This is a genomic window from Caulobacter sp. GW821-FHT09H08 (assembly GCF_059415885.1).
Genome location: NZ_JBWKOC010000004.1, coordinates 660,833 through 716,531 on the forward strand (window position 1 = coordinate 660,833; position 55,699 = coordinate 716,531).

Sequence of the window (55,699 nt, forward strand, 5' to 3'; positions counted from 1 at the left end):
TAGGCCAGCGCCCAGGCGGTGCCAGAAAGCCGTCCCAGCTGCCCCGGCTTGGCGACCACCGGCAGCAGGGCGTTCATGACCGTGACGCCCAGCTCGGCCGAGACCCCGGCGACGACCAGGCAGCCCAGGATCAGCGGGATGCGTGACAGCTCGCCTGGAACGGCCCACCACAGGGCCGCGCTGGCGATGACGAACGGAAAGGCCAGGCCGATCAGCCAGGCGCGCGGATTGCGCCGCGCATCGACATTGGCCCCGACCATGGGACTGAGGACGGCGATGGCCAGGCCCGAGACCGCCCCGGCATAGCCGAGCAGGCTCTGGCCCCTGGCCGCGTCGCCGACGAAGCCGGCCGCGAAATAGGGGGTGAAGATGAAGGTCGCGATCAGCGCCCAGTACGGCTGCTGCGCCCACTCGTAGAGGGCCCAGGCCACTCGACGGCGATCACCCTGGTCCATCTCTACGCTCCCCGAAACTGCCTCCCCTGCGTAAGGCAGAGGAGGCGTCGGGGCTAGGGGGCTAAGCGGCCGTCGAAAGCTCGCGCAGCGCCGCGTTGGCGATGGTCAGCTTGGCGAAGGTCCAGCCGCCGCCAGCCTGTTCGATATCCTCGATCGTCCGCTTGACCGTCCGGGGACGATCGCCGCGCAGGGCTGCCCAGGACGAGATGGCGGACTTGGCCGCGCCCTCGTCCTCGCCGGCCTGGGCGTTGGCGGCGAACTTCAGGACCTGCTGGGTGATCGAGGTCTGCTCGGTCAACATGTCCTCGATCAGGCGACGCACCGCCAGGCGCTCGAAGGCGTCGCCGCCCACGAACGAGCCGGCCGCGCCGCGCAGACGGTCGAAGCCGAAGGCCGCGCCGACCTGATGATACAGGCGGGCGACGTTCTCGACGCTCCAGCTGGAGGCGTTGCCGAGATCAACGAGATCGGCCGCCGTGGTCAGCGGCTGCAGGGCGGCCACGGCCTGGGCCAGGGCTTCCGGCGCGCCATCCGCGACATAGGCCTTCACCCGCTTGGCGACGGCCTTCTGCTCGAACGGCGACAGGATGCCCGGGGTCAGGGCCTTCAGGGCCTGGACCGACGGACCATAGGCCTCGACCAGAGCCTGGACGCTTGACTTGTCGCGCTGGGCGCGGCGGGCCAGCCAGAAGGCGAGGCTGCGCAGGGCGTAGGCCAGGGCCTTGTAGAGCGCCGTCTGCCCTTCGGCCGAAGCCTTGTTGTCAAGACCGTTGACCTGGTCCCACAGCCCGTCGATGCCGAGGATCTCGCGGGCGGCGGTGAAGCCGGTCACCACCGCATTGACGTCGGCGCCGGCGGCGGCCTTCAGGCGGCTGACGAAGGTCGGGCCGCACATGTTGACCATCTGGTTGCCGACCACCGTGGCGATGATCTCGCGCTTCAGGCGGTGCTTCTGCATGGCGTCGGCGTACTTGCCGAGCGCCTTGGGGAAGTAGCCGCGCAGGGTGGTCTCGAACCACGGATCGTCCGGCGCCTGGCTGGCGACGATCTCGTCGAACAGATCCAGCTTGCCATAGGCCAGCAGCACGGCCAGTTCCGGCCGGGTCAGGCCCTTGCTGGCGGCCTTGCGCTCCAGCAGCGTCGTATTGGTCGGCAGACCCTCGACGCGACGGTCCAGGCGGCCGCGTTGCTCCAGGTCGACCATGTAGCGGATCTGGGCGTCGACCTCCGAGACCGCGTCGCTCTCCAGGAGCGTCAGGGCCAGGGTCTGGTCGTAGTTGTGCTCGAGGACGTGGTGGCCGACGTCCTCGGTCATCGAGGCCAGCAGCGTGTTGCGACTGGGTCGATCCAGCTCGCCGCCGCGCTCCAGGATCCCGGTCAGGATCTTGATATTGACCTCGTGGTCGGAGCTGTCGACGCCGGCCGAGTTGTCGATGGCGTCGGTGTTGATGTGGCCGCCGCTTTGGGCGAACTCGATCCGGCCGGCTTGCGTCAGGCCCAGGTTGGCCCCCTCGCCCACGACCTTGACCCGCAGGTCCGAGCCGTTGATGCGGATCGCGTCATTGGCCTTGTCGCCGGCGTCGGCGTTGCTCTCGCCCTTGGCCTTCACATAGGTGCCGATGCCGCCGAGATAGAGCAGCTCGGCCTTGGACTTCAGGATCGCGGTCATCAGCTCGGCCGGCGAGACGGCCTCGGCCTTGATCTCGAACAGGGCGCGGACTTCCGCCGACAGCGGGATGCTCTTCAGGCTGCGGGCGAAGACGCCGCCGCCGGCCGAGATCTTCGACTTGTCATAGTCTTCCCACGACGAGCGCGGCAGCTTGAACATCCGATCGCGCTCTTCCCACGACACGGCCACATCCGGGTTCGGGTCGAGGAAGATGTGGCGGTGATCGAAGGCGGCCAGCAGCTTGGCCTGCTTGGACAGCAGCATGCCATTACCGAACACGTCGCCGGACATGTCACCCACGCCGACGGCCGTGAAGGTCTCGGTCTGGATGTCCTTGCCCAGCTCGCGGAAGTGGCGCTTGACCGCTTCCCAGGCCCCGCGCGCGGTGATGCCCATGACCTTGTGGTCGTAGCCGACGCTGCCACCCGAGGCGAAGGCGTCGCCCAGCCAGAAGCCGTAGCTTTCGGCCACGCCGTTGGCGATGTCGGAGAAGGTCGCCGTGCCCTTGTCGGCGGCGACGACCAGATACGGATCCTGGGCGTCATGCGCCACGACCGACGGCGGCGGCACGACCTGGTTGTCCGCGTCGATGTTGTCGGTCAAGTCCAGCAGGCCCGACAGGAAGGTCTTGTACGCGCGGATCGCCTCGGCCTGGATCACGTCGCGATCACCGCCGCGCGGCAGTTGCTTGGGATAGAAGCCGCCCTTCGAGCCGACGGGCACGATCACCGCGTTCTTGACCTGCTGGGCCTTCACCAGGCCGAGCACTTCGGTGCGGAAGTCGTCGCGGCGGTCAGACCAGCGCAGGCCGCCCCGGGCGACCGGGCCGAAGCGCAGGTGCACGCCCTCGACGTGCGGGGCCGAGACGTAGATCTCGCGATAGGGCTTGGGCGCCGGCAGGTCTTCCAGTTCGCGCGAGGCGATCTTGAAGCTGATGTACGGCTTGGGGCCACCATCGGCCGCCGGCTGGTAGAAGTTGGTGCGCTGGATCGCCCCGACCAGGGCGGCCAGGCGGCGCAGGACGCGGTCGGCGTCCAGGCTTTCCACGGCCTGCAGGGCCTCGACGATGCTGGCCTGAACGGCCTTGGCCTGCTCCTGCCGGATCTTGATGTCCGCCTGGATGGCCGGATCGAACTTGGTCTGGAAGAGATCCAGGATCAGGCGCGCGACGCCGGGGTGATCCGACAGCGCCTGCTCCTGCACGCCCTGGCTGGGGTCGAGACCCGACTGCTGGCGATAGCGGGCGAGGGCCCGGATCAGGGCGGCCTCGCGCCAGCCGATGCCCAGCTCCAGAACCAGACGGTTGAAGCCGTCGCTCTCGGCGCGGCCCGTCCAGATGGCGACGAAGGCGGCCTCGAAGGCCTGCTTCACGTCGGCGAAGACCAGGTGCTCGCCGGCCTCGTCGCGGAGCACGAATTCGTGCACCCAGACCGGCTTGCCGCCGGGCGCGACCTTGAAGCCGTCCTCGATCAGGGCCTTCAGGCCCATGTGTTCCAGGATCGGCAGCACATCGGCCAGCGGCGCGGCGGCGCCGGGACGATAGAGCTTGAAGCGCAGCGTCACCGCATCGTCGCCCGAACGACGGAAGGCGCGGACGCGGACAGCCTCGCCCTCGGCCAGGTCGTCGATGACCTTAATGTCGGCCAGGGCCTCGGCGGCGTCGTACTGGTCGCGATAGCCGGGCGGGAAGGCGCCAGCGTAGCGGCCCAGCAGGTGGGCGACGCGGCCGGTGGAGCCCTCGCGGACCACCGCCTCGAAGCGGTCGTCCCAGGTGCGGGCGGTCTCGGCGATGGCGGCCTCGACGGCGGCCATGTCCGGCTCGGCGTGATCGCCGGGCGTGACGCCCAGGATGTAGTGCACCCGGGCCAGCGGCGCGTCGGAGAAGCTGGGATAGTAGGCCGACACCCGGCCCCGGAACGCCTCGGCCAGGATCTGGCCGGCGCGGGCGCGAACGCCCGAGTCATAGCGGTCACGCGGCACGAACATCAGCACCGAGATGAAGCGGTCGAACGGGTCGCGGCGGGCGAACAGCTTCACGCGCGGCCGGTCATAGAGGTGCAGCACGCCCATGGCCGTGGCCAGCAGCTGGGCCTCGTCGGTCTGGAACAGCTCGTCGCGCGGCCAGGTCTCGAGGATGTTGCGCAGGCGCTTGCCGTTGTGGCTGTCCGGATCCTTGCCGGCGCGCTCGATGACGTGCGCGACCTTGCTGCGGATCAGCGGCACTTCGTGCGCGGGGGTCTCATAAGCCTCGGCGGTGAACAGGCCCACGAAGCGGACCTCGCCCGAAGCCTTGCCGTCGGCGCCGTAGCGGCGAACGCCGATGTAATCCATGTAACCCCGGCGATGGACGCGCGAGCGCAGGTTCGACTTGGCCACCACGATCGGATCGCCGATGTCGATATGGCTGCGGACCTGGGCCGACAGGATGGCCGGCTCGCTGCCGCGACGCAGGACCGTGCGGGCCTGGTCGCGCAGGACGCCCAGGCTGCCTTCGGGCTGGTACAGCGGCTCCTCGGCCGCGTAGCCGCCCTCGGCCGTGCGAGGATATTCGTAGACGCGGGCGCCCAGGAACACGAAGTGGTCGCCTTCCAGCCAGTCGAGGAAGTCGAGGTCCTCGTTCTTCTCGGCGGCGGAAACGGGCGTGGTCGCGCCCTGCAGTTCGGCGATCGTGCGGCGCATCAGGGCGCGCATCGCCTCGAAATCCTGCACGGCCAGTTGCACGTCAGAGAGCGCTTCGCGGACGCCCTGGGTGAGGGCGGCTTCACGGTCCTCGCCGACCGGGGCCAGCCAGATCTGGATCATCGAGCGACGGACGCCGCCACAGTCGGACACGGGGTGGAACATGGCCCTGACCGAGAAGCCGGCCTCGGTCACTTCGCCCATGATGCTGTCGACCAGGAAGGGACGGTCGGGCTGGACGATCTCGAGCAGGTCGGACGGCGTCTCGCCGCCCTCGGCGCGGCGCAGGCGGATGGCCGGCTCGGTCAGGTCCTTGTTGCTCTCGCCGAAGCGCCAGAAATCGGCCAGGGCGCGGGCCACGTCGGCGATGTCCAGGCCGGGCAGTTCCTCGGCCGACCAGTCGTCCTGCGCCTGGGCGGCGAAGCCGCGCGCGGCGGGCGTCAGGGCCTCGACCGAAACGCCCAGGGCCTGGGCGAAGGCGCTTACCAGCGGGCCGATCGGAGCCTCAGCGGACTTGAGGTCATTTTTTTCACCGATCATAGGATTTCCTCGCGAATTTTTGGTCGGAACCTAGCCCTTTTGGGCGATACTTCAACCGCTACATGGGAAATCTGAAAGAATTCGTGCCGTTCGCGGCCAAATTCCGGCCCGGAAACGGAAGCGCCGCCGGCGGGGGGGAAAGCCGGCGGCGCGGGCCCGCGGGGGGTGTGCGGGCGTTTTCCGCTTCGATGGCGGCGGCCTTGCCGGCCGCGATCGGCGGGGTGTCCGGGTGGGGGGAGCCGGACCAGACATAGATAGGGGTCAAGGTTGGCAGTTGAAGGGGCGCCGTCATTTCTTTCGCGCCTCCGTTCCCTTACGTACCGGCGACGCGTCCGGCGCGGGGCCGTGACCGCCGCCGGAAAGCGCGCGCGCGCCCTGGGGGTCGCCGTCCTCGGACAGCAGGATGGCGATCCAGCGCGAGCCATCGAACTGGGCCAGGATCAGCATGACGGCCACCGTCAGCGGCGTGGACAGGAACATGCCCGGCACGCCCCACAGCGCACCCCAGACCGCCAGCGACAACAGCACCACCGTCGGGTCCATGTTCAGGCTGTCGCCCTGCATGCGCGGCAGGATCACGTTGCCGACCACGAAGAAGATCCCCTGCAGGGCCGCGAACAGGATGATCGCCGGCCAGAATGTGTCGGGGAACTGCACCAGGGCGAACAGCGGCGGCAGGAAGCAGCCGATGGCTCCCCCCAGAATGGGGATGTAGGCGGCCAGGAAGATCAGGAAGGCCCAGAAGAAGGCGTTGTCCAGCCGCACCAGCATCATCACCACCCAGGCGGCGATGGCGATCATCAGGCCGGTGACCGTCTGGATCCACAGGTACTGCTCCACCCCGTCACGGATGCGCTGGAACAGGTCCATGTTCCGCTCGCGCTCGGGATGATGCGGGAACAGCGAGACGATCTTGCGCGCGAAGCCCTTCCGCGAGGCGATGATGAAGCCGAAATAGATCAGCACCAGCACGGCGCTGGAGGCGAAGTTGCCGAACGACTGCGCGGCCTGCCCGATGAAGGCCTGCGGATTGAGCTGGCGGACCAGGCCGTCGATCGTCGGGGCGATCTGGATGCCGACCGCGTGGGCGATCTTGGCGATGATGTCGTTCAGGCGTGGCGCGTAGTCCTTCAACTGGTCGAAGAACCCCCGGCCGTTGTCGATCACCACCCAGAACGACATCCCGAACAGCAGGATCGAGATCAGCACCGCGGCCGGTACGGCCATCGCCTTGGGAAAGCCCGGCACCCGCTGGAGCAGGACCCGCGCGAAACTGTCGACCATCACCGCCAGAAAGACCGCCAGGGCCAGCGGCGTCAGGATGTCCTGCATCCAGTACAGCGCCGCTCCGCCCGCGATGACGGCCAGGAACACCACGGCGTTGCGCGTCGTGACGGGAGGCGGAGCAGGGGCCGGCATTTGTAAAACTTCTCCAGAAACACCACCGACTTTGAGCGCCCCGATTGGCGCGGCGCAAGGCCCCGGTTAGGGTCAACGCCTATCCAAGGAGTATTGCCCCCATGTCGCTGTCGATTGGCGAGAACGAGATCCTGGTCGGACTCGGCGAAGGTCCCGTGACACAGAGGCTCGACCGCTCCAACCGCCACGGCGTGGTGGCCGGCGCGACTGGCACCGGCAAGACGGTGACCCTGCAGGTGATGGCCCAGGCGTTCTCGGACGCGGGCGTGCCGGTCTTCGCCGCCGACGTGAAGGGCGACCTCTCGGGCGTCGCCATGCCCGGGACGCCGAACGAGAAGATGCTGACCCGCGCCGCGTCAATGGAGCTGGCCCTGTCGCCGGCCGCCCCGCCGGTGATGTTCTGGGACCTGTTCGGCCAGAAGGGTCACCCGATCCGCACCACCATCTCCGAGATGGGCCCGCTGCTGCTGTCGCGCCTGCTGGAGCTGAACGACGTGCAGGAGGGCGTGCTGACCATCGCCTTCCACGTCGCCGACAAGGACGGCCTGCTGCTGCTGGATCTGAAGGACCTGCAGGCGGCGCTGAAATACGTGGCCGACCACGCCGACGACATCGGCACCCAGTACGGCAATGTCGCGCCCGCCACGGTCGGCGCCATCCAGCGCAAGCTGCTGACCCTGCAGACCCAAGGCGCTGAGAACTTCTTCGGCGAGCCGGCGCTGGACCTCTCGGACCTGATGCGCACCGACGCGGCGGGGCGCGGCTACGTCAACCTGCTGGCCGCCGACCGCCTGATCCAGTCGCCCAAGCTCTATTCGACCTTCCTGCTGTGGCTGCTCTCGGAGCTGTTCGAGGTGCTGCCGGAAGTGGGCGATCCGGAAAAGCCGAAGCTGGTGTTCTTCTTCGACGAGGCCCACCTCCTCTTCAACGACGCGCCCAAGCCGCTGCTGGAGAAGATCGAGCAGGTCGTGCGCCTGATCCGCTCCAAGGGCGTGGGCATCTATTTCGTCACCCAGAACCCGGCCGATATCCCCGACGCGGTGCTGGGCCAGCTTGGCGCCCGCGTGCAGCACGCCTTGCGCGCCTACACCCCGGCCGACCAGAAGGGCCTGAAGGCCGCCGCCCAGTCGTTCCGGGTCAATCCCAGCTTCGACACCGCCGAGACCATCCAGGCCCTGGGCGTCGGCGAGGCCCTGGTCTCGACCCTCGACGAGAAGGGCGCGCCGCGTGTGGTTCAGAAGACCTTGATCCGACCGCCCGCCTCGCGCCTGGGCCCCTGCACGCCCGAGGAGCGCACGGCCATCCAGGGCAAGAGCCCAGTGAAGGGCCAGTACGACACCGCCGTCGACCGCGACTCCGCCTACGAGATCCTGCAAGGTCGCGCCCAGAAAGCCCAGCATGAGGCCGAGGAGGCGCGCGAGCAGGCCGAGGAAGACAAGCGCGAGGCCGCCGAGGCCAAGGTTCGCGAACGCGAGGAAGCCGCGGCCGCCCGCGCCAGCCGGCCCCGCGCCTCGGGCCGCCAGACCATGACCGAGGCCTTCGCCACCACCCTGGTCCGCACCGTCGCCTCGACGGCCGGGCGCGAGCTGATGCGCGGCTTGCTGGGCGGCCTGCTCGGCGGGTCTACGGGCCGGCGGCGGCGCTGACGCCGCGCCTGGGCGCTCGCTTCCGTTTCGGGGCGGGCGGCTCACGCGCGGCCAGCAGGGCCGAGGCGATGTCGGCCAGCTGATCCACCTGGAACGGCTTGCGCAGCACCGGCCAGGGCAAGTCGGCCGGCGCGACGTCCATGCGGTCGCCGGCATAGCCGGTGGTCAGCAGCACGGCCATGTCCGGACGATTGGCCGAGACCGACCGCGCCAGGTCCACGCCGCTGATGCCGCCGGGCATGACCACGTCGGACATCAGGAGGTCGAAGGCCACGCCTTCCTCCAGCGCCTCCAGGGCCGAGGCCCCGTTCTCGGCGGTGGTTACCTCGCAGCCCAGGTCGCGCAGCAGGCCGTCAGCGATCTCGCGCACGGCCGCGTCGTCCTCGACCAGCAGAACCCGCACGCCCTTCAGCCGATTTCGCGACGAGGTGCCGACCCCTTTCACCGCTGGGGTGGCGGGCTCGTCGGTGGCCGGCAGGTAGAGGGCGACCGTCGTGCCTCGGTCCTCGACGCTGTCGATGCTGACCCCGCCGCCGCACTGGCGCAGGAAACCATAGACCTGGGCCAGACCCAGGCCTGTCCCCTTGCCCACTTCCTTGGTCGTGAAGAACGGCTCGAACACGCGGGCCAGCACCTCGGGCGGCATGCCCGTGCCGGTGTCGCTGACCGCGACGCGGACATAGTCGCCGGCGACGGTGTCGGTCACCTCGCCCTCGGCCAGGACCACGGGCTGGACCGCGATGGCGATCTCGCCGCCGGTCGAGGTGGCGTCGGCGGCGTTGACGACCAGATTCAGCAGGGCCGCTTCCAGCTGGGCCGCATCGACCCGTGAGCGCCCGCCGTCTCCGTCGCGCCGGACCGTCAGGACCATGGCCTCGCCGACCGCGCGCCGCAGCAGCGGCTCGGCCTGGTCCAGCAGGGCCGCCACGTCGACCACCTCCAGCTTCAGTTCCTGGTTCCGCGAGAAGGCCAGCAACTGCCGGGTCAGGCGCTCGCCGCGCTGGCCGGCGGCCAGGGCCGCCTCCGCCAGGCGCTTGACCCGAGGCCCGTCCTCCGGTCGGCGCAGGATCATGTCCAGGCCGCCGACGATCACGGTCAGCAGGTTGTTGAAATCATGCGCCACCCCGCCGGTCAGCCGGCCGACGGTCTCCAGCCGCTGGGCCTGGGCCAGGGCGGCCTGGGCGATGGCCGTCTCGGCCATGCTGGTCTCGAGGGCGGCGGTGCGCTCGGCGACCCGGGCTTCCAGATCCTTGCGGGCCTCGACCGTCTCGGTGAAATCGAAGCAGCTGCCGATATAGCCGCGATACTCGCCGGACTCGTCGAAGCGCGGCGCGCCGACGCTGTTGATCCAGCGCCAGGCGCCGTCGGCCCGCTGCATCCGGAACGCGACATTGAAGGGCTCGCGCTTGACCGAGGCCTTGTCGGCCGCCTCCAGGCCCGCCTGGCGGTCATGCGGATGCACGCCGCTGATCCAGCCCGCCCCCAGTTCCTCCTCCAGGGTCTTGCCCCGGAAGTTCAGCCAGGCCTGGTTGAACCAGTCGGCCTGGCCCCGCGCCGAGGTCGCCCAGATCAGCACCGGCGCCGAATTGGCCATGCTGCGGAACAGCTCCTCGCTGCTGCGCAAGGCGGCGGCCGCGCGGCGCTCCTGGGTCACGTCCCGGAAGGTCAGGGCCAGGTCGCCGCCCAGCCGCACGCCGCTGGAGCGGATCATCCGCTCCTCGCCATGGATCGTCCTCGGCACGTCGATGTCATCAGGGCCGCCGGTCTGGAGCAGGCGCAGCAGACGATCGACCATCGAACGACCCATCGCGTCGGGATAGACGTCCAGGATTCTTCGCCCGACCATGGTGGACACTCCAGCCGGTCGCATCGAGTCGGCCTGGGGGTTCACGTAGGTCCAGCGGAAGTCGACGATCTTCCCGCCCTCACGGACGGGCTCCATGATCACGAAGGCGTCTAGGGACACCTCCTGGGCGGACCGGAACCGCTCCTCGGCGGAAAGGCCACGGCGAACCGCCGTGCGCATCGCCTCGACCAGCACGACGATCAGGCCGCCACACAGCAGGAACATGGTCAGCTGCACGCTCTCGCGCGCCGGCAAGGTCCAATTCCCGTCGACCGACATCCAGAATCGCCAAGCGATCCCGCCGCTTAGCGCCACGGCCAACAGGCCCGGCCCCAGGCCGCCGACCATGGCCGCGACCAGCACGGCCACGAAGAAGGTGGGGAAGTTCAGCGGGACATCGGTCAGGAGAAAGGCCGCCATGCGGGCGGCCAGCGCCAGCAGCACGACGAGGACCGCGAAGCCGTAGCGCAGTTCGCGCCGGTCGGCCGCCGTCACGAACTTGATCGCGGTCCGTCCCAGCACGCTCTGCCTGTTCCCGCCCTGCTGACGCCCGGCGGAGCCCATAGCTCCGCTCGGTTACCGCCTAACGCCCCATGGAATACGCAGTTCCGGGCGGTGCGCAACCAGCGGCTGAACGGATCAGGCCGAGCGTTTGGCCTTGGTCGACGACCCGACGATCGCCTCGACGGCGCCCGCGCTGGCCATGGTCCAGGCGTCGAGGGAGTCCACCGGCGTCGGACGGCCGATGGCGTAGCCCTGCAGCTCCGCGCAGTCCTCGCCGCGCAGGAACACGATCTGCTCCTGCGTCTCCACGCCCTCGGCCACGACCGGAATCTCCAGGCTGCGGCCCAGGCCCAGGACGGCGCGCACGATGACGGTGGCGCGGTCGTGGCGATGGATGTTCTCGACGAAGCTCTTGTCGATCTTGATCTTGTCGAACGGGAACGACTGCAGGGTCGACAGCGACGAGAAGCCGGTGCCGAAGTCGTCCATGGCGATCCGCACGCCCAGGGCCTTCAGGCGGCGCAGGTTGTCCAGCGCGCGCTGATAGTCCTTGAACAGGGCGCTCTCGGTGATCTCCAGCTCCAGGCGCGAGGGCGACAGGCCGGTGGTGATCAGCACCTCGTGCACCAGGCTCGGCAGGGCCGGGTTGTGCAGCTGGATCGGCGAGAGGTTCACCGCGATGCGCAGCGGCTTCTCCCACGAGGCGGCGTCCGCGCAGGCGCGGCGCAGGACCCAGTCGCCCAGGGCGCCGATCAGGCCGTTCTCTTCGGCGACGGGAATGAATTCCAGCGGCGGGATCATGCCGCGCGTCGGGTGTTTCCAGCGGACCAGGGCCTCGAAGCCGCAGACCTCGCCGTCGGCCGCGCGGGCCAGCGGCTGGTAGTGGACCACCAGCTCTTCGTCGGTAATGCCCTGGCGCAGATCGCGGGCTAGGTTGCGGCGCTCGCGGATGCTGTCATCCATCTCGCGCTTGAAGAAGCGATAGACGCCGCGACCGCTTTCCTTGGCGCGGTACAGCGCCATGTCGGCATTGGCCATCAGGGCCTCGGCCGTGCGGCCGTCGTCCGGATAGAGGCTAACGCCGAGGCTGGAGCCCAGGGCCAGTTCCTGGCCGTCGAACGGCACCGGCACCGACAGCATCTCGATCAGCCGGCCCGACAGCTCGGCGGCCGCGGTGGGCTGATCGCCGCCGGCCACCTGGACCACGATGAACTCGTCGCCGCCCAGACGCGCGGCGAAGGACGGGGCCTGGACCACCGACTGCAGGCGGCGGGCGGTCTCGACCAAGATCGAGTCGCCGGCGTGGTGGCCGTGCTGGTCGTTGGCTTCCTTGAAGTGGTCGAGGTCGATGCAGATGACCGACAGGCTCTCGCCCGAGGCCTCGACGCGCTCGAGGGCGGCGGCCAAGCGGGCTTGCAGCGAGTTGCGGTTCGGCAGGCCGGTCAGGCCGTCGTGTTCGGCGAGGTAGCGGATCTTCTCCTCGGCGGCGCGACGCTCGCGCAGGTCGCGAACGGCCAGGACGGTCAGGCCCGAGGTCTCGATGCGCGCGCCGTCGTCCATCAGGCGCGAGAACACCTCGACCGGGATTTCGCGACCGCCGGCGACCGGCTGCACCTTGCCTTCGCGGCGGACGCCCTCGCGGGTGGGGCCGGCTTCGTCGAAGGTCAGGATCGAGCCGACCAGGGGACGGCCGACCAGTTCCGACAGCTCCGCGCCGACCAACTCGCAGAAGGCGGCGTTGGCGTCGTTGATCTTGCCCGACTGGACCACGACCAGACCTTCGTAGGCGGCGTTGGCCAGGCGGCGGATACGTTCGAGCGCCGAGCGCGAGGTTTGGGATTCGATAGCGACGGCGCCGAGGCCGCCCAGGATGATCATGCCGGTGATCGACACCACCGCCAGGGTCAGCATGGCGCCCGACAGCAGCTGCTCCGGCACGGCGATGCCGGCGTCGGGAACAATGGTGATCGCCGACATGCCGGTGAAGTGCAGGGCGACGATGCCCAGGCACAGCAGGCCGCCGCCGATCGCCTGGCGCTTCATGGTGCGGGCCGTGCCCGCGCTCACCAGGGCGGCGGTCGCGCCGGCGACGCCGAGGATGGCCGAAAGGCCGACCGTGGCGTGTTCCCAGACCAGGTGGCCCTGGGTCACGAAGGCCGACATGCCGGTGTAGTGCATGGCCGCGACGCCGAGGCCCAGCAGGACGCCGCCCGCGAAGTCGTTGGTCGTCGTGCGCTGGGCCGAGGCGACGGCGAAGCCGCTGGCCATGAACAGGGCCGCGATCATCAGCGACAGCAGGGTGCCGGTCGGACTGTAGCCGGTCTTCAGACCGGGCGTATAGGCGACCATGGCGATGAAGTGGGTGGCCCAGACGCTGGAGCCGGCGACGAGGCCGGTGAGCAGCAGCCAGGCGGCGCGCACGACGCCCCGGGCGCCACGCATCCGCGAGTAGAGGCGGAAGGTCGTGAAGCAGCCGGCGATACAGACAAGGCCGGCGACAAGCACCAGGCGCAGGTCATGCTCCGTCGTCAGGCAGGTCAAAAACTTGAGCACGCACGCCCCCCAAGGGTCACATCCCCTCAGAGCTACAGCGAGAGTTGCAAATAAAGCGTTTCACATAACGCGTTCGCGACATAACGCCCGATGCGGCAGGGCATCGCGGGTATTTTTCCTCCTGGAAAACCGCCCGCTCAGCGAACAACGGTCGCCTGGGCGCTGTGCCAGCGCCAGGCGCTGGACAGGATGGCGTCCAGATCGCGGGACGGATTCCAGCCCAGTTCGGCCCGCGCCCTGGCGTTGTCGGCGACCAGCATCGGAGCGTCGCCGGCGCGGCGCGGGGCCATCCGGACAGGCAACGGCGCGCCCGCCGCGCGGCCGACGCCATCGACCAGCTCGCGCACCGTCACGCCCGTGCCGCTGCCCAGGTTGAAGGATTCCGAGGCGCCCCCGGCCAGGAGCCGCTTCAAGGCCGAGACGTGGGCGTCGGCCAGGTCCAGCACGTGGACGTAGTCGCGCACCGCCGTGCCGTCGCGGGTCTCGTAGTCGTCGCCGAAGATCGTGAATTCCGGCCGCTGGCCCAGGGCGACCTGGATCGCCAGCGGAATGGCGTGGGTCTCGGGCTCGTGCCATTCGCCGATCCGCCCCTCGGGATCAGCGCCGGCGGCGTTGAAATAGCGCAGCACCGTACTCCGGAAGCCGACATAGCGGTCGTAGTCGGCCAAGGCCTGCTCGACCATCAGCTTGCTGCGGCCGTACGGGTTCAGCGGCGCCTGCGGGTGATCCTCGGCCATCGGCATCCGCACGGGATCGCCGAACGTGGCGCAGGTCGAGGAGAAGACCAGGGCGTTGACCCCGGCCCGCCGCGCGGCCTCGATCAAGGTGATCGCCCCCCCGACATTGACGTCGAAGAAGGACCCCGGATCCTTCACCGACTCCCCGACTTCGATGCGGGCGGCGAAGTGCAGGACGGCGACCGGTTGATGCGCGGCGAAGACGGCGTCCAGCCGCGCCGCGTCACGGATGTCGCCGACTTCCAGCGGACCCCATTGGACATGCTCGCGGTGACCGTTGGAGAGATCGTCGAACACGACGGGCCGGAAACCCGCCCGGGCCAGAGTCAGGCAGGCGTGCGAGCCGACATATCCGGCCCCACCGGTCACCAGTACGGTTTGCATTCACGTTCCTTCGCCAGGGCCCTTGGCTATCGGGTTTGCGGCCAGCTTGAAAGCCGATCCTGAGGGTCATCAAGATGTCACGGCCCTGAGCATTTTAGGCGCGCGGCTTGCCTCGGCGCCGTGATTGCTGGATTAGGCGGGAAGCGTCGTACGAGGCGGCGCCCCTTTCAGGAAGCTTCGATGCGCGTAGCGATGATTGGCACGGGTTATGTGGGTCTGGTGTCGGGGGCGTGCTTCGCCGACTTCGGCCACGTGGTGACGTGCATCGACAAGGATCCGTCCAAGATCGAGCGCCTGGAGAAGGGCGAGATCCCGATCTTCGAACCGGGCCTGGAAGACCTGGTGGCGCGCAACGTGCGCGAAGGCCGCCTGTTCTTCACCCTGGAAGGCGCCGAAGCGATCAAGAACGCCGACGCCATCTTCATCGCCGTGGGCACCCCGACCCGTCGCGGTGACGGTCATGCGGACCTCTCCTACGTCTACGCCGCCGCCGAGGAGATCGCCGGCCTGATCGACGGCTTCACCGTCATCGTCACCAAATCGACCGTGCCGGTCGGCACCGGCGACGAGGTCGAGGCCATCATCAAGAAGGTTCGCCCCGACGCCCAGTTCGCAGTGGTCTCCAACCCCGAATTCCTGCGCGAAGGCGCGGCGATCGAGGACTTCAAGCGTCCCGACCGCGTGGTCGTCGGCACCGACGACGAGCGCGCACAAGCGGTGATGCGCGAGCTCTATCGTCCGCTGTTCCTGAACGAGACCCCGATCGTCTTCACCGGCCGCCGCACCAGCGAGTTGATCAAGTACGCGGCCAACGCCTTCCTGGCGATGAAGATCACCTTCATCAACGAGATGGCCGATCTCTGCGAAGTGGTCGGCGCCGACGTCCAGCAGGTCGCCAAGGGCATCGGCCTGGACAAGCGCATCGGCGGCAAGTTCCTGAACGCCGGCCCGGGCTATGGCGGCTCGTGCTTCCCGAAAGACACCATCGCCTTGGTCAAGACCGCCCAGGACTACGGCGCGCCGACCCGGCTGATCGAGACCACGGTCGAGGTCAACGACGCCCGCAAGAAGGCCATGGCCACCAAGATCGCCAAGGCCATGCAGCTGGACGACCTGACCGGTCGGACGATCGGCGTGCTGGGCCTGACCTTCAAGCCCAATACCGACGACATGCGCGACGCCCCCAGCCTGGACATCGTCCCGGCTCTGCAGGAACTGGGCGCCAAGGTTCAGGCCTTCGACCCCGAAGGCCGCCACGAAGCCGAGAAGCTGCTGCCGGGCATCGCGTTCAAGAACGGCGCCTATGACGCCGCCGAGGGCGCCGACGCCCTGGTGATCCTGACCGAGTGGGACCAGTTCCGGGCTCTGGATCTGGACCGCCTGAAGCTGCTGATGAACGCCCCGATCGTGGTCGACCTGCGCAATGTCTACAAGCCCAGCGAAATGGTCCGCCACGGCTTCACCTACGCTTCGATCGGTCGGAACTAGGGTTATGACGACTCCGGTCATCGTCACGGGTGCGGCGGGCTTCATCGGCATGCACGTGGCCGAACGCCTGCTGGATCGCGGCGAGACGGTGATCGGGATCGACGTCTTCAACGCCTACTACGATCCTGCGCTGAAAGCGGCGCGGGCGGCGCGGCTGGAAGGCCGCGACGGCTTCCGCATGGTGCGGATGGACATCGCCGAGCACGAGGCGCTGGCCGAGCTGGTCAAGAGCTCCGGCGCCAAGCGGGTGGTGCACCTGGCCGCCCAGGCCGGGGTCCGCTACTCGATCGAGAACCCCTTCGCCTACGAGCGCAGCAACCTGGCCGGCCACCTCGCCGTGCTGGAGGCCTGCCGCCACGCCGGGGTCGAGCATCTGGTCTATGCTTCATCGTCCAGCGTCTATGGCGACCGGCCGCTGAACGGCGACGGCTTCCGCGAGACCGATCCGGCCAACGAGCCGGTGTCTCTCTACGCCGCCACCAAGCGGTCGTGCGAGATGCTCAGCCAGAGCTATGCGGCGTTGTATGGCTTCCCGATGTCGGGCCTGCGGTTCTTCACCGTCTATGGCCCGTGGGGCCGGCCGGACATGGCCTATTACGGCTTCACCGAGAAGATGCTGAAGGGCGAGCCGATCGAGGTCTATGGCGAGGGCGAAATGGCCCGCGACTTCACCTTCATCGACGACATCGTCGACGGCATCCTGGGTGTGCTGGACCATCCGTCGGCGGCCGGCGGTCACGAGATCTACAACATCGGCGACAACGATCCCGTCGGGCTGATGGAGATGATCGAGACGCTGGAAACCGCGCTCGGGATCGAGGCCGACAAGGTCATGCGGCCGATGCAGCCGGGCGACGTCACCGCCACCTTCGCCAATATCGACAAGCTGAACGCCCTGTGCGGCTACAAGCCCAAGGTCAAGCTGGCCGAGGGCCTGGCGCGCTTCGTGGAATGGCGCCGAGCCTATTCGGGCTGAAGCAGCGTCGCGCGCTGGGCCAGCTGGTGCTCGCGCCACGAGATGAACAGGGTCGAGAGCACCACGATCGCCGCCCCGACCAGGGTCGCCGTGTGCGGGACCTCGTGGAACAGCAGGAACCCCGCCCCGACCGCGAAGACCAGCCGCGTATAGTCGATCGGGGCCATGACCGCCGCCTCGCCCTGCTCCATGCCCTTGATGTAGGCCCCTTGGGTGAGGGTGCCGATCACGCCCATCGCCGCCAGCAGGCCAAGGTCCGGCCAGGTCGGCCAGCGCCAGACGAACAGCGCCGGCGGGAGGGCGAAGACCAGGCCCAGCACGGCCGCATAGACCAGCAGCACGAACGGACTGTGGTCGCGGGTCATGACCTTCATGCCGGTGATGGTCAGGGCGAACAGGAAGGCCGAGATCAGGGCGCAGGCCTGCGGCCAGCCGATCCAGGCGCCCATTCCGCCTGACCCGGGTCGCAGCATGATCAGGACGCCGACGAAGCCGACCAGGGCCGCGCCGATCCGCAAGGGCCCGATCGGCTCGCGCAGGACGAAGGCGGCCAGCGGGACCAGCCACAGCGTCCGGGTGAACGACAGGGCGTTGGCATCGGCCAGGGGCAGTTTCTGGTAGGCGTAGAAGCCCATGATCAGCGCGATGACCCCAGCGCTGGACCGGAAGATCAGGATACCCGGCCGCGTGGTCCGGAACGCGCCGCGCCAGTCACGGGCGATCAGCGGCAGGAGCACGATCACCCCCGCCAGCTGCCGGTAGAAGGTCTGGAGCGCGGCCGGATAGCCGGGCCCCAGGAACTTGATCAGGGTGGTCATCACCGTGAAGCCGACCGCCGAGGCCAGCATCCACAGCGCGCCGCGCAGGTTGGGCGTCAGGGTCACCCGGCCGCGCCGGAGGCGATCAAGGCGGCCCGCATCTGCTCGGCCTGCTCAGGCGTGATGCCCATGGCCGCCAGCAGCGGCGAAGGTGCGGTGCGGTCCCAGGCGTGGCGCGGGCCGACCGTGATGCCGCCGTCGACGACGATGTGCGTGCCGGTGACGAACTGGGAGTCGTCGCTGGCCAGGTAGAGGGCGGCGGCGGCGATGTCCTCAGGCAAGCCAGACTTGGGGATCGGCTGGATCTTGGGACCGACCGAGGCGATCTGGGCGGCCATCTGGTCGGCGACCTCGCGCGGCAGACCCATCGAGGCCCCGAAGATCGAGGTGGCGATCAGGCCGGGGCAGATGGCGTTGACCCGGATCTTCAGCGGCGACAGCTCGGCCGCCGCGCAACGGCTCATATGGATCACCGCCGATTTGGCGGCCGAATAGGCCAGCGGCCCGAAGCCCGCCTGCAGACCGGCGATGGAGGCGGTGTTGATGATCGAGCCGCCGCCGCGCTTCAGCATCAGCGGCAGGGCGTGCTTCATGCCGATGGCCGGACCACGCACCAGCAGGGCGAAGGTCTTGTCCCAGCCGTCGACGGTCAGTTCCTCGACCCCGGCGGGCGTGCCGCCGTGGCCGGCGTTGTTGAACAGGATGTCCAGGCCGCCGAAGCTGCTCTCGGCCAGAGCCATGGTCTTGGCCAGGTCATCCTCGGAGGTGACGTCGCAGCGCGAGAAGCGGACCTTGTCGGGGAAACGCTTCTCCAGCATCTCGCCCTTTTCGTCCTGCAGGTCGGCGGCGATCACGCACGCCCCCTCGGCCACGAACAGCTCGACCGCGCCGAGCCCGATACCCGAGCAGCCCCCGGTGACGACGGCGACCTTGCCGTCCAGACGTCCGACCATTGGAATTCCCTCCGCGTCCCCGACCTCTTCTTGGGTCAGTGATCAATGATCATATTCACGGAGCAAACAGGTGTTGGCTAGTGGCCCTTTAGAGCCCCTTGGCGATTTCCTGGCGGATGCGCTCCCAGCGCTCGGCCTCGGCCTTGCGAGGGTCGGGCTGGGTCAGGCGGCGGACGACGTCGCCCATCGCCGGACCGATCAGGAACCACGGCTCGACGCAGTAGCGGGTGAACAGGCGCTTGGGGTCGGCGGTCAGGCGGAACAGCCACTCGACGCCCATCCGGCCCATCCAGCGCGGCGCGGCCTTCTGGACGCCGGCCTCGTAGTCGAAGGCCCCGCCGACGGTGAAGGTCACGGCCGGACCGAAGTCCTTGTGGTTCTCCAGCGTCCAGATCTCCTGGCGCGGCATGCCCATGCCGACCAGCACGATGTCCGGCTGGTAGGCCTGGATCTGGGCGATCACCGCCGAGTTCTGCGCCGAGCGGTGCGTGGCGTCGAAATAGCCGTTGTGGCTGGCGACCCGGACGGCCGGGAAGTCCTGCTTGATGCGCTCGATGGCCTTCTCGGCCACACCAGGCGCGCCGCCGACGAAGAAGACCTTCCAGGCCTTCTCGGTGGCCAGGGCCCAGAAGGCGTCGCGCCAGTCCAGATAGGTGCAGCGGTGGAACGACCGGCTGGAACGCCCCGTCAGCCGCGCCCACAGGATCACCGGCGTCGAGTCGACCTCGATCAGGTCCGAGGCCTCGTAGAAGGCGCGGATCTTCTCGTCCTTGCGGACCAAGTAGAGGCTGTGGAGGTTGTGGTTGGCGACGATCGCGCCCTGCCCGGCCTCCAGCTTGCCCTGCACGAAGTGGAAGACTTCCTCGGGACGCACCAGGTCCATGACCGCGCCCAACACCTGGACGCGTTCTTCCGGCCGCCGCTTAAGGCGATAGGGGCGGCGGACCGGGGCGGGGGCGGCCGCCTCGATAGGATCGCTCTCTTCCAGTCGGACGTACATCGCCGCGGAGTCTCCCGTTCTCGGGCGCACTCTCGCGGAAATGTCGTCAGAGCTTCGCTAAGAAGGATGCTTAGCGAAACCTCACCAACGGTCAGTCGGTGGTGATCACGACCTTGCCCATGGCCTTGCGGCTGGCGAGGTGAGCGATGGCTTCGCCAGCGCGGGCCAGGGGGAAGCGCTCCGACACGAACGGCTTGATCTTGCCGGCCGCGTAGAGGTCCATCAGCTCCTTGAGGTTCTGGGCGTGGCCCTTGGGATCGCGCGCCACCGCCGCGCCCCAGAACACCCCGACGATGTCGCAGGACTTCAGCAGGGTCAGGTTCAGCGGGATCTTCGGGATGCCCGACGGGAAGCCGATGACCAGGAAACGGCCGTTCCAGCCGGCGGCGCGGATGGTGGCTTCCGAATAGTCGCCGCCGACCGCGTCATAGGCCACGTCCCAGCCGTTCGAGCCGCAGGCGCCCTTGATCAGGCCGGCCAGTTCCTTCTGGCCGTCCTTGTCGAACGGGCCGCGCGGATAGACGACCCCGCTGTCGGCGCCGTGCTTGATGGCCAGATCGATCTTCTCCTGGCTGGAGGCGGCGGCGATCACCTTGGCGCCCATGGCCTTGCCCAGCTCGACGGCGGCCAGGCCCACGCCCCCGGCGGCGCCCAGCACCAGCAGGGTCTCGCCGGCCTTCAACACGCCGCGATCCTTCAGAGCGTAGTACGAGGTGCCGTAGGTCAGGACGAAGGCGGCGGCCTCGTCGAAGGGCATGTTGTCGGGGATGTGCGTGCAGCGCTGCTCTTCCAGCGCCAGCTTCTCGGCGTAGCCGCCCCAGCCGGTCGAGGCCAGGACGCGGTCGCCGACCTTGAAGCGGCTGACGCCCTCGCCGACCGCCGAGATCACGCCCGACACTTCGCCACCGGGGGCGAACGGACGCGTCGGCTTGAACTGGTACTTGTCCTCGATGATCAGGACGTCGGGGTAGTTCACCCCGCATGCCTTGACGTCGATCAGCACCTGGCCGGGACCGGCGACGGGATCGGGCAGCTCCTCCAGCACCAGGGTCTCGGGACCGCCGACTTCCTTGCTGAGCACTGCCTTCATGATCGCCTCTCCCAGGAACTTTCGTTATGACGCGCGGGACGCTAGCGCAGGGCGTCCGAGCGGGAAAGCAGAATGTCAAACAAACGTTTTAGTCTCGCCTTGCACGGCGGCGCCGGCGCCAAGGTCGGCCACGACTACAGCGTCGAGATCGCCCACATGCGCGGGCTGGTCGAGGCGGCCCGCGAGCGATTGGCGGCGGGCGCTGCCGCCTTGGACGTCGCGGTCGAAACCGTGGTCGCCCTGGAGGCCAGCGGCCTCTACATCGCCGGCAAGGGCGCCTCGCCCAATGCCGAGGGCGAGTACGAACTGGACGCCAGCCTGATGTGCGGCCCCACCCTACGCGCCGGCTCAGTCGCCGCGCTGCAAGGCTTCAAGAGCCCGATCCTAGCCGCCCGTGCGGTGATGGAGCAGACCCCGCACGTGATGCTGGCCGGCCAGGGCGCCATCGACTTCGCCCGCGACCAGGGGCTGGAGACGGTCGAGGACCCGCAAGCCTGGTTCACCCACGCCGGCGCCTTCGAGGACAACCATCCGCCGGACGCCCTGCCGACCGGCACTGTCGGCTGCGTGGTTCGCGACAGTGAAGGGCGCTTGGCCGCCGCCACTTCTACGGCCGGGGTGTTCGGCAAGCGGCCGGGCCGGGTCGGCGACAGTCCGATCATCGGCGCCGGCGCCTGGGCCGACGGCTTCGCGGCCGTCTCCTGCACCGGCCAGGGCGAATACTTCATCCGCACCGCCGTCGCCGCCCAGATCGCCCACCGCGTCCGCTTCGGCGGCGAGAGCCTGGCCAGCGCGGCGCAAGCGGCGATCCAGGGCGTGGCGGACCTCGGCGGGCATGGTGGGCTGATCTCCGTGGACCGGGACGGCAATGTCGCGATGCCATTCGCCTCGAGCGGGCTGAAGCGCGCCGCGCTGATGCTGGACGGGACGATCGTTAGCGAGGCGTTCTAGTCCGCACTTGCCCCCTCCGCGCTTCGCGCTCCTCCCCCGGAGGGGGAAGAAGGTTCTTCTGCCCCTCTCGGGGGCGGACGACCTGCGCAGCAGGTCAGGTGGGGGCCTGCGGCGTTGGCTGTCGCTTCATAAGCCTATGCGACACCCCTGCCCTAGCCCTCTGACGCTCCAGCGTTTATACGCCCCGCATGTTTGAAGGCCTCTCCCCCCTCGCCCGCGAAGCTCGCTCCTGGCCGTTCGAGCAGGCGCGCGCCACCATCGCCCGCGTCCTGCGCGTGCGCCTCCCCGACCGCGCCGACCAGGAAGCCGCGAAGACCCTGATCGACGCCGGCAAGGCTGACGAGGCGGTGAAAGCCTATCCGGCGCTGGCCAAGGCCGTGATCTTCGAGACCGGCTATGGTCCGTCGGGCCTGCCGCACCTGGGCACGTTCGGGGAAGTGGCGCGCACGACCATGGTGCGCCAGGCGTTCCGCGCGCTGGTCGACGACCATATCCCGACCCGCCTGATCGCCTTCAGCGACGACATGGACGGCCTGCGCAAGGTTCCCGACAACATCGAGAACAAGCAGCCGCTGATCGAAGACCTGGGCAAGCCGCTGACGGTCGTCCGCGACCCGTTCGGCACCCACGACAGCTTCGGCGCCCACAACAACGCCCGCCTGCGCGCGTTCCTGGACGGCTTCGGCTTCGAGTACGAATTCGTCAGCTCGACCGACTGCTACAAGGGCGGCCTGTTCGACGCGACCCTGCTGACCGCCCTGGAGCGCTTCGACGCCATCCAGAAGGTCATGCTGCCAACCCTGGGCGAAGAGCGCCGCGCGACCTATTCGCCGTTCCTCCCGGTCAGCCCGACCACCGGCAAGGTGCTGCAGGTGCCGACCCTGGAGCGCAACGTCGAGAAGGGCACGATCGTCTTCGAGGACGAGGACGGCTCGCGCGTCGAGGTCCCGGTCACCGGCGGCCACGTGAAGATGCAATGGAAGCCCGACTGGGCCATGCGTTGGACCGCGCTGGGCGTCGACTACGAGATGTCGGGCAAGGACCTGATCGACTCGGTCAAGGCCTCGGGCGCGATCTGCAAGGCCCTGGGTGGCGTGCCGCCGGAAGGCTTCAACTACGAGCTCTTCTTGGACGAGAACAACCAGAAGATCTCCAAGTCCAAGGGTAACGGTTTGTCGATGGAGGACTGGCTGCGCTACGGCGCGCCGGAGAGCCTGTCGTACTACATGTTCCAGAGCCCCAAGTCGGCCAAGAAGCTCTATTTCGACGTCATTCCCAAGGCGACAGACGAATATCTGCAGCAGCTGGACGCCTATCAGCGCCAGGAGCCGGCCAAGCAGCTGGACAATCCGGTGTGGCACATCCACTCGGGCCGTCCGCCGCAATACGGCTCGCCGGTGTCGTTCAGCCTGATGCTGAACCTGGTGTCGGCCGCCGACGCCTCGACCAAGGAAATCCTCTGGGGCTTCCTGTCGCGCTACATCCCGGGCGCTTCGCCCGAGAGCCAGCCGCTGCTGGACCGCCTGGCCGGCTACGCGATCAACTACTACGAAGACTTCGTCAAACCGACCAAGACCTTCCGCGCCCCGACCGACCAGGAGCGCGCCGCCATGCTGGACCTGCTGGCCAAGCTGAAGGCCATGCCGGCCGACGCCCCGGACGCCGAGCTGATCCAGAACGAGGTGTTCGAGGTCGGCAAGACCCACGGTTTCGACCCGCTGCGCGCCTGGTTCCAGGCCCTGTACGAAGTGCTGCTGGGCCAGAGCCAGGGCCCGCGCTTCGGCTCCTTCGCGGCGATCTTCGGGATCGACCGGACGATCGCGCTGATTGAGGAAAAGTTGGGTTGAGGGCGGTTTACAGCTTTCGGCTGATCTAGAAACTCCCCCGAGGCGCGTCGCCGCTTCGGGGGATTTTCTTTGCTCGCTCTCTTCGCGGCTGCCGCCGTCATGGCGCAGGCCGAGCTTCCGCCGTCCGAGATCAAGGCCTGTCTCGGCGTCGATAAGGCCTATGCCGATTGGGCCGCCATCGTTCGCGAAAAGGCCGTGCTCTCGGCCGACGCCTGGAAGGACGCTTGCCGCCAGGCGCGGGGCGCCAATGAGCGCCGCCGCTCGTTGCAGAACGCGGTCCTGGCGACCGGCGCCTCTCCGATGGAAGGCTACAGTCCGACCCTGCGCTTCGCCCAAGCCTACAAGATCTCGACCCATGCGGATGTGGCCGAACTGCTGCGCCGCGCGACAGAGGACAGCGTGCTACGCGGCAGCCTGAGCACCACCAATCCCAAGGGACCCGCGCGCGGCCTCTCGCCCTTGGCCAGGCAACTCTATGATGGAGCGCTGGCGGTCGAGATCGTCGTGAGCGACGCCGGCAACACGCTTTGGCTCAAGAACACGGTCAAGCGGCGAGGCTGGTTCAAGATCCGACAAGACGGCGCCGACGCCAACTACGCGGCCAGCCTGATCCTGCAGCACGCCGACGAAGACCTGGCGTTCAAACGGGACATGCTGACCTTGCTCGAGCCGCTGGCGCTGGACGGCGACACGACGAAGGCGTTCTTCACCCAGGCCTATGATCGGTGGGCGGCCGCCGCGCATCAGCCCCAACGTTTCGGCCTGCAGGGCGCCTGCAAGTCAAAGGGCGTCTGGGCGCCGCTTCCTCTGGAAGATCCCGAACATGTCGAAGACCTGCGCCAGCGATTTGGCATGAAGACGACGTTCGCCGACCACGTCGTTCAAATGAGCGCCCGCTGCCCATGAGCAGGGGCTGGCGCGCCCTGCGACACCATGTCCGCATGCATGAACGAAGTCTGAATTGGCGGTTAAGGGTCCGCCCACCTTTCGGAGTCTAATCTGGAACCATCAGAACCAAGATTAGTCATCAAGGTTACTCCAATGGCTTCGTTCACCCTCCGCCCCACCGACCGTCAGGAGTTCGACTCTCTGCTCGGCGGTATCGTCCAGCAGTTCCCCGACGCCCACGTCGAGGCCGCGCACAACGACACCTGGGCTTCCTACCGCCTCGACGTGTCGTGCGATGACCCGGCGGCCGGTCCGCTGATCGCCTGGCTGCTCGACACCCACGCCGGCTGCCCGCGCACCTGATCCCTCGGGTCGGCCTACTGGCTGACCCAGACGATCCGCGCGATCCAGGCGACATCGTCCCGCGATAGCAGACGGTCGTCGCCGGTTCTGCCTTCCAGCTGGACCAGCTCGATGGTCCGGGCCGTGACCCGGCCAAGCTCGCTGACCAGCACCTCGCCCGCATTCGTCCGCGCCACCACCCGGTCACCCTTGCGGGGCGAGGCAGTGGGCGAGACCAGCAGGCGATCGCCGTCGCGATAGACCGGGGCCAGGCTGTCCCCCGACACCTCGAGAGCGAACAGGCCCTCGCCCATGTCCGGCGCGGCGACCTCGTCCCAGCCGGCGCCGACCGGCATCCCCGCCTCGTCGAAGAAACCGTCCTGACCCGCCTGGGAAAGGCCGATCAGCGGCGCGCCCCGCCGTTGCCCCGGCAGAGCCGGCGCGCGGACCGGCGCGTGCTCGGTCAGGGCCGCGAATTCCGAGAAATTGACACCGGTCGCTTCCAGCAGCTTGGCCAGGCTCTCCGTCGAGGGCCAGCGCGCATGGCCGCCGCCTTCGGACGAGCCACGCTTGGAGCGGTTGAAGCTGGTGGGGTCCAGGCCCGCCATCCGGGCCATGGCCGACGGCGTCATGTCGAAACGCTCGGCCAGGGCGTCGATCGCCCGCCAGATTTCGCCGTGAGAGAGGGTCGCCAAGGGCGCCTCCTAAGCGTCTAGCCTTCCCTAGGAAAATACGCCCTCAACCTTAGGAAAGTAAACCTATGGCCGGCGATCTAGTTGACGTTTACGTAAGCGTTGACGGCCGCCCGATATCGGGTTTAGGGTGATCAACGATAACTAAGCGGCCCGGCCGCAGTAGCCAGGCCCTCTTCATTGGGAGGTTTCCATCATGGCCGACCTGCGACGCCCCGAGCGGACCTTTACGATCCGCCAGCTGTGCAACGAGTTCAAAGCCACGCCGCGCGCCCTGCGCTTCTACGAGGACAAGGGCCTGCTGAATCCAGCCCGCGAAGGGCTGAACCGCGTCTATTCCCACAAGGACCGCGTCCGCCTGCAGCTGATCCTGCGCGGCAAGCGCGTGGGCCTGTCGCTGACCGAGATCCGCGAACTGCTCGACCTCTATGACGAGAACGACGAGGGCGCGGCGCAGATGGCCCGCTCGCTGAAGAAGTTCCGCGAACGCGCCACGGCGCTGGAACAGCAGCGCGACGACATCGACAACGCCCTGATCGAGCTGCGCGAGGCGTGCGATCGCCTGGAGCGCCGCCTCGGCGAGATCCGTCCCGACCTGCTGCCCCGCGCGGCCGACTACGAGCAGGTGCTGCGCGCCCGCCTCGACGGTCACGCCGAAGCGATGCTCGGCAAGTAAGAGCTTCCAGAGCCGCCGGCTTCGCAAACGCCCGCCGGCGGTCGCCTACCCGTTCCCCTTCCCGATCCCTCTTCTAGTTCCCTGGCAGGACCGCCCCATGACCTATCAGCCGCCCGTTCGCGATCACGCCTTCATCCTGCGCGACGTGCTGAACATTGATCAGCACGGCGACCTGCCCGGTTTCTCGGACGCGCCGTTCGAGACGGTCGAGCAGATCCTGGAGGCCGCCGCCCAGTTCACCGGCGAGGTCCTGGCCCCGCTGAACACGGTCGGCGACAAGACCGGCTGCAAGCTGGACCCTGTCACCAACACGGTCACGACGCCGCCGGGCTTCAAGGACGCCTACAAGCAGCTGTGCGAAGGCGGCTGGACCGGCCTGGGTTCGGACCCGGCCTATGGCGGCCAGGGCCTGCCGCACGTCGTGAACCTGGCCTTCAGTGAGATGTCGAGCTCGGCCAACATGGCCTTCTCGATGTATCCGGGCCTGGCCCACGGCGCCTATTCGGCCATCCACACGGGCGGCTCGGACGCGCAGAAGCAGACCTTCCTGCCCAAGATGGTCACCGGCGAATGGACCGGCACCATGAACCTGACCGAGCCGCACTGCGGCACGGACCTGGGCTTGCTGCGCACCAAGGCGGTTCCGCAGGCCGACGGCAGCTACAAGATCACCGGCCAGAAGATCTGGATCTCGGCCGGCGAGCACGACATGGCCGACAACATCATCCACCTGGTTCTGGCCCGCATCGAGGGCGCCCCGGCCGGCGTGAAGGGCATCAGCCTGTTCATCGTGCCGAAGTTCTTCCCCAAGGAAGACGGCTCGGTCGGCGAGCGTAACCAGGGCGCCAAGTGCGTGGGCCTGGAAGAGAAGATGGGCATCCACGGCAACGCCACCTGCGTCATGCAGTACGACGAGGCCGAGGGCTATCTGATCGGCGAAGAGAACTCGGGCCTCAAGATCATGTTCGTCATGATGAACGAGGCCCGCCTGGGCGTCGGCATGCAGGGCGTGGCCCAGGGCGAAGCCGCCTACCAGGCCGCCGTCGCCTTCGCCAAGGACCGCATCCAGGGCCGTTCGCTGACGGGCCCGAAGAACGCCGACGGCCCGGCCGACCCGATCATCGTCCACCCGGACGTCCGCCGCATGCTGCTGGAGAGCAAGGCCCTGATCGAAGGCGGCCGCGCCTTCCTGTTCTGGACCGCCCTGCATGGCGACCTGGCCCACGTCCACCCGGACGAGAAGGTCCGCGAGAAGGCCAGCGACTACATGGGCCTGCTGACGCCGGTCCTGAAGGGCTATCTGACCGACAAGGGCTTCGAAGTCTGCTCGAACGCGGTGCAGGTGCACGGCGGCAGCGGCTTCACCGAGCACTTCCCGGTCAGCCAGTTCATGCGCGATTGCCGTATCGCCCTGATCTACGAAGGCACCAACGGCGTGCAGGCCCTTGACCTGGTCGGCCGCAAGCTGGCCGCCAAGGGCGGTCGCGCGGTCATGACCTTCTTCCAGGAGATCGACCAGTTCATCGGCGAGAACGACAGCGACGAGGCCCTGAAGCCCTACATCGAGGCGCTGTCGGGCGTGAAGGCCCAGCTGCAGGACGGCACCATGTGGCTGATGCAGAACGGCCTGCAGAACCCCGACAACGCCGGCGCGGCCTCGACCGACTACATGCACCTCTTCGGCCTGACGGGCCTGGCGTACATGTGGGCGCTGATGGCCAAGGCGGCCAACGCCAAGATCGCGGCCGGCTCGTCCGACCCGTTCTTCACCACCAAGCTGGTCACCGGCCGCTACTTCATCGAGCGCATCCTGCCTGACGCGGGCGCGCACCTGGCCAAGCTGAAGACCGGCTCGGCGACCCTGATGGCCCTGCCCGCGGAGGCTTTCTGATCATGAGCGTGCTCGCCGTCGAAAAGCCCGCCTTCATGGCCGAAGAGGACATCGCGATCTTCGAGGACGCGGTGGGCAAGTTCTTCGACGAGCACGCCCCCGAGGCGACCGTCGCCAAGTGGCGCAAGAACCACTGCGTCGATCGCGAGATGTGGAACAAGGCGGGTGAGGCGGGCTTGCTCGGCCTCTCCACGCCCGAGCAGTACGGCGGGGCCGGCGGCGACTATCGCCACGAAGTCGTGCTGATGGAGCAGCTGGGCAAGAAGGGCGTCGATGGCTTCGGCGCCAGCCTGCACAACGCCATCGTCATGCCGTACATCTTCCACTACGGCACCGAGGAGCAGAAGCAGCGCTGGCTGCCACGCTTGGCCACCGGCGAACTGGTCTCGGCCATCGCCATGACCGAGCCGGGCGCCGGCTCCGACCTTCAGGGCATCAAGACCACCGCCAAGAAGTCGGGCAACGGCTACGTCATCAACGGCTCCAAGACCTTCATCACCAATGGCCAGACGGCCAACCTGATCATCGTCGTCGCCAAGACCGACGCGACCGCCGGCGCGCGCGGCACCAGCCTGATGATCGTCGAAACCGACGGCGCTGAAGGTTTCGAGCGCGGCCGCAACCTCGACAAGCTGGGCCAGGAAGCCCAGGACACCTCGGAGCTGTTCTTCAACGACGTGAAGGTGCCGGCCGAGAACCTGCTGGGCACGGACGAGGGCCAGGGCTTCTTCCAGCTGATGGGCCAACTGCCGCAGGAGCGACTGAACATCGCCGTGCAAGGCATGGCGACCATCGAGCGCGCGCTGGAGCTGACCATCGACTACGTCAAGGACCGCAAGGCCTTCGGCAAGGCGATCATCGACTTCCAGAACACCCAGTTCGTCCTGGCCGAGTGCAAGACCGAGGCGACCATCGCCAAGGTCTTCGTAAACCACTGCATCGGCCAGCACCTGGAAGGGAAGCTGGACGCCGCCACGGCTTCGATGGCCAAGTACTGGGTGTCCGATCTGGAGGGCAAGATCGTCGACCGCTGCCTGCAGCTGTTCGGCGGCTATGGCTTCATGAACGAGTACCCGATCGCGCGCATGTACAAGGACAGCCGCATCCAGCGCATCTACGGCGGCACGAACGAGATCATGAAACTGCTGATCGCGAGGACGCTGTGATCGCTGCCGCTGCTCTCTCCCTCATCGCCTTCGCCGCGCAAGGCCCGGCCCAGGCCGCCAAGCCCGCTGATGACGCCCGCTCGGCTGTCGTCTGCGTGCGCGCGGCCCCGGGCCCGCGCGTCCTGACCTATTCCGGCGAACTGGTCGGCAAGCGCCCCCAGCCGGGCGCCTTCAAGCTACCGCTGCAGCCGGCCGGCAAGGACATCTGCAACACGCTGCTGCGCTCGAAGATCGCCGAGTGGAAGCTGGAGGTCACGACCTCGGGCTTCACGGCTTGCTCGCTGCCGCCACCCGAGTTCGGCAAGCGCCTCTACTACCGCGCCAAGGCCTCGGCCAGCGGCCTGAAGTGTGAGCCGATCGGCACATATCCGATCGGCAACTGGAAACCATAACGCGCCGGCTTCCCAGGCGCGCCTCAACGACACGAACATCGCTTCGCAGGAAGGAGCCAGTCCATGGCTGACGCTTACATCTACGACACCGTGCGCACGCCGCGCGGCAAGGGCAAGAAGGACGGCTCGCTCCACGAGATCACCGCCCTGTCGCTGGCCAGCCAAGTGCTGGAAGCCCTGCGCGACCGCAACAACCTGGACACCAGCAAGGTCGACGACGTCGTCCTGGGCTGCGTCGCCCCGGTCGGCGAGCAAGGCAGCGACATCGCCCGCACCGCTGTCCTGACCGCCGACTACGCCGAAAGCGTCGCCGGCGTGCAGATCAACCGCTTCTGCGCCTCGGGCCTGGAAGCGGTGAACATGGCCGCGGCCAAGGTCGCCTCGGGCGAGGCCCAGATGGCCATCGGCGGCGGCGTCGAGAGCATGAGCCGCGTGCCCATGGGCAGCGACGGCGGCGCCTGGCCGACCGACCCGTCCTCGGCTTTCAAGACCTATTTCGCCCCGCAGGGCGTCTCGGCCGACCTGATCGCCACCCTGTACGGCTTCAGCCGCGACGACGTCGACGCCTACGCCGTCGAGAGCCAGAAGCGCGCCGCCGCCGCCTGGGCCGATAACCGCTTCAAGCGCTCGGTCGTGCCGGTGAAGGACCAGCTGGGCCTGACCATCCTGGACCATGACGAGACCGTGCGCGGCTCGACCACCATGCAGACCCTGGCCTCGCTGAACGCCTCGTTCACGGGCATGGGCGAGATGGCGTTCGACGCCGTCGTCACCCAGCGCTATCCGCAGGTGGAGAAGGTCAACCACGTCCACCACGCCGGCAACAGCTCGGGCATCGTCGACGGCGCCGCCGGCGTCCTGATCGGCACCAAGGAAATGGGCGAGGCCCTGGGCCTGAAGCCCCGCGCCCGCATCAAGGGCGCGGCCTCGATCGGCAGCGAGCCCTCGATCATGCTGACCGGCCCTTCGCTGGTCACCGAGAAGCTGCTGAAGAAGCTGGGCATGGCCGTCAGCGACATCGACCTCTACGAGCTGAACGAAGCCTTCGCCTCGGTCGTGCTGCGCATGATGCAGGCGCTGGATATCCCGCACGACAAGATGAACGTGAACGGCGGCGCCATCGCCATGGGCCACCCGCTAGGCGCCACCGGCGCGATGATCCTGGGCACCGTCCTGGACGAGCTGGAACGCTCAAACAAGGAAACCGCCCTGATCACCCTGTGCGTCGGCGCCGGCATGGGCACCGCTACCGTCATCGAACGCGTCTAAGACTTAAGGACCTGACTCCTATGGAAAACTTCAAGATCGAGGTCGATTCCGACGGCGTGGCCCTGGTCACCTTCGACGTGCCCGGCCGTTCGATGAACACTCTGACCGCTTCGGTCATCAAGGAAATCGGCGAGATCGTCGAGACCATCAAGTCCGACGCCGCCATCAAGGGCGCCGTCATCACCTCGGGCAAGGCCAGCGGCTTCTGCGCCGGCGCCGACCTCGGTGAGCTCGGTGGTTCGGGCGGTCTCGGCGGCGGCGGCGCGGGCGAAGAGGGCCTGAAGGCCGCCTTCGAAGCCGGCTTCGCGCTGAACAAGGCGTTCCGCGCCCTGGAGACCTGCGGCAAGCCGGTGGCCGCGGCCATCAACGGCCTGGCCATGGGCGGCGGTCTCGAGATCGCCCTGGCCTGCCACTATCGCGTGGTCGCCGACAATCCGAAGATCCAGCTGGCCCTGCCGGAAGCCAAGGTCGGCCTCTTGCCAGGCGCCGGCGGCACCCAACGTCTGCCGCGCCTGATGGGCGTGATGGCCGCCGCGCCGTACCTGCTGGAAGGCAAGTCGATGAAGCCGGCCGAGGCCCTGGCCAACAAGGTCGTGCACGAGGTCGTCGCCGCCGATCAGGTGGTCGAGGCCGCCAAGACCTGGGTCAAGACCAAGGGCGACCCGGTCGCGCCTTGGGACAAGAAGGACTTCAAGCTCCCGGGCGGCGGTCCCTACACCCCGACCGGCAGCCAGGTCTTCGTCATGGGCAACGCCATGCTGCGCAAGCAGACCTATGGCAACTATCCGGCCCAGCTGAACATCCTGAAGGCGGTCTATGAGGGCACGCAGGTTCCGTTCGACGCGGCCATCCGCATCGAGACCCGCTACTTCCTGAAGACGATGATGTCGCCGCAGGCCAAGGGCATGATCCGCACCCTGTTCCTGTCGCTGCAGGAGCTGGGCAAGGGTTCGGGCCGTCCGGCCAATGTCCCGCCGTCGGAAGCCAAGAAGGTCGCCGTGCTGGGCGCCGGCATGATGGGCGCGGGCATCGCCTACGTCCAAGCCATGGCCGGCATCGAGAGCATCCTGATCGACCAGACCCAGGAAGCCGCCGACAAGGGCAAGGCCTATGCCGAGGGCCTGGTGAAAAAGGCCGTCTCGCGCGGCAAGATGACCGCCGAGAAGGGCGAGGCCGTCCTGGCCCTCATCACCCCGACCACCGACTATGAGCTGGTCAAGGGCAGCGACCTCGTCATCGAGGCCGTGTTCGAGAACCGTGAAGTGAAGGCCGAGGTCACCAAGAAGGCCGAGGCCCAGCTGGCCGACACCGCCATCTTCGGCTCCAACACCTCGACCCTGCCGATCACCGGCCTGGCCAAGGCCTCGGTCCGTCCGGCCTCGTTCATCGGCATCCACTTCTTCTCACCGGTCGACAAGATGGGCCTGGTCGAGATCATCATGGGCGCGGAGACCAGCCAGGAAGCCCTGGCCAAGTCGATCGACTACGTCCTGAAGATCAAGAAGACCCCGATCGTCGTCAACGACAGCCGCGGCTTCTACACGTCGCGCTGCTTCGGCACCTTCGTGCAGGAAGGCCTGGAGATGATGGCCGAGGGCATCGCGCCCGCCATCATCGACAATGTCGGCCGCGCCACGGGCATGCCGCGTGGTCCGCTGGAGATGAACGACGACGTCGCCCTCGACCTCTCCTACAAGATCGGCGAGCAGACCAAGAAGGACCTCGGCGACAAGTACGAGGAGCGTCCGTTCGCCCCGGTTCTGGAGAAGATGGTCGTCGAGCTGGGCCGCCTGGGCCGCAAGAACGGCAAGGGCTTCTACGACTATCCGGAGAGCGGCCAGAAGACGATCTGGAAGGGTCTCGCCGACCTGATGCCGGTGACGACCGCCGACGCCGACCAAGCGCTGATCCAGGAGATCCGCACGCGGCTCCTGTACCGCCAGGCCGTCGAAGCCGCCCGCTGCTTCGAGGAAGGCGTCATCGTCGACCCGCGCGAAGCCGATGTCGGCGCCATCCTGGGCTGGGGCTTCGCGCCCTGGACCGGCGGCCCGATCAGCCTGATCGACGGCGTGGGCGCCAAGGCCTTCGTCGAGACCTGCGATCGCCTGGCCCAGCAGTACGGCAAGCGCTTCGCCCCGCCGGCCCTGCTGCGCGAGATGGCCGAAAAGGGTGAAACCTTCTACGGCCGCTTCGGCGTCAAGGCGAAGGCGGCGGCGTAAGCTTCCGACTTCACCGCTGAAACACGGAAAGGCCCGGCGGAAGCGCTGGGCCTTTTTCGTTGGGGCCTTTTTGTTGTCCCGTACGGCCACGGTCGCGCCGTATCGCGGGCCTACCCACCTCCGGCGCCGCAGCGCCCGGAGAAACCATGAGTACGGCGATCGCCATCGGAACCTGGCGTCGTCCCTCAAGGCGGGCGCTGCGGCGCAACCTCGTGGCCCTGGGCGGGGTCCTGGTCGCTCACATCCTAGTGCTGCTGGCGCTGGTCTCCGGCGCGCATTGGATGCCGCAGTTGGTCGAGCCGCCGATCATCGACGCCCAGTTGCTGGACGCGCCTCGGGCGACGCCGACGCCATCACCCCAAGCGCCCGCGCATCTATCGACACCTCATGCGGCGCCCAGCGCCGTGACCGCGCCGCCGCCGGCCGTCGCCACGCCGTCAGCGCCGCGCCTCGCGGGACCGCCAGCCATCGTCGCTCCGCCCGGCTTCACCGCCCGCAAGCTGGTCGAGGAGAGCGACGCCACCCGCGAAACCCTGCGCGGCAGCCTCGGTTGCAGCCACGAGAAATTCACCGCCCTCACCCGGGCCGAGAAGAACGCCTGCGCCGAGGCTTCCGGCGAGCGCTCGCGCACCGCGCCGCTCTATGCGGCCATCGACCCGGACAAGAAGGCCGCCTTCGACGGCGACTGCGCCAAGGACGATGACTGGTGCCTCTACCGGGTCGGCAAGGGGCCGTATCCGGGCATCTTCGCGCTGGGCAAGAAGAAGAAGCGCAAGGGCTGGGACGACTAGATCTTGCCGACGTTCATCCCGAGCGTGGGACCGATGCCATCGGGATGGTCGCCGAAATAGGAACCACCACGCTGTCCGACCACGGCCTCCAGCCGTTTTCGGAACGCATCGTCCAACTGCAGCGTCGGCCCGTCCTCTGGATCCTCACCGTCATCCAGCGAGATCGAAGCGGCGATTACCTGCCGCAGCCGCTCGCCGAACCGATCATCGTCGGCCGAACCCGGCTCGGGCGGATCGTCGAGGAAGGTCATGACCTCCTCGAGGGCGGTCTCGTCGTCGACGCGATCAGGCATGGCTCGGTTCCTCTAGAAGCTGAGGAACGAAGGCATAGGGGGCCGGTTCCGCGATTCCCGGATTGAAGGCAGCTTGATAGCCACTTAAGTCAGGGTTGTGGAAACTGGAGGGGGAAATGAATCAGATCAGATTTTTAGTGGCGACGCTTGCCGTGGGCTTGCTTGCTGCATGTAGCCCGCCAACGTCGACCCCTGTCGACAGCGCTGCACCGGACTACGAGATCGCGAAAAACGGCATCGTGAAAGAAGACAACAAGCACAGCTACGAGTCGCTTGGCGACACAACATTCACCCGAACCCAGCTCTATAAAGTACGACGTATAACTAAGGGCAAGGAAAAGGAATCTCGGCTTCTTTTCCTGAGATATGTCCTCAAGGTAGGCACCAAAGATGTCGGCGACGGCATTGTCACGGTCGTCGTGGACAAGGGTGAAGGGGAGTTGACCTGTTTCAACTCTTACGACGTCAAGACCGCCAATTATGACACCACGCCAGATCCAGCTTGCACCTACACAACGCTAGGCGACACGCCGCTCACGGCCGCGAAGGTCGTTTTCAAATAGGCCCTTGCGCGTGATCGGTGCAGATCGAGCCCGCAAATCATCTTTGAAAGAGAGAAGAAAGTGGTGCCGCCTAGGTGACTCGAACACCTGACCTACGCATTACGAAATATAGATACGGTTTTCGGAAATACCTTTAAAACACATATAAATTACCACACTCCGCTAAAACAGAATAACATCAACCCATATACACCCCAGATTCACCTGTATCCCTGAATAACCTTTTCCTGCTTTACGTGCTTTCGCGTGGGAAACACGGAAAATGTGACCTTCTCCATACCCACTAGAGTTGCGGTATCAAGCCGGTACGTCGGACCATCACCGGAACCGCGAGAGCGAGGGAAAAAGCTGCTCAGGCCCAAACATCGATTTCCACTCACAACCCCTCCCAGCCCTCTGGCTGGCCCTATCGGGGAGAACGCCATGGGCGAGGCAGATCTCCCCGGCACGGCCCCCTCCATAATGAATTAAGTTGACACCCGTTTTGGGATAAGAGATATATGTAAATACGGGTCGTGAAAGGGCTGATAATGCGAAGCTACGAGCACATAGCTTACTTGCTGATGCTGATGCTGAAGGCGTCCGGCAAAGCCAGATTCCGCCTAAGCCGGCGATCGCTGCAGATCATTTCGGGGCGAGATGTCATCAAGGCAGCGCTCGTCCGCAACATCGGCGAATGGATGGACGGAGCAGCCCTCCTGCTTCCCCTGACACGAGGCGGCTACGTGGTGGTCTCGCAAGAAAGCCTTGAGGGCGTCGCGCCACTGAAGATCCGGGACGTCGTTCCCGATTGGCGGAATCTCACGATCGATGAGCTGCGCGCCCAGCTCGATCCGCCTGTGGAAGAGGAAGAGGATTGAGGCTGATCCCTGCCGGGTTTGGCGCAGCTTCACTGCCCCCTTCTCGAACATTCCGAAGGGCTGCTGACGAGAAGGCCATGCGCATACGATGATCGTGCTGATAGTCGCCTGACGGGAGGCGGCTTCGAAAAAATAAAAGATGCCCCCGCCCCACGAACCAGCCGAAGCCAGCGCGCGGAGCGGGGAGCGGGGAGAGGTTTTAAAGAGACTGCTTGGCCGCACCGGCCTCTACGGCCTTAAGCAGCGTGTCGTTGGCGAGGTGAGAGTACCGCTGCGTGGACTGGTAGCAGGCGTGACCCAGCACCTTGCCGACGGTGAAGAGGTCAACACCGTTGTTGATCATGAACGATGCAGCCGAGTGACGAAGATCGTGGATCCTCAGCCCTGGAAGCCTCGCCACACGGATAGCCCGCTGCCAAGCATGCTGGATCGTCACGAAGGGCTTCAGCGTTTCCGGGTTCGGGATCAGCCACGGACAGCCTTTGAACCTGGGCAGGTCTTCGATAATCGCGACGGCCGCCGTCGAGAGCGGGACGTACCGCGACTTTCCGGTCTTGCTCATCGGGATCAGCCAGGCCCTTCGGCCAAGATCGACGTGTTCCCACCGTGCAGTCAGCAGCTCGCGAACTCGCGCCCCGGTCAGGAGCAGAAGGCCCACGATATGCTTCAGCTGGGGGTTATAGGACTCCTCTGCAGCTGACCGAAGCCGAACCCCCTCCTCGGCCGTCAGGAACCGCTCACGGGCGTTGTTGAGCGGCTTGCGGGGGATGCCTCGGGTCGGATTCTTCTCCGTGCCAGGAACGTCCCAGCCAGCGCCGAGAACGAACGACCGACCGAAGATGACCCGGATCTTTTCAACGGTCGCAGGAGCCAAACCTTCGGCGGTCTTGTCGGCAAGCCAGTTGGAGACGCCACGGCTATTGATGTCGGTCAGGCGAACCTTAGCCCACTTCGGAAGAATGTGGTTTCGCATGTACCCTTCGGTATCGCGGTAGGAGCGCTGGTTCGGCTTGGCGAAGTCCAGGTGCATTTGCGCCAGCTCGCCGTAGAGCGGGATGGATTTGGCCTTCGCCTTGGCCGCGCCAGGATCACCACCGAGCGTGACTTCAGACAGCAGCCGTTGGGCCTCCTTCTTCGCCACGGCGAACGAGATGCGTTCATACCCGCCGATCTTGTACTGCTTCTGCTGGCCTGCTTGGGTTTGGTAGCGGACGTAGTAGGTCCGCCCCCCGCTGGCGCGACATTCCAGGACGAAGCCCTTGATGGTCGTGTCCCACCAGTCGGTCTTCTTCTTGCCGGACTCGCATTCAGCCGTCGCGGCGAACATGTGGTCGAGTTTTGCTTTGGGCATGTTGTTTTCCTTCAGGTTGTTGGGTGATAGGCGCGCGTGAGCGCACTGAGCCGCGAGGGGGTCGCAGCCCAGGTCAGGGGGTGACAGGGAGCCCCAGAGGCGGCCCAGGATGGCGCACTTCGAGAGCGGTGATGGGTGGGGTCGGCCAGGTCCGAAAACCGGGCGAGAGGACGCCCAGGGGCGGACGCCGGGTGGCGACTGGCCGGCCAGAAAGAGGGGAAAGAGGTGGCGCCCCCTTTCCCCCTTTTGGTTGGGCCGCTTAGGTCAGGCGTTGGCGATGCGGGTGCAGCGCCTTAACCGGCGACCACTTTCCATGAGCGACGGTCTGTCAGGTCGCCGCGCTCAATCCGAAGGCCGTCAGCCCTTCGGCCCCGGTTCTTGCTAATAAACCAGCCGAGCTTTCCGCGATTGACGTACCGGCCTTCCATAACGGGCAGCTCTTCCAACGCTTCCAGGAGTTCGGAACGCTGGTCGGACTTGGCCACGAGCTGCCGGACCGTGACCGGACTTGACCCGAAACACTGACGCCAGACCAACAGGAACTCGCCCAGGGATTGACGTTCAGGATCGTTGGACACCTGCTCGATAAGGCTCTCCGCAGGGTCGGGAAGGCCCAGCCACATCAATGGGTGGCGGCATAGCCTCGACCATTCGTCGTAGGTCCCGATCGGCCTCGCTTCCAGGACAGGCTCATCGGCTGCAAGGAAGGCGCTGATGATGCTCAGGACACGCGCCACCGCCGTCGCCCGATGCCGTCGCATGGTGCCCATAGGGTCATGCTCGAACCTGCGCAGGGTGGGCGTCTCGGCATCTGGCGCGAGGCGGATCGTTAACACCCGTCGCCTGAGATCACGCTCGGGCTCGATGTTGTTGCCCGTGCCAAGAAACAGCGCCTTGGTCGGCACCGTAGCGCTTCGATTCGTACCCAGCAGGCGTTCGGTCGTCATCGTGCTGGTCAGCATCCGGTTGATGGGGCCGAACGGCTTCCAGTTGCCCTGCATATCGTCGAAGAGAACGACGGCCGGCTTCTCCATCAGCACCGTAACAATGAGCTTGCCGGCTTCGTCCGCACCTGAGGGATAGCTGACCCTGTAGGGGTCGTCAGGGCCGGCGAACAGGGAGATGACCTCCGCCAGATAGCTCTTGCCGCTGCCCGGGTTGGTCGCAGTGACGTTGAACGCTGGAGCCACCGACAAGGACGCGCGGGTCACAGCCGTGAACAGTGCGCAGAGTGCGGCTGATCGATCGGCGTCCGACTCGAACTCGAACTCCTCGATCAAAGCGTTCAGATAGTCCAAGCAGGCCTGGGCATGCTCACGCGTCGGGTCCGTTAGCCGATAGGCCGCCGGGTCGAAGCTGGCATAGATACCTGAACCGGGATCGTAACCCGTCTCGACGACCAGCTTTCCGTCGGCACCGAAGTAAGGCTGACGGGCCAGACCATTCAGCTCTTTCAGATGTTGTCGGTCTTGGCCGAACAGCAGCGCCTGGACGACGGCAGCGGGAGGGTCGCATCGCGTCCACAGCCCATCGCGGCCCTTACGCTCCCAGTCGATCATTTCCGAGAGGACGACCCTGACGGTCTGTTCGTTGATGCGATCGACGGAGACGCCGCGCCCAGGGCGAGCAACGACGCGCACGAGAGCACCTCCACTGGTGAAGTACGTTCGAGTGTTCGCCAGCACCTTTTCAGCCTCCGCAGAGGCGAGGTGAACGTCACCAGGCGACACACGAATGCGCGGCTTATCTGACGTTGCGTCCTCGTGGCCGCTGGACTCGACCCTGTTTTCCTGGGGCGGCGATTCTGAGCTTGGCGCGCTTGGAGGCGCCGGCTTGGGGGAGGGAATTGAGATCCGGCTCGGGTCAACTTTGGTTTGGATAGGTTCGGACATGCGTTCTCGCGTGCGTTCTCGAACTCCGCCGGCAAGCGGAGCCATTTTGATGATGTTAGAAAGGTCCGAAGCCTCTATACTTAGCGACTTCACTTAGGACTCTAGCTGCCCGCCGCTGGCGTGCTGCATCCGAACTAGAATCTCGCCACAACGCAGTCAATATGCCTTTCGGCGTTTTCGCGTTTGCTTATGGTGACTTAGAGGGATTTTCCCAGCCAAGGCAATTTGGCCTTACAAACTTTTTTCTCGGCCATTTAATTGCTTTGAGAAGCGCTTGTTTATTGAGCCTGCCGAAAGGCACTTTGGCTAGGAAACCGGGAAGCCCTCAGCGAAAGGCACTTAACTAAGCTCCCCGGCCGTTTCCTAGTTTGAGTGGTGTTCACAAGGACCGGGCAGAAGCGGCTGCCCTGCGGAGTCCGGTTTCCGGCTGGTCGCCAAAGTCACCATCCAGACCACCACGAAAGCGCCGATGGCGAGGCCGGGCCTTGCACTAACGACGCTGCCCAGGACCGAGAGCGCCACGAACCCCAGGGTTTCCCGTGGCTGGGTGATCAGCGAGTAGGCCAAGGCGAGCAGCAGCGCGACCACTAGGACCGGCAACAACGCCTTGAACGCGGCAAGCGCGAGCATGAGCGTCAGGATACCTGCGGCCCGGTTCATGCGCTCTGCGCCCAGACGTGGGAGAGACACAGCGCATGGACCCCCAGCTCGGTGCCAGGACCGTTCTCCACGAAGACCAGGGTGAAGTCATCGCCGCCGGCACGGAAGGCCACCTCGAACCAAAGTCCGTGGTCCTTGATCCAGTCCGGTGTGAACGGCTCTGGCTGATCGCCGGTGATGCGAAAACCCACGGCCGTGTTGATGATGTCGGGCGTGTCGCCGCCTTGAACGACAACCACCCTGGCCCTGTCGCCAGCGGCCTCCAGCTGACCCGTTCGAAGACGGATCAAGGCGCGCAGGTCGAGGTCGAATTCGGCGTCAGCGATCGGACGTGACAGCCATACGGGTTGAGTCATGGGTTTGGCCCCTTCAGGCATAAAAAAAAGCCCCCGCGACGGTGTCGTGGAGGCGCGTTCGTCGGGTAAGGTCGGAGAGGCTCTACGGGCGGTCAGCCACGGCGAGACAGTTGAAGCGCAGGACGTGGTTCGTGTCGGGATGGTCAGCGACGAACACCAGCATCCCGAACTCGTCGGTCAGGACGTAGGCCAGCTCGAACCATGAGCCGTGATCGTTCATCCACTCGAACCCCGGCTGTTCGGCCTGGTCCCAGGTGATCGGGTAGCCGACCGCCTCATGGATGACCTCTGACGTGTCGCCGGGCTGGACGACGACGATCTGAAGGACATCGCTGAGGGGCTCTCGACGGTCTGTGTCCACCTGCCAGACCCGGAGGCCGATAAGGGCACGCAAGGTTGGGTCGAGGGTGGGGTCTGTAAGCGCGGCCGTAACCGCATCGCGGTCCTTGAGCGACAGCATGGGGAAGCTCCTTTCGAGCAAAGAAAAGCCCCCGCGACGTTGGTCACGAGGGCTCCGGTTGGATGGTCGGCGCGAACGCCTAGGTCGTTGTTTTTGTGGGGTTTCCGTATTGAGACTAGCCCAGATCACGCCCGTATAGCGGACGAGCTGGCTGGTTCGTGGAAAGGCCAGCGGCGACAGGCAGTCGGTATGAGCTCAATGCTCAAAAGTCGCCTAGACGCCTACTACCTCGACCACAGAGCAGTCTCCCGGGGATACGGTGGCAACGACCCATTCAGTCATCGTGGCCCCGTAACCGTTCTCACCTCTATACTGCATAGCAATTTTGACCGTCTCACCTGTCTTGATCGCTTTAGTTTCCACGTGTTCAAATGCGCGAGGATTGTTAAGGCGCGACTTGACGTAATCGGTCAGTGCAGGAACTTGTCCACGCCAGTTAATACATGCTGCAATCTTCTCATTTGATGCAGCCAAGTTGGCCCGATCTGCCTCGGCGCTCTCTAAAGCAGACCTCATTTCTTCTTCTTTGCGCTCAGCCTCGAGACGTGAAGCTTCTGCAGCTGCTAGCTGCTTTGCTTCTTGTTTAGCTCTAGGCGTACGCTCGTAAGCCTCGTTGACCTTCATTGACGTCCAGGTGTTCGCGACAACAGCCGGAATAATGAGGACGTAGATTGCCAAGCGCGCCTTGGCGGGAAACCGGAACAGCACTGGCGGCGATAGGGTGATCGCGACAACTGCGGCGAAAGCTGAGGCGATGAATAAGTGGGATGCATCAGCCCCCTTGCTTTGGAACATGAGCGCCACCATCGCGAACATCACAGAGAACGCAACGACAGCCAGCGACACCAACCATTGCAAAAGATGTAAGGCCGTCCTCCTGGCGCGACGCAAGAACTCTCTCATTACTTTCCTCTTTGAATTTTTGCTTCAATGAGATGCACAATGTTTCAGCACATCATATAAGATGCTGAGTTCTGCGCGCCGTCCGGAACAGCTGCCCGAGCTTTCGAAGCCGCCCCAGCGCACCCTCCGCTTGCCCCGCCGCCAGCACGCCCACCTCACGATGTGTATTATAATACGTCGCATCAAAATGCACGGAGGGTGTCCATCCTTGGGATGGATATTCGCCAGCTGTTCGGCCGGAATCTTCGGAGGCTTCGCGCCGAGGCGGGGCTAACCCAGGCGACGCTCGCAGAACGAATGGGCGTCGATCGGGCGCACGTCAGCAACATGGAGCGCGGGCTCCAGAACGTCACCCTGCTGACTATGTGGGACGCCGCTCAGGCCATCGGCGTTTCGCCGGCCAGCCTGCTTCAGGACTAGCTCTAGCCCGCCGAGCGCCGAGGCCAGCCACGGAGCTTCATTTCGAGGGTTGAGCGGGGTGGACGGCGGCTGGACGTGATCGAGTTCTGTCAGGTCGCCGAAGCGCTTGGGCGGGACGCAGCCGCTCTGCTCCGCGAAATTATCGGTAGCTAAGTACTGACCTTGCCCTCTTTAGGCAATGAATGACATATAGCAACCTATTGCCCATCAATTCCTCGTGCTCATCCCTTTCTCTTCTCTTTTCTTTAGAGAAGGACCAAGGAGTTTTGGGCCGAAGTTGGTCAACCGCTATATACATAGTGCAACTAGCATCTATATCGCCCATTAGTTCTGGCGATATTGAAATTTCAAATTCCTCAGGCATCCGCCCGTTTAGGTCAACAATTTCGTCAAACAGTTCATTCAGATATTCTAATAGTTCAGTCATTCCATTTTTCTTTGATTGCAGACGAGAAAATCCAACAATCAAATCTGGGTTATTCTTGGCTATATATTTTATAGCGTCATCAATAAATTCCTTATGTTTCAATATTTCCGCGTTTCGCATGCCCCACTTCCCAAGTTGCACAATATAGGACGGGTAGATGTGAGCTTCCAACCGGCGCTGGGAGCAATCGTCGTTGAGGCTATACTATTTTACAATTGTAATTTTGCTGCGCGCGGGAGCTTCGACATGGATCGAGGGATACAGCTCCATGAGTTCACCTTCGTAAAGGTTCACGAGCTTCGCGATATCGGACAGCTCATACCCCAGGCCGGACTTGTGAACTTCCAATATGGTATCAACCACAGTGGGACGTTCGCGCGCGAAGTCGAGCTCAGGTGGCTCGCGTAGCCGATAGCCGCGCGCACTGAGTTGTTTCCATAGGTACTGAGCCTGATTTTGCGAAAGCGGTCCAACCGTAGTGATCGCCATCAGCAGCGACTGCATCGACACTCGCCATTCAGGCTTGAGGGATGCGAGGAGGGCAAGGTCGACCCGCCGGCCAGCGATGTAAGGCTTCAGGTCGGAAGCGGGAATAAGCAGCGCCGAGGCAAAGCGGTCAGCCTCGTTTTCCATCGTAGGAGACGGGAAACGGTGCATGACAAGATGGCCCAACTCGTGCGCCAAGGTGAAGCGCATCCGATCGGCCGGCTGATCGCAGTTCAGCACGATCATAGGCGGCATACCGGGAACAGAGAACGTCACGCCGCTGATGGACGCGCCGCCCATATTGGAGTGCACAACGAGAACGCCGGCCTTTTCGACCAGGGTGGTTAGATCCTTGAGCGGCCCGCGTGGAACCTGCCAATGCGCCCGCAACACACCAGCAACCTTCTCGGGCGTCCCGTAGTCTTCGACATCCAAGCGAGGGAGGTTTCCGGTATTTCGGATATCAACCCCTTCAAGCAAGCGCCGAATGTGCATGATCCGGAAATTCAGCTCCGCAACCACTGCGTCAAGATCCCGAGCAGATACATCGCTCTTCTTGCGCCACATCGGATGGACACTAACCGGCGCCCCATAGACAGGGTCTGTGGAGTAGAAGAAAGACCGAGGCAATTCGTAGACTTTCTGGGCCTGAGCGAGGAAATCTTCCCGGATTTCGCTCAGACCATTCTCCATTCGCGAGAGAACAGGCTGCTCAACCCCAAGGCGTTTAGCCGCCTCGGTCTGCTGGAGTCCTCTCCGCTGCCGCGCAAGGCGCAGCATGTCGGGGTTCGGCTGCATGGGGTCCACTCTTATTCTTCACCAGCCACCTCGTCCGACGACTTCTTCGGAGTGACGACGACGGGCGTCGTATCCGGCGGAAGCAGCTGAGGCAACGGGATGATTTCACCAGCGGCAGCAGGGCGCAGGGGGTAGGCCCAGACGCGGCGGCTGCGGTTGCGAGCGACCACCGCGACCTCCTCCAGCCGCCTCCCCAGAAAGTCCGTCTGGTAGCAAACCTCAACCTTCATGAGTTCAGGGAGAAGGCCAGGAATGTCAGCGTTCGGATTAATGAAATCGAGCACCGCTTGGGTCTCGATGTTCGAGCCGACCCCCTTCGCATTCCCCTTCTTGAAGCGAATGAGCACCTGGTCACGCACAAGGAGCATGATCGTGCCGGGCTTGTTGATCACGTGCACGAGAGGGTCTTCGTCAAACTCGGCGACCGCGTGACGCGCGATCATATCGTAGGCGTTATTCGAGCCCGTGCGCTTGAAGATGAGGCGGCCCATAAGTCCGCTGTCTGCCCACTCTTTCCAACCGCGATCAACGACGTCCCGCAGCCGGTCTTCGAAATCGGAAAGGACCGCCTGAACTTCCTGGATGTGCGGGGTGGCCATGCTCGCTCCTGAGTCGACCGCCAGACCGTGCCATGACGATTTTCCAAATTCAAGAAATTTTATGCTGGAATTATGCTGATAGGTATGCGGCCCAGATGGCGCGTCCATCGGACTTCGGCCGGCTCACCACTTAGCGCCAGCTCTGGATCTGAAGGCGCGACTGGACCACCACGCGTGCGGATGTAGAGCCCCACCTGGAAGCTTACCTTCACAGGCCCTGCAATGAGTGGCGTTGGGCTGCTCACAGCGCCCTGCCCAAGCCAAAGCCACACCCAGTGGGAACCCACTCGGCGACTAAGGTTTGAGGCCTTTCGGCAGCTTCAAACGCCATGTCCTACTGGAAGGGGTGGTGCCGCCTAGGTGACTCGAACACCTGACCTACGCATTACGAATGCGTCGCTCTACCGGCTGAGCTAAGGCGGCCCACGGACGCTTTGGGGAAGACCCCGAAGCGAAGGAGGGCCTATTTAGCGGGGCGCGAGCCACTTGCCAAGCGCCGTCTTGCATTTGAATTGCGACGGGGCGCGGGACCGCCTTCCGGAGGGTCCGAAATCGGCGGCGCGTCATAGATTCCGGGGTCATCCGGGATCGGCATCAGGGCCCCGCCGGTCTCGGCGGCGCGGATGAACGGCGTCGAATCCGCATAGTCGGCATAGGCCGACGGGATTTCCGGCAGGTCGCTCATCGTCCGCTCGCGGCGTTCGTGGCGCGGATGGATCAGTTCGCCGGTCTCGCCATAGCTGCCCACCAGGCGGGCCCAGTCCTCGCGCTGATAGGCGAAGGCGCGGCCTTCGGGGTCGAGGTCGGACCAGTCGGGCTCCTGCGGGGCTTCGACCCCACGGGCGATCCAGGCGCGGGCCTCGTCGAGTTCGCCATTGGCGGCGGCGACGCGGGCCATCAGGCCGGCGAAGCGGGCGGTGGGGGCTTCCTCGTCCAGCAGACGGGCGGCGGCGCGGGCCGCGACAGGGTCGCCGCCGACCAGGGCGCTCTCGACCCGCAGCAGGCGGCTCTCGCGGTGCTCGGGCTTCATGGCGGCCAAGGCGGCCAGGCGCTGGGCGCGGGCCTTGGGGAGTTCGTTGGTCTTCAGGTCGCGATAGGCCAGCCAAAGGGCCGGATGCGGCTGGGCCTTCCAGGCGGCCTCGATCAGGGTCCCGGCCTTGGCGGCCTTGCCGTCGTCGGCCAGCAGGCGGGCGGCCATGACCACGCCGGGCGCGAAGTCGGGCTTCAGCTTCACCGACTGGGTGGCGAAGTCGAGCGCCTGGGCGCGGGCCTTCGACTCGGGCGAGGCCTCCAGACTGGCGGCCGAGGCGGCCAGCAGGGCGGCGCGGCTGCGCTCGGCCACGACCGGCGAGACGATCTTGCGCTCCAGGGCGCCTTGGACGAGTTCCAGCGCCGCGGCCCAGTCGCCGACCTCCAGCCGGGCCTCCAGCAGCGCGCGCCAGGCCCAGCGGGCGGTGCGGGCCAGGCCGTAGGCGGTCTCGGCGTGACGGACGGCCGCCAGCTTGTCGCCGTCGGCCTGGGCCGCCAGCATCAGGCCGCGCAGGCCGGCCAGGCGCATCTCGGGAAAGCCGAGCATGGCGTTGTAGGCGCTCTTGGCCGCGCCCCGGTCGCCGGCGGCTTCGGCCGCCTGGGCGGCCAGCACGCGGACCAGGGCCGGGGCGTCCTCGGCCAGTTCAGCGGACTTCTGGGCCAGGCGGCGGGCTTCGGAGCCGTCGCCGGCGGCGACCGCCAGGAAGCCGCGCGACAGGGCCTCGATGGCCTGTTTGCGCTTGGACTCGGCGCGGACACGAGCGGCGCGGCGCGGCGCCTCGACGATCCAGATGACTCCCCGCCACAGCAGGGTGAACAGCAGGGCCGAGAACAGGGTCAGCAGGGCGGCGGCGGCGGCCGTCATCTCGATGCGCCAGCCCATCCATTCCAGCGCCGCGCGGCCGGGCTCGCCGGTCAGGGCCAGGACGCTGACGGCGACGGCCGCGACCAGGAACAGGGCAATGGCGACGCGCGTCATTGGGCGCCCTGGGAAGCGGAGGCCCGCGTGACCCGCGACAGGCCGGCCAGGGCGTCGGCGCGGATGGCGGCGACGTGGCGGTCGATCTCGACGCGACGGCCGGCGGCGTTGATCCACGGCGCCAGGACTTCGCGGGCCGAGTCGTTGATCGGATCCAGGGCCGCCACGGCGCCTTCGATGTCGCCGTCGTCCAGCAGGGCCTGGGCGCGGGCCAGCACGGCGTCGGGCGTCGTGCCCTTGGTCGAGCCAACATGACGGATCGAGACGATGCTGGAGAGGGCGTAGCGGATGCGCAAGAAGAGGTCGGCGTCCGGGCCGGGATTGCGCGAGGCGCTGGCGGCGCGGCCGGCCAGGTTGCCGAACTGGACGGCCAGGGCCGCGCGGGTCGGCGCGCCCTGGGTCGCGACGCGCTCCAGCGCCCGCAGGTCCGGAGACGGCGACAGGACGCGCTGGACGGCGGCCAGTTCCTCGGCGAACGGGCGCGAGGTCTCGGTGGCTTCCGACAGGGACGAAACGGCCAGGGCGGCGGCGGCGGCGTCCGTGACGCCCTTCTGGCCAGCCTCCAGGGCGGCGATTCGATCGTTCAGCTGGCCAACATCGGCGGCGGGCGGGGCGACGGCGGTCTCTCCGCTTTCGACCGGCAGGGCCGAGCCGCCGGCGAGGCGGTCGGCGACCGAGTGTCGGCTCGGCGTGGCCGAGACCGCGCTATCGGCGGCCGGCGCCTTGGCGCCGAACAGAGTCGGGCCGTAGTGGGCGACGCCAGCCCCCAGGGCGACACACAGCACGCAGAGGATCAACCAGATCCAGACTCCAGGACCCATCACGCGTCGGCGGGCATAGAGCGCCGGATCGCTGGGCGCGACGATTTCAGCGGGATCGGGAGCGGCGTTCATGGCCCATTCGTGCCCCACACGGCTGCGCCGCGCAACGTCGCGCTTAAGCTGTGAGCAACTCGAGAAGCGCGGTTTCGTCCGGACGCGGCGCGAAGGCCACAGAGCCGGGCTCGACCAAACCCAGCAGGGGCGCGGCGACAGCCTCCGACAGACAGATGACGCGCAGGTTCGGCGCGGACTTTTCGCGGAGGGTTTGCGCCAGAACGCGCGCCGCGCGGGGCGAGTGCAGAAGCGCCGTGAGCGGAGCGTCAAGCCGCGCCAAGGTGGACTCTAAGGGCGTCCGCTCGTTCGTCTCATAGACGGCCACGCCCTTGGCCATCACCCCGCAGTCGCGCAGCATGCCGACGAGGTCTCCGGCCGGCTCCTTGGCGCCGGCCCACAGCACGGAACCCGAAGCCCCGGCGGCGATCAGGTCGCACAGGTCCTCGACATCGCCATCGGCGCTGGACACGGACGCGAAGCCTTCGAGCTGCGCCGCCTTGGCCGTCGCCCGCCCCACGGCGAAAACCGGCAGGCCGCGCTCGTTCGACAGGCGCGCGAAGGCTTCGACGCCGTTGGCGCTGGTGAAGGCCAGGGCGGTGGCGTGGGAGAGGTCGAGTTCGACGTCCAGGATCTCGACCGCCAGCAGCGGATCGACCACCGCCGTAAAGCCCAGGGCCGTGACGCGTTCGGCCGTGGCCAGGGCGCCGGGGCGAGCGCGGGTGATCCAGACCGGCGCGCCCTGGCTCATCGCCCTATTCCGGAAGCAGGATGGCGTCGCCGCCCTCGGCGCGGACCTCGGCGCCGAGCTTCAGGCCCAGGGCGCGGGCCTCGGCGATGTCGTCAGCGCCCGAGAGCGCGGCTTCGCCATGCCGACGGAAGCGCTGGGCGCCGTCCGGGGTAAGGGCCTCGACGATCATCGACAGGCGCGAACCGTCCAGCACCGCGCGGGCGCCGATGGCCGTGCGGCACGAGCCTTCCAGGGCGAACAGCGCCCCGCGCTCGGCGGCGACGGCGATGGTGGTCTCGCGACAGCGGACAGCGTCCAGCCACGGCGCATTGACGTCCTCGGCGCGAGTTTCGATGACCAGAGCTCCCTGGCCGGGAGCCGGCGGGCAGGCGTCGGGGTCGAGCCAGCTCTTGGTGATGTGACCCAGGCCCAGGCGGTTTAGGCCGGACTGGGCCAGCAGGATGGCGTCGGCCTCGCCGCGCTCCAGCTTGGCCAGGCGGGTGTCGACATTGCCGCGCAGCATGACGATCTCGAGATCGGGCCGCACGTGCAGGGCCTGGGCCTGACGGCGCAGCGAGGCGGTGCCCAGACGCGCGCCCTTGGGCAGGTCTTCGAGCCGCTCGGCGACATGGCTGATGAAGGCGTCGCGCGGATCTTCGCGCTCGGGCGTCGCGGCCAGGATCAGGCCCGGCGGCAGCTCAGCCGGCATGTCCTTCAGCGAGTGGACGGCGCAGTCGATACGGCCGTCCAGCAGGGCTTCCTCGATCTCCTTGGTGAAGAGGCCCTTGCCGCCGATCTCCATAAGGCGGCGATCCTGGATGCGGTCGCCGGTGGTGACGATCGGGATCAGGGGCGCGGCGGCCTCGATCTCTTCCTTGGAAGCGCCGACCGGAACGCCGAGCGCATGGGCGATCCGCGCCTGCATCAGGCCCGATTGCGCCAGGGAGAGCTTGGAGCCGCGCGCGCCGATGCGGATGGGAGGTTGCCGGGACACGGTCGGAACGTTACCTGCGGAGACGAAATTTCATCTTCGCTGCTACAGGAGCGGCGGGAAGCCCGCAACCGAATGACCCTCCTTACGGATTCTGGCCTGACGATCCTCGGCCTCGAGACCAGCTGCGACGAGACCGCGGCCTCGGTCGTGCGCCGCGAGGCGGACGGGACGGTCACGGTGCTGTCCTCGGTCATCGGCACCCAGTTCGAGCAGCACGCCCCGTTCGGCGGCGTGGTGCCCGAGATCGCCGCCCGCGCCCACGTGGAATCCATCGACGCCATCGCCGCCGAGGCCATGCGCGCCTCAGGCCTGTCGTTCGACCAGCTGGACGGCGTCGCCGCCACGGCGGGTCCGGGCCTGGTCGGTGGGGTGATGGTCGGCCTGGCGTTCGGCAAGGCCGTGTCCCTGGCGCGCGGCGTGCCGCTGGTCGCCGTCAATCACCTGGAAGGCCACGCGGTCTCGGCCCGCCTTGGCGCCGACATCGCCTATCCGTTCCTGCTGCTGCTGGTCTCCGGCGGTCACTGCCAACTGCTGGAAGTGGCCGGCGTCGGCGCGTGCAAGCGCCTGGGCACCACGATCGACGACGCGGCCGGTGAGGCTTTCGACAAGATCGCGAAGTCCCTGGGCCTGCCCTATCCGGGCGGTCCGGCCCTGGAGAAACTGGCGGTCGGCGGCGACGCGACCCGCTACGCCCTGCCCCGCGCCCTGCTGGGCCGCAAGGACTGCGACTTCTCGTTCTCGGGCCTGAAGACCGCCGCCGCGCGGATCGCCGAGACCCTGACGACCGACGACGAGCGCCGCGACCTGGCCGCCGCCGTCCAGGGCGCCATCGCCCGCCAGCTGTCCGAGCGGGTCGATCGGGCGATGAAACTCTACAAGGACAGCCACGGCGCCGATGAGCTGCGTTTCGTCGTCGCCGGCGGCGTGGCCGCCAATGGCGCGGTGCGCGCGGCCCTGCTGGCCGACTGCGAGAAGAACGGTTTCTCGTTCGCCGCCCCACCGCTGGTCTACTGCACCGACAACGCCGCCATGATCGCCCTGGCCGGAGCCGAGCGGCTGGCCCTGGGCATTTCCGACGACCTCGACGCCGTCGCCCGTCCGCGCTGGCCGCTGGATGAAGCGGCAGCGCTGGCCAACCCCGCCAACAGCTACGGCCGCAAGGGAGCCAAGGCATGACCTTCCAACATGTGGGCGTCATCGGCGCCGGCGCCTGGGGCACGGCCCTGGCCCAGGTCGCCGCCCGAGCGGGTCTCCAGGTTACCCTGCAGGCTCGCGAGCCCGAGGTGGTCGCAGCCGTCAACGACGTCCACGAGAACGCGGTGTTCCTGCCGGGCATCAGGCTGGAGCCGGGGATCAAGGCCGTCGCCGACCTCGCTGGCCTCGCCACGTGCGACCTCATCCTCGCCGTCGCGCCCGCCCAGCACCTGCGCGCGGCCCTGACCGCCTTCGCGCCGCACCACAAGACCGGCGCGCCGATCGTGCTGTGCTCCAAGGGCGTCGAGCAGGGCTCGCTGAAGCTGATGACCGAGGTCGCGGCAGAGGCCCTGCCGGGCGCGCCGATCGCGGTGCTGTCGGGGCCCAGCTTCGCCGGCGAGGTGGCCCGCAACCTGCCCGCCGCTGTCACCCTGGCCTGCGAGGACGAGGCCCTGGGCCGCGCCATCGCCGAGGCCATCGCCATCCCGACCTTCCGGCCCTACACGGCCAACGACCTGATCGGGGCCGAGGCCGGCGGGGCGGTGAAGAACGTCCTGGCCATCGCCTGCGGCATCGTCGAGGGCAAGGGCCTGGGCCGCAACGCCCACGCCACTGTCATCACGCGCGGCTTCGCCGAGCTGACCCGCCTGGCCGTCACCCTGGGCGCCCGCCCCGAGACCGTCGCGGGTCTCTGCGGCCTGGGCGACCTGGTGCTGACCTGCTCCAGCCCGCAGTCGCGCAACATGAGCGTCGGCCTGGCGCTCGGCCAAGGCCTGACTCTGGAACAGGCCCTGGCCGGCAAGGTTTCGATCGCCGAGGGCGTCGCCTCGGCCCCGGCCGTCCGCGCCCTGGCCCGCAAGGTCGGGGTCGAGGTTCCGATCTGCGAGGCCGTCGCCGCCATCCTGGCCGGCGAGGTCGAGGTCGACGCCGCCATCGCCGGGCTGCTGTCACGCCCCCTGAAATCCGAAGCTTAAGTAAGGACCGCCGCATGGCCCTCTTCGTCGTCTACTGCAAGGACAAGCCCGGCGCGCTGGACACGCGCATGGCCACCCGCCCGACCCACCTGGACTATCTGAATGGCGCGGGTGTGGTGAAAGCCGCCGGGCCGCTGCTGGACGACGCCGGTTCGCCCATCGGCTCGATGCTGATCGTGGAGGCCGAAGACCGCGCCGCCGTGCAGGCCTTTGCCGACAACGACCCCTACACCCTGGCTGGCATCTTCGAGAGCGTCTCGATCGACGGCTGGCGCGTCGGCGTCGGCTCGATCGGCTAAGTTTGCGCACGGACCCGGACAACCCCGCCCGCCCCGCCTCGGGAACGGTGCTCTGCGCGCTGGACGAGATCGCCTCGCCCGGCTCGAAGGGTTTCCGTTACCGCGAGGGCGACGCGATGTTCGCCGGGTTCGTGGTGCGCAAGGACGACCTGGTGGTCGGCTATGTCGACAGCTGCCCGCACGCCGGCTGGCCCCTGGCAGGCTTCGCCGGCCGTTACCTGACCCGCGAGAACGACCTGATCCTGTGCGCCGGCCACGCGGCCCTGTTCAAGATCGAGGACGGCGCGTGCGTGGCCGGGCCGTGTCCGAACGACAAGCTGTTCCCCTGGCCCGTCGAGGTCCGCGACGGCCAGATCGTCGTTCTCTGAACGCCTGACCCTTCCTTAAGACCTTTGCCCTAGCCTCCTCGCAACCACTGGAGGAGCGGGACGCCATGGCCGCCGACATGAATTTCGACGCCGAGACCGTCACCCATCGCGGCGGCCTCGCCAAGCTGCGCTCCCTGACCAAGGTCAATCCGCGCCTGGCGCCGAACCTGGCCAAGACCATGCTGGGCGGCCAGCGCGATCACGCGGTCGTCGACGCCTTCAACGCCCACGCCGAACAGGGCGGCTTCGAGTTCACCTCGACCTGGGCCAGCAACAACATTCCGTTCGTGGCCCCGCTGCTGCGCGACTTCGCCGCCAAGCGCCCCGAGGGCGAGGCGATCCGCTACATGGAGATCGGCGCCTATGAGGGCCGCAACCTGGCCTTCATGGACTGGCTGCTGCCCAACCGCCTGGCGGTCACGGTCATCGACCCCTGGTTCGACGAGAGCCTGAACCCGGAAGAGAAGTACCACGCCGTCGAGCCGCGCTTCCGCCGCAACATGGCCAAGTGCGGCTTCAAGAGCCTGTCGACGCACAAGGGCTTCTCGACCTACGTCCTGCCCCAGATGCTGGAGCGCGGCGAGCAGTTCGACCTGATCTATGTCGACGGCAGCCACACGGCCCTGGCCGTGTTGATCGACCTCTGCTTCTGCGCCAGCCTGCTCAGCGTGGGCGGCATGATGGTGCTGGACGACTACTGGCACGACATCAGCGAGATCGGCGGGCCGGGCGTGAAGCAGGCCGTCGACCAGTTCCACGCCGCCTTCGGCCGCTACTTCGAGATCGCCGCCGTCTATCGCCAGGTCGCCCTGGTCAAGACCGCCGAGATTCCACGCTAGTACCAGCGCTCGGCGAACGCGACACTATGTCGCCGTCCCGACACGGTTACGGTTAAGATCTGTTAGAGGCCTTGGCCTGCATCATCCTCCCGATTTGCGGCGAACCGCTTGGGGGAAGACGACATGGCGTCCTTGGGTCAGAAGGTCATGGGAGCGGCCGCGGGGGCGGCGCTGCTGTGCGCCGCCACGGCCGGCACGGGCCTGTGGGTGGCGATGAGCCTCGACAACGCGCTCAGCCGCGCCGAGAGCTCCGCCAAGATCCTTCGCCTGCACATGCACGCCGACATGATGCACGACGCCCTGCGCGCCGACGTCATGGGCGCGATCATGTCGTCCGATCCCGGCCTGGGCGTCGACCTGAAGACGGTCCGCGCCGACCTGGCCGAACACGTCCAGGCCTTCAAGGAAGACCTCGCGGAGAGCGGCAAGCTGGCGGAAGATCCCGCCGTGAAAGGCGCGCTCGACGAGGTCCAGGCCCCACTGGCGACCTATATCGCCGCCGCCAGCGAGATCGGCGCGATCGCCGACACCGATACGGCTGGCGCCCGCTCCAAGCTGCCCGACTTCGCCAAGCAGTTCTCGGCTCTCGAGGACAAGATGGAAGGCGCCTCGGTCAAGATCGAGGGTGCCGCCACCCGCGACGCCAACGCCGCCAAGTCCCTGGGCTTCATGGGCCAGGTCATCATGGGCGCCCTGCTACTGGTGGCCGCCGCCTTCGCCGGCCTGCTGATGTTCGCCGCCCAGAAGGGCCTGGTCGCGCCGCTGGTCGAGATCACCGGCGCCCTGCGCCGCCTGTCGGCCGGCGACCTCTCGGTCAAGCTGCCGAAGAAGCGCAGCCAGGACGAGATCGGCCAGATGACCGACGCCCTGCAGACCTTCCACGACACCGTCGAGGCCCGCCGCAAGGAGTTGGAGGCTGCTGACGTCCGCGACACCCTGGAGATCGAACGCGCCGAGGCCGAAAAGCGCCGCGACGAGGCCGAGGCCACCCAGAAGGCCGTCGTCGAGAGCCTGGCCCTGGCCCTGAAGCATATGTCGGAAGGCGACCTGTCGCACCGCCTGGAGCGCCCGTTCCCCGCCGGCTACGAGAAGCTGCGCGTCGACTTCAACGTCGCCGTCGAGAAGCTGTCGGGCGTCATCGCCGCCTCGCTGGAGGCCGTGAAAGCCATCCACGGCGGCACCGCCGAGATCACCCACGCCGCCGACGACCTGTCGAGCCGGACCGAGAACCAGGCCGCCAGCCTCGAGGAGGCCGTCGCCGCCCTGGACGAGATCACCAGCACCGTGCGCCAGACCGCCGAGGGCGCCAGCCGCGCGCGCAAGGTGGTGCAGCGCGCTCGCGGGGCCGCCGACGCCTCCGGCTCGATCGTCAGCCAGGCCGTCGAGGCCATGGGCGCCATCGAGAAGTCGTCCGCCCAGATCGGCCAGATCATCGGCGTCATCGACGAGATCGCCTTCCAGACCAACCTGCTGGCCCTGAACGCCGGTGTCGAAGCCGCCCGCGCCGGTGAAGCGGGCCGTGGCTTCGCCGTCGTCGCCCAGGAAGTGCGGGCCCTGGCCCAGCGCTCGGCCGACGCCGCCAAGGAAATCAAGACCCTGATCAGCGCCAGCACGGCCGAGGTCGGCCAGGGCGTGGAGTTTGTCGGCAAGGCCGGCGAAGCCCTGCGCGCCATCGCCGAGGAGGTCGATCAGATCGACGGCCTGGTCGGAGAGATGGCCGCCTCGACCCAGGAACAGGCTCGCGGCCTGGCCGAGGTCAACACGACCATGAACCAGATGGACCAGGTCACCCAGCGCAACGCCGCGATGGTCGAAGAGACCACCGCCGCCAGCCACGCCCTGGCTCAAGAGGCCACGCGTCTGGCCCAGCGCATGGGCGAACTGCGGATCGCTCGCGAGGGTGGTCAGCGCCGGGCGGCGTAAGCCCCAGGGCCGCCCTCGTCCTTCGACAAGCTCAGGATGAGGGCTATTGCAGGCGTCCGAGCAGAAACCTCACCCTGAGCTTGTCGAAGGGCGAGGTTTCGGCTGCACGCCTAGCCGGCCGCCCAATCCCCAGACTTCCCGCCCGTCTTCTCCAGAAGGCGCACGGTCTCGATGACCATGCCCTTCTCGGCGGCCTTGAGCATGTCGTAGATCGTCAGGCACGCCACCGAGGCCGCCGTCAGGGCCTCCATCTCCACGCCCGTCGGGCCGGTGGTCCTGACCCGCGCCGTCACCGACAGCCCGCCCTCGGCCGGCTCCACCTCGACGACCACCTTCGACAGCGCCAGCGGATGGCACAGGGGAATAAGGTCCGAGGTCTTCTTGGCGGCCATCACGCCGGCCAGCTCGGCCACCGCGCGGACGTCGCCCTTGCGCCCCGAGCCCGACACGGCCAGCGCCAGGGTCTCGGCGCTCATCCGAACGAAGCCGCTGGCCACCGCCTCGCGGGTCGTCGCCGGCTTGTCGGAAACGTCGACCATGCGGGCGCGGCCCTGGTCGTCGATGTGGGTGAGCTTGCTCACTGTTCCAGCAGCCTCGGCATCAGCTCGACCATGTTGCAGGGCTTGTGGCGGCTGTCGAGCTGGGCGGCGATGATCTTGTCCCAGCCGTCCTTCACCGCGCCGTTGCTGCCCGGCAGGCAGAACACGAAGACGCCGTCGATGATGCCTGCCGTCGCCCGCGACTGCAGGGTCGAGAGACCCACCGTGGCGTAGGACACCAGGTGGAATATCACCGAGAAGCCGTCGATCTTCTTGTCGAACAGGGGCTCCAGCGCCTGGACCGTCACGTCGCGGCCGGTCAGGCCGGTGCCGCCGGTGGTGACGACGGCGTCGACGGCCTTGCTGTCGATCCAGTCGCGGACCTGGGCGCGGATCAGCTCGATGTCGTCGCGGATGACGGCCCGGCCGGCGAAGTCGTGGCCGGCGTCGCGGACGCGGTCGATCAACAGCTGGCCGGAGGTGTCGGTGCTCTCGTCACGGGTGTCCGAGACGGTCAGGACGGCGATCCGCACCGGCTTGAACGGCAGTTCCGGCTTGATCCCGCCGCCCGGCTTCAGGCCTTCCGACATCCGTTCCTCCTCAATCCCAGCGCTGCGCGTCGGTCCTATCGCGGTCCGTCGGCTCGATCCAGCGGGCGCCGTCGGGACCGTGCTCCTTCTTCCAGAAGGGCGCGCGGCTCTTCAGATAGTCCATCAGGAAGTCGCAGGCTTCGAAGGCCTCGCGGCGATGGCCGGCCGCGGTGGCGACGAAGACGATGGCCTCGCCCGGCGCGATGCGGCCCGTACGGTGGACGATATGGACGTCGTGCAGCGCGAAACGCTCGATGGCGGTTCGAGCGATCTCGCCGATGGCCGCGTCGGTGAAGCCCGGATAGGCCTCCAGCTCCAGCGCCGCCGCCTGGCCTTTCTCGGCGCGGGCCAGGCCCACGAAGGTCGCGACCGCGCCGGTCTCCTCGCGCCCCGCGCAGAAGGCCGTGACGAGCGCGCCCG

51 protein-coding genes, 1 tRNA gene and 2 pseudogenes (2 of these 54 cut by a window edge) are annotated in these 55,699 nt (G+C 67.0%); 23 read left to right on the forward strand and 31 right to left on the reverse strand.

Translation table 11 applies throughout. From position 1 onward, the window contains the following. The 3 genes from AC07NN_RS17650 to AC07NN_RS17660 form a co-directional block, all read right to left on the reverse strand. Positions 1-455, reverse strand: the 5' portion of a protein-coding gene (locus AC07NN_RS17650) for an MFS transporter (RefSeq protein WP_494643736.1). 865 nt of this gene lie to the left of the window's left edge; the window shows 455 of its 1,320 coding nt (coding positions 1-455); the start codon lies at positions 453-455; the stop codon falls past the left edge of the window. Positions 456-516: 61 nt separating this feature from the next. Then, entirely contained in the window at positions 517-5,343 is a 4,827-nt protein-coding gene (locus tag AC07NN_RS17655) for an NAD-glutamate dehydrogenase (RefSeq protein WP_494643738.1), read from the reverse strand. Between the two features lie 288 nt (positions 5,344-5,631). Then, entirely contained in the window at positions 5,632-6,762 is a 1,131-nt protein-coding gene (locus tag AC07NN_RS17660; RefSeq protein WP_494643743.1) for an AI-2E family transporter, read from the reverse strand. A 101-nt stretch (positions 6,763-6,863) separates the two neighbouring features. Between AC07NN_RS17660 and AC07NN_RS17665 the strand changes: the two genes are divergently transcribed. Further along, positions 6,864-8,408 carry a helicase HerA-like domain-containing protein gene (locus AC07NN_RS17665; RefSeq protein ID WP_494643746.1) on the forward strand — a complete coding sequence of 515 codons (1,545 nt, stop codon included), beginning with the start codon at positions 6,864-6,866 and terminating at the stop codon, positions 8,406-8,408. On the opposite strand, the gene AC07NN_RS17670 is transcribed toward AC07NN_RS17665, so the two are convergent. The 3 genes from AC07NN_RS17670 to galE form a co-directional block, all read right to left on the reverse strand. After that, positions 8,386-10,776: an ATP-binding protein gene (locus AC07NN_RS17670; protein ID WP_494643748.1), complete on the reverse strand. Its 2,391-nt coding sequence runs from the start codon at positions 10,774-10,776 to the stop codon at positions 8,386-8,388. The two genes, AC07NN_RS17665 and AC07NN_RS17670, sit on opposite strands and share 23 nt — an antisense overlap. A 117-nt stretch (positions 10,777-10,893) precedes the next feature. Next, positions 10,894-13,341: a bifunctional diguanylate cyclase/phosphodiesterase gene (locus tag AC07NN_RS17675; protein WP_494644036.1), complete on the reverse strand. Its 2,448-nt coding sequence runs from the start codon at positions 13,339-13,341 to the stop codon at positions 10,894-10,896. 107 nt (positions 13,342-13,448) lie between these two features. Further along, on the reverse strand, positions 13,449-14,432 hold the full coding sequence (galE, locus tag AC07NN_RS17680; RefSeq protein WP_494643751.1) for a UDP-glucose 4-epimerase GalE: 984 nt from the start codon (positions 14,430-14,432) through the stop codon (positions 13,449-13,451). A gap of 180 nt (positions 14,433-14,612) precedes the next feature. Between galE and AC07NN_RS17685 the strand changes: the two genes are divergently transcribed. After that, a complete protein-coding gene (locus tag AC07NN_RS17685; RefSeq protein WP_494643753.1) occupies positions 14,613-15,920 on the forward strand; it encodes a UDP-glucose dehydrogenase family protein in 1,308 nt (435 codons plus the stop codon). Between the two features lie 4 nt (positions 15,921-15,924). After that, positions 15,925-16,896, forward strand: coding sequence for an NAD-dependent epimerase/dehydratase family protein (locus AC07NN_RS17690; RefSeq protein ID WP_494643755.1), 972 nt, complete (start codon positions 15,925-15,927; stop codon positions 16,894-16,896). On the opposite strand, the gene AC07NN_RS17695 is transcribed toward AC07NN_RS17690, so the two are convergent. The 4 genes from AC07NN_RS17695 to AC07NN_RS17710 all read right to left on the reverse strand — a co-directional run bounded on the left by AC07NN_RS17695 (position 16,884) and on the right by AC07NN_RS17710 (position 20,757). Next, positions 16,884-17,780 carry a DMT family transporter gene (locus AC07NN_RS17695; RefSeq protein ID WP_494643757.1) on the reverse strand — a complete coding sequence of 299 codons (897 nt, stop codon included), beginning with the start codon at positions 17,778-17,780 and terminating at the stop codon, positions 16,884-16,886. The two genes, AC07NN_RS17690 and AC07NN_RS17695, sit on opposite strands and share 13 nt — an antisense overlap. Then, positions 17,777-18,667, reverse strand: a complete 891-nt coding sequence (locus tag AC07NN_RS17700; RefSeq protein WP_494643759.1) for an SDR family NAD(P)-dependent oxidoreductase — start codon at positions 18,665-18,667, stop codon at positions 17,777-17,779. The genes AC07NN_RS17695 and AC07NN_RS17700 overlap by 4 nt, the downstream gene beginning before the upstream one ends. A gap of 88 nt (positions 18,668-18,755) precedes the next feature. Further along, positions 18,756-19,667 (reverse strand): WecB/TagA/CpsF family glycosyltransferase, encoded by a 912-nt coding sequence (locus tag AC07NN_RS17705; protein ID WP_494643761.1) that lies wholly within the window; start codon positions 19,665-19,667, stop codon positions 18,756-18,758. 91 nt (positions 19,668-19,758) lie between these two features. Then, positions 19,759-20,757, reverse strand: a complete 999-nt coding sequence (locus tag AC07NN_RS17710) for an NADPH:quinone oxidoreductase family protein (RefSeq protein ID WP_494643764.1) — start codon at positions 20,755-20,757, stop codon at positions 19,759-19,761. Positions 20,758-20,829: 72 nt separating this feature from the next. Between AC07NN_RS17710 and AC07NN_RS17715 the strand changes: the two genes are divergently transcribed. Beyond that, a complete protein-coding gene (locus AC07NN_RS17715; protein ID WP_494643766.1) occupies positions 20,830-21,708 on the forward strand; it encodes an isoaspartyl peptidase/L-asparaginase family protein in 879 nt (292 codons plus the stop codon). On the opposite strand, the pseudogene AC07NN_RS17720 reads toward AC07NN_RS17715, so the two are convergent. Next, positions 21,692-21,802: pseudogene (locus AC07NN_RS17720) on the reverse strand (hypothetical protein); the annotation flags it as partial. The gene AC07NN_RS17715 and the pseudogene AC07NN_RS17720 overlap by 17 nt on opposite strands. A 94-nt stretch (positions 21,803-21,896) precedes the next feature. Between AC07NN_RS17720 and AC07NN_RS17725 the strand changes: the two are divergent. The 3 genes from AC07NN_RS17725 to AC07NN_RS17735 all read left to right on the forward strand — a co-directional run bounded on the left by AC07NN_RS17725 (position 21,897) and on the right by AC07NN_RS17735 (position 24,806). Further along, positions 21,897-23,555: a lysine--tRNA ligase gene (locus tag AC07NN_RS17725; protein WP_494643768.1), complete on the forward strand. Its 1,659-nt coding sequence runs from the start codon at positions 21,897-21,899 to the stop codon at positions 23,553-23,555. A 69-nt stretch (positions 23,556-23,624) separates the two neighbouring features. Continuing rightward, positions 23,625-24,461, forward strand: coding sequence for a hypothetical protein (locus AC07NN_RS17730; protein ID WP_494643772.1), 837 nt, complete (start codon positions 23,625-23,627; stop codon positions 24,459-24,461). Positions 24,462-24,596: 135 nt separating this feature from the next. Beyond that, on the forward strand, positions 24,597-24,806 hold the full coding sequence (locus AC07NN_RS17735; protein ID WP_494643777.1) for a hypothetical protein: 210 nt from the start codon (positions 24,597-24,599) through the stop codon (positions 24,804-24,806). A gap of 14 nt (positions 24,807-24,820) precedes the next feature. On the opposite strand, the gene AC07NN_RS17740 is transcribed toward AC07NN_RS17735, so the two are convergent. Continuing rightward, positions 24,821-25,480 carry a S24 family peptidase gene (locus tag AC07NN_RS17740; protein WP_494643781.1) on the reverse strand — a complete coding sequence of 220 codons (660 nt, stop codon included), beginning with the start codon at positions 25,478-25,480 and terminating at the stop codon, positions 24,821-24,823. A 193-nt stretch (positions 25,481-25,673) separates the two neighbouring features. On the opposite strand from AC07NN_RS17740, the gene AC07NN_RS17745 reads away from it, so the two are divergent. From AC07NN_RS17745 to AC07NN_RS17775, 7 genes are all read left to right on the forward strand, one after another. Beyond that, a complete protein-coding gene (locus AC07NN_RS17745; RefSeq protein WP_494643783.1) occupies positions 25,674-26,153 on the forward strand; it encodes a MerR family transcriptional regulator in 480 nt (159 codons plus the stop codon). A gap of 97 nt (positions 26,154-26,250) precedes the next feature. Continuing rightward, positions 26,251-28,044, forward strand: a complete 1,794-nt coding sequence (locus AC07NN_RS17750) for an acyl-CoA dehydrogenase C-terminal domain-containing protein (protein WP_494643785.1) — start codon at positions 26,251-26,253, stop codon at positions 28,042-28,044. A gap of 2 nt (positions 28,045-28,046) precedes the next feature. Then, the gene (locus AC07NN_RS17755; RefSeq protein WP_494643789.1) at positions 28,047-29,210 is read left to right on the forward strand and encodes an acyl-CoA dehydrogenase family protein; all 1,164 of its coding nucleotides are present in this window, start codon (positions 28,047-28,049) and stop codon (positions 29,208-29,210) included. A gap of 23 nt (positions 29,211-29,233) precedes the next feature. Continuing rightward, positions 29,234-29,602: a hypothetical protein gene (locus AC07NN_RS17760; RefSeq protein WP_494644039.1), complete on the forward strand. Its 369-nt coding sequence runs from the start codon at positions 29,234-29,236 to the stop codon at positions 29,600-29,602. A 63-nt stretch (positions 29,603-29,665) separates the two neighbouring features. After that, entirely contained in the window at positions 29,666-30,871 is a 1,206-nt protein-coding gene (locus tag AC07NN_RS17765) for an acetyl-CoA C-acetyltransferase (protein WP_494643794.1), read from the forward strand. Between the two features lie 20 nt (positions 30,872-30,891). Continuing rightward, entirely contained in the window at positions 30,892-33,090 is a 2,199-nt protein-coding gene (locus AC07NN_RS17770; protein WP_494643799.1) for a 3-hydroxyacyl-CoA dehydrogenase NAD-binding domain-containing protein, read from the forward strand. A gap of 146 nt (positions 33,091-33,236) precedes the next feature. Further along, positions 33,237-33,881 (forward strand): hypothetical protein, encoded by a 645-nt coding sequence (locus AC07NN_RS17775; protein WP_494643801.1) that lies wholly within the window; start codon positions 33,237-33,239, stop codon positions 33,879-33,881. On the opposite strand, the gene AC07NN_RS17780 is transcribed toward AC07NN_RS17775, so the two are convergent. After that, positions 33,878-34,174, reverse strand: a complete 297-nt coding sequence (locus AC07NN_RS17780) for a hypothetical protein (RefSeq protein ID WP_494643805.1) — start codon at positions 34,172-34,174, stop codon at positions 33,878-33,880. The genes AC07NN_RS17775 and AC07NN_RS17780 overlap by 4 nt on opposite strands. A 116-nt stretch (positions 34,175-34,290) precedes the next feature. Here AC07NN_RS17780 and AC07NN_RS17785 point away from each other — a divergent pair, with 116 nt between their 5' ends. Together AC07NN_RS17785 and AC07NN_RS17790 are read left to right on the forward strand one after the other, a co-directional pair. Then, positions 34,291-34,737, forward strand: a complete 447-nt coding sequence (locus AC07NN_RS17785; protein WP_494643810.1) for a hypothetical protein — start codon at positions 34,291-34,293, stop codon at positions 34,735-34,737. A 557-nt stretch (positions 34,738-35,294) separates the two neighbouring features. Then, positions 35,295-35,597: a hypothetical protein gene (locus AC07NN_RS17790; RefSeq protein ID WP_494643813.1), complete on the forward strand. Its 303-nt coding sequence runs from the start codon at positions 35,295-35,297 to the stop codon at positions 35,595-35,597. Between the two features lie 199 nt (positions 35,598-35,796). Here AC07NN_RS17790 and AC07NN_RS17795 read toward each other — a convergent pair whose 3' ends face one another. The 6 genes from AC07NN_RS17795 to AC07NN_RS17820 all read right to left on the reverse strand — a co-directional run bounded on the left by AC07NN_RS17795 (position 35,797) and on the right by AC07NN_RS17820 (position 41,219). Then, positions 35,797-36,948: a site-specific integrase gene (locus tag AC07NN_RS17795; protein ID WP_494643818.1), complete on the reverse strand. Its 1,152-nt coding sequence runs from the start codon at positions 36,946-36,948 to the stop codon at positions 35,797-35,799. Positions 36,949-37,241: 293 nt separating this feature from the next. After that, positions 37,242-38,840, reverse strand: a complete 1,599-nt coding sequence (locus AC07NN_RS17800) for a hypothetical protein (RefSeq protein WP_494643820.1) — start codon at positions 38,838-38,840, stop codon at positions 37,242-37,244. Between the two features lie 363 nt (positions 38,841-39,203). Next, positions 39,204-39,500: a hypothetical protein gene (locus AC07NN_RS17805; protein ID WP_494643822.1), complete on the reverse strand. Its 297-nt coding sequence runs from the start codon at positions 39,498-39,500 to the stop codon at positions 39,204-39,206. Next, complete coding sequence (locus AC07NN_RS17810) at positions 39,497-39,856, reverse strand: hypothetical protein (RefSeq protein ID WP_494643824.1); 360 nt, start codon at positions 39,854-39,856, stop codon at positions 39,497-39,499. The genes AC07NN_RS17805 and AC07NN_RS17810 overlap by 4 nt, the downstream gene beginning before the upstream one ends. An 82-nt stretch (positions 39,857-39,938) precedes the next feature. Beyond that, positions 39,939-40,316, reverse strand: a complete 378-nt coding sequence (locus AC07NN_RS17815; RefSeq protein ID WP_494643826.1) for a hypothetical protein — start codon at positions 40,314-40,316, stop codon at positions 39,939-39,941. Positions 40,317-40,529: 213 nt separating this feature from the next. Beyond that, entirely contained in the window at positions 40,530-41,219 is a 690-nt protein-coding gene (locus AC07NN_RS17820; RefSeq protein ID WP_494643829.1) for a hypothetical protein, read from the reverse strand. A gap of 213 nt (positions 41,220-41,432) precedes the next feature. On the opposite strand from AC07NN_RS17820, the gene AC07NN_RS17825 reads away from it, so the two are divergent. Beyond that, positions 41,433-41,639, forward strand: coding sequence for a helix-turn-helix domain-containing protein (locus tag AC07NN_RS17825; protein WP_494643831.1), 207 nt, complete (start codon positions 41,433-41,435; stop codon positions 41,637-41,639). 139 nt (positions 41,640-41,778) lie between these two features. Here AC07NN_RS17825 and AC07NN_RS17830 read toward each other — a convergent pair whose 3' ends face one another. The 8 genes from AC07NN_RS17830 to hemC all read right to left on the reverse strand — a co-directional run bounded on the left by AC07NN_RS17830 (position 41,779) and on the right by hemC (position 48,553). Beyond that, complete coding sequence (locus tag AC07NN_RS17830; RefSeq protein ID WP_494643833.1) at positions 41,779-42,186, reverse strand: hypothetical protein; 408 nt, start codon at positions 42,184-42,186, stop codon at positions 41,779-41,781. Between the two features lie 84 nt (positions 42,187-42,270). Then, entirely contained in the window at positions 42,271-43,350 is a 1,080-nt protein-coding gene (locus AC07NN_RS17835) for an XRE family transcriptional regulator (protein WP_494643836.1), read from the reverse strand. Positions 43,351-43,361: 11 nt separating this feature from the next. Beyond that, on the reverse strand, positions 43,362-43,949 hold the full coding sequence (locus AC07NN_RS17840; RefSeq protein WP_494643841.1) for a hypothetical protein: 588 nt from the start codon (positions 43,947-43,949) through the stop codon (positions 43,362-43,364). 347 nt (positions 43,950-44,296) lie between these two features. Then, a tRNA-Thr gene (locus AC07NN_RS17845) sits at positions 44,297-44,372 on the reverse strand. A gap of 40 nt (positions 44,373-44,412) precedes the next feature. Then, positions 44,413-45,957 (reverse strand): heme biosynthesis protein HemY, encoded by a 1,545-nt coding sequence (locus tag AC07NN_RS17850; RefSeq protein ID WP_494643845.1) that lies wholly within the window; start codon positions 45,955-45,957, stop codon positions 44,413-44,415. Further along, on the reverse strand, positions 45,954-46,850 hold the full coding sequence (locus AC07NN_RS17855) for a COG4223 family protein (protein WP_494643850.1): 897 nt from the start codon (positions 46,848-46,850) through the stop codon (positions 45,954-45,956). The genes AC07NN_RS17850 and AC07NN_RS17855 overlap by 4 nt, the downstream gene beginning before the upstream one ends. Before the next feature lie 43 nt (positions 46,851-46,893). Then, positions 46,894-47,580 carry a uroporphyrinogen-III synthase gene (locus AC07NN_RS17860; RefSeq protein ID WP_494643853.1) on the reverse strand — a complete coding sequence of 229 codons (687 nt, stop codon included), beginning with the start codon at positions 47,578-47,580 and terminating at the stop codon, positions 46,894-46,896. Positions 47,581-47,584: 4 nt separating this feature from the next. Continuing rightward, complete coding sequence (gene hemC / locus AC07NN_RS17865) at positions 47,585-48,553, reverse strand: hydroxymethylbilane synthase (protein WP_494643857.1); 969 nt, start codon at positions 48,551-48,553, stop codon at positions 47,585-47,587. A 72-nt stretch (positions 48,554-48,625) separates the two neighbouring features. Between hemC and tsaD the strand changes: the two genes are divergently transcribed. The 6 genes from tsaD to AC07NN_RS17895 all read left to right on the forward strand — a co-directional run bounded on the left by tsaD (position 48,626) and on the right by AC07NN_RS17895 (position 54,150). Further along, positions 48,626-49,729, forward strand: coding sequence for a tRNA (adenosine(37)-N6)-threonylcarbamoyltransferase complex transferase subunit TsaD (gene tsaD / locus AC07NN_RS17870; protein WP_494643860.1), 1,104 nt, complete (start codon positions 48,626-48,628; stop codon positions 49,727-49,729). After that, positions 49,726-50,721 (forward strand): NAD(P)H-dependent glycerol-3-phosphate dehydrogenase, encoded by a 996-nt coding sequence (locus AC07NN_RS17875; protein ID WP_494643865.1) that lies wholly within the window; start codon positions 49,726-49,728, stop codon positions 50,719-50,721. Before tsaD ends, AC07NN_RS17875 begins: the two co-directional genes overlap by 4 nt. A 14-nt stretch (positions 50,722-50,735) precedes the next feature. Continuing rightward, positions 50,736-51,020: a YciI family protein gene (locus AC07NN_RS17880; protein ID WP_494643868.1), complete on the forward strand. Its 285-nt coding sequence runs from the start codon at positions 50,736-50,738 to the stop codon at positions 51,018-51,020. Positions 51,021-51,022: 2 nt separating this feature from the next. Next, a complete protein-coding gene (locus AC07NN_RS17885; protein ID WP_494643870.1) occupies positions 51,023-51,388 on the forward strand; it encodes a Rieske (2Fe-2S) protein in 366 nt (121 codons plus the stop codon). 65 nt (positions 51,389-51,453) lie between these two features. Beyond that, entirely contained in the window at positions 51,454-52,227 is a 774-nt protein-coding gene (locus tag AC07NN_RS17890; protein ID WP_494643874.1) for a class I SAM-dependent methyltransferase, read from the forward strand. A gap of 123 nt (positions 52,228-52,350) precedes the next feature. Continuing rightward, entirely contained in the window at positions 52,351-54,150 is a 1,800-nt protein-coding gene (locus AC07NN_RS17895) for a methyl-accepting chemotaxis protein (protein WP_494643877.1), read from the forward strand. Here AC07NN_RS17895 and AC07NN_RS17900 read toward each other — a convergent pair. The 4 genes and pseudogenes from AC07NN_RS17900 to AC07NN_RS17915 form a co-directional block, all read right to left on the reverse strand. Then, a pseudogene (locus AC07NN_RS17900) lies at positions 54,132-54,244 on the reverse strand (hypothetical protein); the annotation flags it as partial. The gene AC07NN_RS17895 and the pseudogene AC07NN_RS17900 overlap by 19 nt on opposite strands. 16 nt (positions 54,245-54,260) lie before the next feature. Next, positions 54,261-54,731 (reverse strand): cyclic pyranopterin monophosphate synthase MoaC, encoded by a 471-nt coding sequence (moaC, locus tag AC07NN_RS17905; protein ID WP_494643879.1) that lies wholly within the window; start codon positions 54,729-54,731, stop codon positions 54,261-54,263. Further along, a complete protein-coding gene (moaB, locus tag AC07NN_RS17910) occupies positions 54,728-55,279 on the reverse strand; it encodes a molybdenum cofactor biosynthesis protein B (RefSeq protein WP_494643881.1) in 552 nt (183 codons plus the stop codon). The genes moaC and moaB overlap by 4 nt, the downstream gene beginning before the upstream one ends. Positions 55,280-55,289: 10 nt before the next feature. Continuing rightward, on the reverse strand, positions 55,290-55,699 hold the 3' portion of the coding sequence (locus AC07NN_RS17915; protein ID WP_494643883.1) for a molybdenum cofactor biosynthesis protein MoaE. It continues 34 nt past the right edge of the window; the window shows 410 of its 444 coding nt (coding positions 35-444); its start codon lies beyond the right edge, outside the window — the gene reads right to left on this strand; the stop codon is at positions 55,290-55,292.

What these genes read in the sequence shown, in the direction of transcription:
- AC07NN_RS17655 (WP_494643738.1), bottom strand. Translation starts at nt 5,343, where the DNA reads ATGATCGGTGAAAAAAATGACCTCAAGTCCGCTGAGGCTCCGATCGGC.
- AC07NN_RS17660 (WP_494643743.1), bottom strand. Translation starts at nt 6,762, where the DNA reads ATGCCGGCCCCTGCTCCGCCTCCCGTCACGACGCGCAACGCCGTGGTG.
- AC07NN_RS17665 (WP_494643746.1), top strand. Translation starts at nt 6,864, where the DNA reads ATGTCGCTGTCGATTGGCGAGAACGAGATCCTGGTCGGACTCGGCGAA.
- galE (WP_494643751.1), bottom strand. Translation starts at nt 14,432, where the DNA reads ATGCAAACCGTACTGGTGACCGGTGGGGCCGGATATGTCGGCTCGCAC.
- AC07NN_RS17685 (WP_494643753.1), top strand. Translation starts at nt 14,613, where the DNA reads ATGCGCGTAGCGATGATTGGCACGGGTTATGTGGGTCTGGTGTCGGGG.
- AC07NN_RS17690 (WP_494643755.1), top strand. Translation starts at nt 15,925, where the DNA reads ATGACGACTCCGGTCATCGTCACGGGTGCGGCGGGCTTCATCGGCATG.
- AC07NN_RS17700 (WP_494643759.1), bottom strand. Translation starts at nt 18,667, where the DNA reads ATGGTCGGACGTCTGGACGGCAAGGTCGCCGTCGTCACCGGGGGCTGC.
- AC07NN_RS17705 (WP_494643761.1), bottom strand. Translation starts at nt 19,667, where the DNA reads ATGTACGTCCGACTGGAAGAGAGCGATCCTATCGAGGCGGCCGCCCCC.
- AC07NN_RS17710 (WP_494643764.1), bottom strand. Translation starts at nt 20,757, where the DNA reads ATGAAGGCAGTGCTCAGCAAGGAAGTCGGCGGTCCCGAGACCCTGGTG.
- AC07NN_RS17715 (WP_494643766.1), top strand. Translation starts at nt 20,830, where the DNA reads ATGTCAAACAAACGTTTTAGTCTCGCCTTGCACGGCGGCGCCGGCGCC.
- AC07NN_RS17725 (WP_494643768.1), top strand. Translation starts at nt 21,897, where the DNA reads ATGTTTGAAGGCCTCTCCCCCCTCGCCCGCGAAGCTCGCTCCTGGCCG.
- AC07NN_RS17735 (WP_494643777.1), top strand. Translation starts at nt 24,597, where the DNA reads ATGGCTTCGTTCACCCTCCGCCCCACCGACCGTCAGGAGTTCGACTCT.
- AC07NN_RS17745 (WP_494643783.1), top strand. Translation starts at nt 25,674, where the DNA reads ATGGCCGACCTGCGACGCCCCGAGCGGACCTTTACGATCCGCCAGCTG.
- AC07NN_RS17750 (WP_494643785.1), top strand. Translation starts at nt 26,251, where the DNA reads ATGACCTATCAGCCGCCCGTTCGCGATCACGCCTTCATCCTGCGCGAC.
- AC07NN_RS17755 (WP_494643789.1), top strand. Translation starts at nt 28,047, where the DNA reads ATGAGCGTGCTCGCCGTCGAAAAGCCCGCCTTCATGGCCGAAGAGGAC.
- AC07NN_RS17765 (WP_494643794.1), top strand. Translation starts at nt 29,666, where the DNA reads ATGGCTGACGCTTACATCTACGACACCGTGCGCACGCCGCGCGGCAAG.
- AC07NN_RS17770 (WP_494643799.1), top strand. Translation starts at nt 30,892, where the DNA reads ATGGAAAACTTCAAGATCGAGGTCGATTCCGACGGCGTGGCCCTGGTC.
- AC07NN_RS17775 (WP_494643801.1), top strand. Translation starts at nt 33,237, where the DNA reads ATGAGTACGGCGATCGCCATCGGAACCTGGCGTCGTCCCTCAAGGCGG.
- AC07NN_RS17780 (WP_494643805.1), bottom strand. Translation starts at nt 34,174, where the DNA reads ATGCCTGATCGCGTCGACGACGAGACCGCCCTCGAGGAGGTCATGACC.
- AC07NN_RS17785 (WP_494643810.1), top strand. Translation starts at nt 34,291, where the DNA reads ATGAATCAGATCAGATTTTTAGTGGCGACGCTTGCCGTGGGCTTGCTT.
- AC07NN_RS17795 (WP_494643818.1), bottom strand. Translation starts at nt 36,948, where the DNA reads ATGCCCAAAGCAAAACTCGACCACATGTTCGCCGCGACGGCTGAATGC.
- AC07NN_RS17800 (WP_494643820.1), bottom strand. Translation starts at nt 38,840, where the DNA reads ATGTCCGAACCTATCCAAACCAAAGTTGACCCGAGCCGGATCTCAATT.
- AC07NN_RS17805 (WP_494643822.1), bottom strand. Translation starts at nt 39,500, where the DNA reads ATGAACCGGGCCGCAGGTATCCTGACGCTCATGCTCGCGCTTGCCGCG.
- AC07NN_RS17810 (WP_494643824.1), bottom strand. Translation starts at nt 39,856, where the DNA reads ATGACTCAACCCGTATGGCTGTCACGTCCGATCGCTGACGCCGAATTC.
- AC07NN_RS17815 (WP_494643826.1), bottom strand. Translation starts at nt 40,316, where the DNA reads ATGCTGTCGCTCAAGGACCGCGATGCGGTTACGGCCGCGCTTACAGAC.
- AC07NN_RS17820 (WP_494643829.1), bottom strand. Translation starts at nt 41,219, where the DNA reads ATGAGAGAGTTCTTGCGTCGCGCCAGGAGGACGGCCTTACATCTTTTG.
- AC07NN_RS17825 (WP_494643831.1), top strand. Translation starts at nt 41,433, where the DNA reads ATGGATATTCGCCAGCTGTTCGGCCGGAATCTTCGGAGGCTTCGCGCC.
- AC07NN_RS17830 (WP_494643833.1), bottom strand. Translation starts at nt 42,186, where the DNA reads ATGCGAAACGCGGAAATATTGAAACATAAGGAATTTATTGATGACGCT.
- AC07NN_RS17835 (WP_494643836.1), bottom strand. Translation starts at nt 43,350, where the DNA reads ATGCAGCCGAACCCCGACATGCTGCGCCTTGCGCGGCAGCGGAGAGGA.
- AC07NN_RS17840 (WP_494643841.1), bottom strand. Translation starts at nt 43,949, where the DNA reads ATGGCCACCCCGCACATCCAGGAAGTTCAGGCGGTCCTTTCCGATTTC.
- AC07NN_RS17850 (WP_494643845.1), bottom strand. Translation starts at nt 45,957, where the DNA reads ATGACGCGCGTCGCCATTGCCCTGTTCCTGGTCGCGGCCGTCGCCGTC.
- AC07NN_RS17855 (WP_494643850.1), bottom strand. Translation starts at nt 46,850, where the DNA reads ATGAACGCCGCTCCCGATCCCGCTGAAATCGTCGCGCCCAGCGATCCG.
- AC07NN_RS17860 (WP_494643853.1), bottom strand. Translation starts at nt 47,580, where the DNA reads ATGAGCCAGGGCGCGCCGGTCTGGATCACCCGCGCTCGCCCCGGCGCC.
- tsaD (WP_494643860.1), top strand. Translation starts at nt 48,626, where the DNA reads ATGACCCTCCTTACGGATTCTGGCCTGACGATCCTCGGCCTCGAGACC.
- AC07NN_RS17875 (WP_494643865.1), top strand. Translation starts at nt 49,726, where the DNA reads ATGACCTTCCAACATGTGGGCGTCATCGGCGCCGGCGCCTGGGGCACG.
- AC07NN_RS17880 (WP_494643868.1), top strand. Translation starts at nt 50,736, where the DNA reads ATGGCCCTCTTCGTCGTCTACTGCAAGGACAAGCCCGGCGCGCTGGAC.
- AC07NN_RS17890 (WP_494643874.1), top strand. Translation starts at nt 51,454, where the DNA reads ATGGCCGCCGACATGAATTTCGACGCCGAGACCGTCACCCATCGCGGC.
- AC07NN_RS17895 (WP_494643877.1), top strand. Translation starts at nt 52,351, where the DNA reads ATGGCGTCCTTGGGTCAGAAGGTCATGGGAGCGGCCGCGGGGGCGGCG.
- moaB (WP_494643881.1), bottom strand. Translation starts at nt 55,279, where the DNA reads ATGTCGGAAGGCCTGAAGCCGGGCGGCGGGATCAAGCCGGAACTGCCG.